Annotated in this window: 46 protein-coding genes (1 of these 46 running past the window's edge); 15 read left to right on the forward strand and 31 right to left on the reverse strand. The window is 66.2% G+C overall.

Features of this window, described 5'->3' with window-relative positions; all coding sequences use genetic code 11:
• Positions 1–519, reverse strand: the 5' portion of a protein-coding gene (locus tag KQH53_16160) for a glycosyltransferase family 2 protein (protein ID MCB2228215.1). It extends 339 nt beyond the left edge of the window; 519 of the gene's 858 nt are visible here — the first part of the coding sequence; the start codon lies at positions 517–519; its stop codon lies off the left edge, out of view.
• 201 nt (positions 520–720) lie between these two features.
• Here KQH53_16160 and KQH53_16165 point away from each other — a divergent pair, with 201 nt between their 5' ends.
• Positions 721–2,526, forward strand: coding sequence for an ABC transporter ATP-binding protein/permease (locus KQH53_16165; GenBank protein ID MCB2228216.1), 1,806 nt, complete (start codon positions 721–723; stop codon positions 2,524–2,526).
• 5 nt (positions 2,527–2,531) lie between these two features.
• Here the strand turns inward: KQH53_16165 and KQH53_16170 are convergent, their stop codons facing one another.
• From KQH53_16170 to KQH53_16230, 13 genes are all read right to left on the reverse strand, one after another.
• Complete coding sequence (locus KQH53_16170) at positions 2,532–3,452, reverse strand: glycosyltransferase family 2 protein (GenBank protein ID MCB2228217.1); 921 nt, start codon at positions 3,450–3,452, stop codon at positions 2,532–2,534.
• Between the two features lie 2 nt (positions 3,453–3,454).
• The gene (locus KQH53_16175; protein MCB2228218.1) at positions 3,455–4,201 is read right to left on the reverse strand and encodes a glycosyltransferase family 2 protein; all 747 of its coding nucleotides are present in this window, start codon (positions 4,199–4,201) and stop codon (positions 3,455–3,457) included.
• Positions 4,186–5,604: a B12-binding domain-containing radical SAM protein gene (locus tag KQH53_16180; protein ID MCB2228219.1), complete on the reverse strand. Its 1,419-nt coding sequence runs from the start codon at positions 5,602–5,604 to the stop codon at positions 4,186–4,188. Before KQH53_16180 ends, KQH53_16175 begins: the two co-directional genes overlap by 16 nt.
• Positions 5,605–5,642: 38 nt before the next feature.
• Complete coding sequence (locus KQH53_16185) at positions 5,643–7,013, reverse strand: hypothetical protein (protein MCB2228220.1); 1,371 nt, start codon at positions 7,011–7,013, stop codon at positions 5,643–5,645.
• Entirely contained in the window at positions 7,010–7,891 is an 882-nt protein-coding gene (locus tag KQH53_16190; GenBank protein MCB2228221.1) for a glycosyltransferase, read from the reverse strand. Before KQH53_16190 ends, KQH53_16185 begins: the two co-directional genes overlap by 4 nt.
• Entirely contained in the window at positions 7,888–8,682 is a 795-nt protein-coding gene (locus tag KQH53_16195; protein MCB2228222.1) for a glycosyltransferase family 2 protein, read from the reverse strand. The genes KQH53_16190 and KQH53_16195 overlap by 4 nt, the downstream gene beginning before the upstream one ends.
• On the reverse strand, positions 8,679–9,494 hold the full coding sequence (locus KQH53_16200; protein ID MCB2228223.1) for a hypothetical protein: 816 nt from the start codon (positions 9,492–9,494) through the stop codon (positions 8,679–8,681). The genes KQH53_16195 and KQH53_16200 overlap by 4 nt, the downstream gene beginning before the upstream one ends.
• A 155-nt stretch (positions 9,495–9,649) precedes the next feature.
• A complete protein-coding gene (locus KQH53_16205; protein MCB2228224.1) occupies positions 9,650–10,480 on the reverse strand; it encodes a DMT family transporter in 831 nt (276 codons plus the stop codon).
• Between the two features lie 62 nt (positions 10,481–10,542).
• On the reverse strand, positions 10,543–11,595 hold the full coding sequence (locus KQH53_16210) for an alcohol dehydrogenase catalytic domain-containing protein (GenBank protein ID MCB2228225.1): 1,053 nt from the start codon (positions 11,593–11,595) through the stop codon (positions 10,543–10,545).
• Between the two features lie 32 nt (positions 11,596–11,627).
• Positions 11,628–12,371, reverse strand: coding sequence for an SDR family oxidoreductase (locus KQH53_16215; GenBank protein MCB2228226.1), 744 nt, complete (start codon positions 12,369–12,371; stop codon positions 11,628–11,630).
• A gap of 23 nt (positions 12,372–12,394) precedes the next feature.
• Positions 12,395–13,417 (reverse strand): alcohol dehydrogenase catalytic domain-containing protein, encoded by a 1,023-nt coding sequence (locus KQH53_16220; GenBank protein ID MCB2228227.1) that lies wholly within the window; start codon positions 13,415–13,417, stop codon positions 12,395–12,397.
• A 20-nt stretch (positions 13,418–13,437) separates the two neighbouring features.
• The gene (locus KQH53_16225) at positions 13,438–14,208 is read right to left on the reverse strand and encodes an SDR family oxidoreductase (protein MCB2228228.1); all 771 of its coding nucleotides are present in this window, start codon (positions 14,206–14,208) and stop codon (positions 13,438–13,440) included.
• Positions 14,209–14,225: 17 nt separating this feature from the next.
• Positions 14,226–15,929: a thiamine pyrophosphate-binding protein gene (locus KQH53_16230; GenBank protein MCB2228229.1), complete on the reverse strand. Its 1,704-nt coding sequence runs from the start codon at positions 15,927–15,929 to the stop codon at positions 14,226–14,228.
• A gap of 301 nt (positions 15,930–16,230) precedes the next feature.
• Between KQH53_16230 and KQH53_16235 the strand changes: the two genes are divergently transcribed.
• The 10 genes from KQH53_16235 (at position 16,231) to xsc (ending at position 28,384) form a co-directional block, all read left to right on the forward strand.
• Positions 16,231–17,925 carry a thiamine pyrophosphate-binding protein gene (locus KQH53_16235; GenBank protein MCB2228230.1) on the forward strand — a complete coding sequence of 565 codons (1,695 nt, stop codon included), beginning with the start codon at positions 16,231–16,233 and terminating at the stop codon, positions 17,923–17,925.
• Positions 17,926–17,960: 35 nt separating this feature from the next.
• Positions 17,961–18,767: an SDR family oxidoreductase gene (locus KQH53_16240; protein ID MCB2228231.1), complete on the forward strand. Its 807-nt coding sequence runs from the start codon at positions 17,961–17,963 to the stop codon at positions 18,765–18,767.
• A 12-nt stretch (positions 18,768–18,779) separates the two neighbouring features.
• A complete protein-coding gene (locus KQH53_16245; GenBank protein ID MCB2228232.1) occupies positions 18,780–19,766 on the forward strand; it encodes a 3-hydroxyacyl-CoA dehydrogenase family protein in 987 nt (328 codons plus the stop codon).
• A 50-nt stretch (positions 19,767–19,816) separates the two neighbouring features.
• Positions 19,817–20,890: a TRAP transporter substrate-binding protein gene (locus tag KQH53_16250; protein ID MCB2228233.1), complete on the forward strand. Its 1,074-nt coding sequence runs from the start codon at positions 19,817–19,819 to the stop codon at positions 20,888–20,890.
• Between the two features lie 78 nt (positions 20,891–20,968).
• Entirely contained in the window at positions 20,969–21,469 is a 501-nt protein-coding gene (locus KQH53_16255) for a TRAP transporter small permease (GenBank protein ID MCB2228234.1), read from the forward strand.
• Between the two features lie 39 nt (positions 21,470–21,508).
• Positions 21,509–22,798, forward strand: a complete 1,290-nt coding sequence (locus KQH53_16260; protein ID MCB2228235.1) for a TRAP transporter large permease — start codon at positions 21,509–21,511, stop codon at positions 22,796–22,798.
• Positions 22,799–22,867: 69 nt separating this feature from the next.
• Entirely contained in the window at positions 22,868–23,542 is a 675-nt protein-coding gene (locus tag KQH53_16265) for a GntR family transcriptional regulator (GenBank protein ID MCB2228236.1), read from the forward strand.
• A gap of 136 nt (positions 23,543–23,678) precedes the next feature.
• On the forward strand, positions 23,679–25,349 hold the full coding sequence (locus KQH53_16270) for a thiamine pyrophosphate-binding protein (GenBank protein ID MCB2228237.1): 1,671 nt from the start codon (positions 23,679–23,681) through the stop codon (positions 25,347–25,349).
• A 31-nt stretch (positions 25,350–25,380) separates the two neighbouring features.
• Complete coding sequence (locus KQH53_16275) at positions 25,381–26,589, forward strand: acetate kinase (GenBank protein MCB2228238.1); 1,209 nt, start codon at positions 25,381–25,383, stop codon at positions 26,587–26,589.
• Positions 26,590–26,653: 64 nt separating this feature from the next.
• Positions 26,654–28,384 (forward strand): sulfoacetaldehyde acetyltransferase, encoded by a 1,731-nt coding sequence (gene xsc, locus KQH53_16280; protein MCB2228239.1) that lies wholly within the window; start codon positions 26,654–26,656, stop codon positions 28,382–28,384.
• 160 nt (positions 28,385–28,544) lie between these two features.
• Here the strand turns inward: xsc and gabT are convergent, their stop codons facing one another.
• The 17 genes from gabT to KQH53_16365 all read right to left on the reverse strand — a co-directional run bounded on the left by gabT (position 28,545) and on the right by KQH53_16365 (position 45,992).
• The gene (gene gabT, locus KQH53_16285; protein ID MCB2228240.1) at positions 28,545–29,843 is read right to left on the reverse strand and encodes a 4-aminobutyrate--2-oxoglutarate transaminase; all 1,299 of its coding nucleotides are present in this window, start codon (positions 29,841–29,843) and stop codon (positions 28,545–28,547) included.
• Between the two features lie 58 nt (positions 29,844–29,901).
• Positions 29,902–30,327 (reverse strand): nuclear transport factor 2 family protein, encoded by a 426-nt coding sequence (locus KQH53_16290; GenBank protein ID MCB2228241.1) that lies wholly within the window; start codon positions 30,325–30,327, stop codon positions 29,902–29,904.
• Positions 30,324–31,487, reverse strand: a complete 1,164-nt coding sequence (locus tag KQH53_16295) for a M20/M25/M40 family metallo-hydrolase (protein ID MCB2228242.1) — start codon at positions 31,485–31,487, stop codon at positions 30,324–30,326. Before KQH53_16295 ends, KQH53_16290 begins: the two co-directional genes overlap by 4 nt.
• Positions 31,488–31,506: 19 nt before the next feature.
• A complete protein-coding gene (locus tag KQH53_16300; protein ID MCB2228243.1) occupies positions 31,507–32,214 on the reverse strand; it encodes an ABC transporter ATP-binding protein in 708 nt (235 codons plus the stop codon).
• The gene (locus tag KQH53_16305; protein ID MCB2228244.1) at positions 32,207–32,986 is read right to left on the reverse strand and encodes an ABC transporter ATP-binding protein; all 780 of its coding nucleotides are present in this window, start codon (positions 32,984–32,986) and stop codon (positions 32,207–32,209) included. The genes KQH53_16300 and KQH53_16305 overlap by 8 nt, the downstream gene beginning before the upstream one ends.
• 3 nt (positions 32,987–32,989) lie before the next feature.
• Positions 32,990–33,961 (reverse strand): branched-chain amino acid ABC transporter permease, encoded by a 972-nt coding sequence (locus KQH53_16310; protein ID MCB2228245.1) that lies wholly within the window; start codon positions 33,959–33,961, stop codon positions 32,990–32,992.
• Positions 33,961–34,803 (reverse strand): branched-chain amino acid ABC transporter permease, encoded by an 843-nt coding sequence (locus KQH53_16315; protein ID MCB2228246.1) that lies wholly within the window; start codon positions 34,801–34,803, stop codon positions 33,961–33,963. The genes KQH53_16310 and KQH53_16315 overlap by 1 nt, the downstream gene beginning before the upstream one ends.
• 156 nt (positions 34,804–34,959) lie before the next feature.
• Positions 34,960–36,183 (reverse strand): ABC transporter substrate-binding protein, encoded by a 1,224-nt coding sequence (locus KQH53_16320; GenBank protein ID MCB2228247.1) that lies wholly within the window; start codon positions 36,181–36,183, stop codon positions 34,960–34,962.
• A gap of 96 nt (positions 36,184–36,279) precedes the next feature.
• Positions 36,280–37,545 (reverse strand): ArgE/DapE family deacylase, encoded by a 1,266-nt coding sequence (locus KQH53_16325; protein MCB2228248.1) that lies wholly within the window; start codon positions 37,543–37,545, stop codon positions 36,280–36,282.
• A gap of 25 nt (positions 37,546–37,570) precedes the next feature.
• Entirely contained in the window at positions 37,571–37,840 is a 270-nt protein-coding gene (locus KQH53_16330) for a hypothetical protein (GenBank protein MCB2228249.1), read from the reverse strand.
• A 36-nt stretch (positions 37,841–37,876) separates the two neighbouring features.
• Complete coding sequence (locus KQH53_16335; GenBank protein ID MCB2228250.1) at positions 37,877–38,347, reverse strand: pyridoxamine 5'-phosphate oxidase family protein; 471 nt, start codon at positions 38,345–38,347, stop codon at positions 37,877–37,879.
• A gap of 234 nt (positions 38,348–38,581) precedes the next feature.
• The gene (locus KQH53_16340) at positions 38,582–40,330 is read right to left on the reverse strand and encodes a sigma 54-interacting transcriptional regulator (protein MCB2228251.1); all 1,749 of its coding nucleotides are present in this window, start codon (positions 40,328–40,330) and stop codon (positions 38,582–38,584) included.
• Between the two features lie 157 nt (positions 40,331–40,487).
• Positions 40,488–42,224, reverse strand: coding sequence for a hypothetical protein (locus tag KQH53_16345; GenBank protein MCB2228252.1), 1,737 nt, complete (start codon positions 42,222–42,224; stop codon positions 40,488–40,490).
• Between the two features lie 23 nt (positions 42,225–42,247).
• Positions 42,248–42,994, reverse strand: coding sequence for a 3-oxoacyl-ACP reductase FabG (fabG, locus tag KQH53_16350; protein ID MCB2228253.1), 747 nt, complete (start codon positions 42,992–42,994; stop codon positions 42,248–42,250).
• A 3-nt stretch (positions 42,995–42,997) separates the two neighbouring features.
• Entirely contained in the window at positions 42,998–43,657 is a 660-nt protein-coding gene (locus KQH53_16355; protein MCB2228254.1) for a GntR family transcriptional regulator, read from the reverse strand.
• Positions 43,658–44,046: 389 nt separating this feature from the next.
• The gene (locus KQH53_16360; protein MCB2228255.1) at positions 44,047–45,114 is read right to left on the reverse strand and encodes a hypothetical protein; all 1,068 of its coding nucleotides are present in this window, start codon (positions 45,112–45,114) and stop codon (positions 44,047–44,049) included.
• A gap of 53 nt (positions 45,115–45,167) precedes the next feature.
• Positions 45,168–45,992: a Cof-type HAD-IIB family hydrolase gene (locus KQH53_16365; protein ID MCB2228256.1), complete on the reverse strand. Its 825-nt coding sequence runs from the start codon at positions 45,990–45,992 to the stop codon at positions 45,168–45,170.
• A 488-nt stretch (positions 45,993–46,480) separates the two neighbouring features.
• On the opposite strand from KQH53_16365, the gene KQH53_16370 reads away from it, so the two are divergent.
• The 4 genes from KQH53_16370 to KQH53_16385 all read left to right on the forward strand — a co-directional run bounded on the left by KQH53_16370 (position 46,481) and on the right by KQH53_16385 (position 49,264).
• Positions 46,481–47,233, forward strand: coding sequence for a FadR family transcriptional regulator (locus KQH53_16370; GenBank protein MCB2228257.1), 753 nt, complete (start codon positions 46,481–46,483; stop codon positions 47,231–47,233).
• A gap of 98 nt (positions 47,234–47,331) precedes the next feature.
• On the forward strand, positions 47,332–47,727 hold the full coding sequence (locus tag KQH53_16375; GenBank protein MCB2228258.1) for a hypothetical protein: 396 nt from the start codon (positions 47,332–47,334) through the stop codon (positions 47,725–47,727).
• A gap of 116 nt (positions 47,728–47,843) precedes the next feature.
• The gene (locus tag KQH53_16380) at positions 47,844–48,836 is read left to right on the forward strand and encodes a TAXI family TRAP transporter solute-binding subunit (GenBank protein MCB2228259.1); all 993 of its coding nucleotides are present in this window, start codon (positions 47,844–47,846) and stop codon (positions 48,834–48,836) included.
• A 107-nt stretch (positions 48,837–48,943) separates the two neighbouring features.
• On the forward strand, positions 48,944–49,264 hold the full coding sequence (locus KQH53_16385; GenBank protein ID MCB2228260.1) for a 4Fe-4S binding protein: 321 nt from the start codon (positions 48,944–48,946) through the stop codon (positions 49,262–49,264).
• Positions 49,265–49,344 lie beyond the last annotated feature (80 nt).

Below are 49,344 nucleotides of genomic sequence, written 5' to 3' on the forward strand. Positions count from 1 at the left end.
GGCCAGAGCCTCGGCCCTGAGCAGCAGGCTGCCGCCGCACAGGTAGTCCGGGCCTTGCCCGGAGGGCGGCGCGCTCAGGTGGCGGGAGCGCCCGGTGAGCAGGCTCACGTTGCCCCCGCCCCAGGCCTGCACCCGGCCGCCGCCGGCCCAGAGCAGCACCGAGGCCGCCGCGCCCGCTTGGGGGTCGTCCTCCAGGGCGCGCAGCAAGGCAGCCAGGGCCCGGGGCCGGGCCACCGCATCGGGGTTGAGCAGCCAGACCGCCTCCGCGCCCTGGTCCAGGGCCGCTTGCAGGCCCAGGTTGGCCCCCTGGGCAAAGCCGCCGTTATGCGGCGCGGCCAAAAGCGTCGCCTGGGGAAAGCGCTCCTTGATGGCCTGGGGCGATCCGTCGCGGGAGGCGTTGTCCACCACCACGATCCGGCCGGGAGGCATGGTTTGCCCTTGCAGAGACCCCAGGCAGTCCAGCACCTGGGGCAGGCCGTTGTAGTTGACCACCACCGCCCACACGGCTTCCGCTCTCATTTTTTGCTTGGAGCCCACGATACGGCGCTTAATAAAGATGCTTTGCCAAGGGCACTGGGGACCACCCGCAAACGATACAGTGATGATTTAGATGCACATAGCCGTGGCCGCGGCAGTGAATTAGCCCTATTATACATAAAATGTAAGCTCTCAACCGCAGAACGCCCCTAACGGCGAATTCAGGGAATCCACTACGAGGCCATGAACCAACTCCCGCACAAAGAGCCTTCCGAGGAGATGATCAGCCTGGGCGGTCTGGGCGTGAGCCGGGGGTTGGTGGTGTGGCTGCTCTTTCTCACCCTGGCCCTGGCGCTGCTGGAGGGCATGGGCCTGGGGATGCTCCTGCCGGTGCTGGCCTACATGCGCGGGGGCGGGCTGCCCGCGTCGGGTCCCCTGGGCGATCTGCTGCAAGGCGCCTTGGGGTGGCTGACCGCCTGGGGCCGGGGCTGGGACTTGGCCGGGCTCCTGGTGATCACCCTGGGGGTCATCGTCCTGCGCTACTTCGTCAACTACCTGCGCGACGTGCGGCTCATGCGCATGCAGCTTTCCATCACCCGTCTGCTGCGCGAGAAGCTGGTGGCCGCCCTGGTGCGCTCGGACCTGGGCTACCTGCTGTCGCGGCGCAGCGGGGAGCTGCTCTCCACCCTGACCTTGGAGACCGACCGGGCCGGGCAATCGGCCTCGGCCCAGGTGAGCATCATCACCTCCCTGATCCTCATCGCGGTGTACCTCGCCATTCTCTTGATGATCTCGCCCCTGCTCACCGTGTGCACCTTCCCCATCCTGGGCCTGGTGGCCCTGGTTATGCGCTGGCAGAGCAAGAAGGCCCGCGCCCTCACCGAGGCGGTGAGCGAGCAGAACCTGCGCCTGGGCGACCAGGCCGCGGAGCTCTTGGGAGGCATGGCCCGCATCAAGATGCGCAACCAGGAGGCCGAGACCGAGCGCAGGCTCTCGGAAACGGTGGGGCGCATCTTCCAGGGCATGTACCGCCTGGACCGCATGCGCCTGGGCGTGGAGATTTCGGCCCACCCCCTCATGGCCGCGGCCGGGCTGCTGGTCATCCTCTTGGCCGTGGTGGCCGCGGACCTGGACCTGGCCGCCACCGGGGTGTTCCTGTTCGTGCTGGTGCGCATGGCCCCCCAGGTCTCTCTGCTGATCAACCTCTGGGCCCTGCGCAACGCCTGCCTGGCCAGCCTGCGCCGGGTGAGCGGTTTGTTGGCCATGGCCGACGAGCAGCGTGAGCACCTGGGAGGCGAGCGCGAAACGCCGGCCCCGGGCGAGAGCATCGAGTTCGAGGACGTCTGGTTCGCCTATCCCGGACAAGAGGGGCGGGGCTTTGCCTTGCAGGGAATCGGCTGCCGCATCCCGGCCAACAGCCTCACCGCCGTGGTGGGGCGCTCGGGCGCGGGCAAGACCACCCTGGTCAGCCTGATCAGCGCCTATCGCCTGCCCAGCCGGGGCCGGGTGCTCCTGGACGGGCACCCCCTGGAGAGCTACCGCCTGGCCGCCCTGCGCAAGGGCATGGCCTTCGTGGATCAGGTGCCGTTCTTCTTCAACGACACCATCCGCGAGAACCTCAATTTCGGGGTGGAGCCGCCCCTGGATGACGCCGCCTTGAAGCGGGTGCTCGTCGACAGCGGGAGCTGGGAGTTCGTCAGCCACCTGGACCAAGGCCTGGACACCCTGGTGGGCGAGCGCGGCTCGCGGCTATCCCAGGGCCAGAAGCAACGCTTGGCCATCGCCCACGCCCTGGCCGTGAACGCCCGGGTGCTCGTCCTGGACGAGCCCACCAGCGCCCTGGACCAGGCCTCGGAGCAGATCATCGCCCGCACGGTGCGCGAGCTGGCCTCGCGCATGACGGTGATCGTCATCGCCCACCGCCTTGAAACGGTGCGCCGGGCGGACAATATCCTGGTGCTGGAAGACGGCAGGCTGGTGGCCCAAGGCGGCCACGAGTCGCTCCTGGCCCAGAGCCCCCAATACAACGAGCTGTTCGGAAGCCGCTGAGGCGCTCAGCCTTTCTTGGGCAACAGGGCGCTGAGGCGCACCTGCACCGCCTTGAGCAGATGCCGAAGGGCCAGGTGGCGGCCCAGGAAGCGGCGCAGGCGGATCTGCCAGCCGGGCATGGTGGCGGTGCCCTGGGGAAGGGCCTCGGGCAGGTTAAGGGCCGGGCGGGGTTCCAGGGAGTCCCAGTGGATCAGCCCGCGCATGATCGCGTCCCAGGCCATGACCAAAGCCATGGCCTTGGAGATATCGCCGTCGGTGTCCGGGTCGGAGCGCATGGCCATCTGCTCCTGGGCCCGGGCCAGGTAGGCCGCGAAGTCGAAGCTGGCCGGGTCGCCGGGGTACACGTCGCTCAGGGCGTAGTCGAGCTGCCGAGCGATGAGCTGGCGCAGGTCGCGGTAGTTGCGGTGATGGATGTGCGGCCCCTGGCCGGGGATCACCTCGTACAAGCGCCCCGGGCCGCTGGTGACCTGCGGCGGGGTGTGGTGGGCGTCGGGCCAGAGCACCATGCCTTTTCTGAACAGGCGCACCTGGTAGTCCGGGTGGCGACCCCCGCCCAGCATGACCTGGTCGCCCAGGTAGTTGTAGCGGGGCAGGGCGAAGGCATCGTATCTGTCGCCCTTTTCGGCGATGAGCCCGCGCACCAGCTCGGGCGCGTCGTCCGAGAGATACTCGTCGGAATCCAGCACCAGCACCCAGTCCCCCGAGGCCTGGGCCGTGAAGCGGTTGCGCACCCCGTCGATACGCGGGGCCACCTCCACCTGGTGCACCACCGCGCCGTGGCGGCGGGCGATCTCCACGCTGTGGTCGCTGCTGGCCATGTCCACCACCATCAGCTCGTCCACCCAGGCCAGGCTGGCCAGGGCCGCCTCCAGGGTTTCGGCCGAGTCGCGGGTGTGCACGATACCGGTGATCTTGGGCTGGGCCATTTTCATCCGTCCAGGGTGTAGCGTCCCTGCCAGCGGGACATGAACAGGCGGCGGCTGGGCACGTCCTTGGCGCTGCGCCCCGGGGTCTGCGACTCGAAGTGCAGCGACTCGGCGCCCTGGCAGCAGAATATGCGCCAGCCCGCCTGCCGCGCCCGCAGGCAGAAATCTATGTCTTCCAGGCCGAAGGGATAGTCCTCGTCCAGGCCGCCGAGCTGCTCCCACAGCTCGCCGCGCACCATCATGCAGCCGCCGGTGACCGCCTGGAACTCGCGCTCCAGGCGGGGCATGCAATGGCTGGGCTTGGTGCGCAGCAGATGATAGGGCCCCACCTTGCCCGGCCCGAACACCACGCCCACGTGTTGCAGGCTGCCGTCGGGGAAAACCATGCGCGCCCCGCAGATGCCCGCCTGGGGCCGCCGCTCCAGCCGCTCCAGCATTTCCGCAATGGCCTGCTCGTGGAGCAGCACGTCGTTGTTGAGCATCAGGTAGAAGCGGGCGGGATAGCCCTGGGCGGCCAGGTTGTTGGCGTTGGCAAAGGAGTGGTGCGCGTCCAGGCGGATGAGCTCGGCCCCGGCCTCGGCGATGCGCTTGGGCGGCAGGGGCGGGTGGCTGGCGTTGTCCACCACCACCGCATGGGCCGAGGCCACCCCGGCCACCGCCAGGGAGCGGTGCAGGGCGATGAGGCAGTGCTCCAGCAGGGGCAGCAGGCCCCGGGAAGGGATGATCGCGGTGATCAGGGCTTGCTCCAACCTACGCTCCCTTCCTCTTGGGCCAGGTTTCGCGAACGCCAGCGGTAAAGATAGTGTTGCAGCCGGGGCCGCCAGAAGCGGCGGTAGCTGGCTTGCACCGGGGCCAGCATCCTCTCCAGCTCGGGGTAGTCTACCCCCTTTAGGATAACCCGCCCCGGCCTGCGGCTGCCTTCCTGGGCGCGGTCCTGGTGCAGCATGAGCCCAGACTCACGGGCCCAGGCGTACAGCGGCGAGCCGGGCACCGGGCTGAAGAAGGAGGGGGAGAAATACGCTGGCCGGATTTCCCTGATCGCCCGGAGCCCGGCCTCGTCGTCCTCGCGCCGCCACACGCCGTCCTCGCGAGGCACCCCCAGGATCAGGTTGGCGAAGATCTCCAAGCCCAGGGCGTGGCAGATCTCGGCCGCCTTGCGGTTAACCGCCGCGCTGGTGCCCTTGCCCAGCCAGGCCAGCAGCGGGTCGCTGAAAGACTCGAAGCCAATGCTGATCACCTTGAGCCCGGCCCGTCGCATCTCGGCGATGAGTTCGGGGCGCCGGCAGATCATGTCCGCCCGGCAGGCGGCCCACCAGCCCACCTTGCGGCGCGGGTAGCCCGCCTGGTGCATGGCCTCGCAAAAGCCTCGCAGCCAATCCGCCTCGATGAAAAACTCGTCGTCGTTGAAGATGATCCCCCGGAAACGGTAGCGTTCCCAAAGCCCGGCCAGCTCGGCCATCACGTGCTCCACCGGGCGGCGGCGCAGATAAGGGATGCGCTTGTCCGGGTTGTGAGGAGAGGGCCGGGTGTAGAGGTTCTTCTCGCCCGGCCCGCAGCAAAAGCGGCAACTCCAGGGGCAACCCCGGCTGGTGAGCATGTCCACCACCGGCGGGGTCAGGCTCCACACCGGGTAGAGCTGGCGGCGGCGGTAGCCGGGCAGCAGCTCCCTCTCGGCAAAGGGCAGGGCGCCCAGGTCCGGGGGCTCGCCCCAGCTAACCTCGGGGAAGCTATCCGGCGCGGCGATGAGCCGGGGCAGGCTGGCCTCGGCCTCGCCGCGCAAAACCTTGTGAGCCCCGGCCTCCAGGGCCTCCTGGGGGAACATGGTGAAGTGGATGCCCCCTGCCAGGCGCAGGGCCCGGGGCGCGGCCTCGGCGGCCAGGCCCAGGCAGCGGGCCGCCTCGCCGGCGTTCTGGGTGAAGGCGGTGACCCCCACCACCTCGGGGGCGGCTTGCGCGATGGCCGCGCGGGCCTCGTCCCAATCTGCCATGAGGCGCAGGTCCAGCAGACCCGCCTCATGCCCCTCCCCGCGCAGCACGGCGGCGATCTGGGCCAGGCCGTGATGAGGCAACAGGTCGTCCAGGCTGAGGGGGTCGCGGCCCGAGCCCCAGCCTCGCGCGCCGGGTTGGGGGTTTATGAGCAGAACCCGGGCCATGGGCTAAGCGAGCGGCCCAGGCGAAGAGGGCGGCGCGATCATAGCGACAGATAGGAGAAGCCAGGCCATATCACCCCGAAGAAGACGTAGAGGTCCCAAAAAGTCATGCCCCCCAGCACGGCCCAGGCCGCCACGCTTCGTTTCGCCCGGGGGACGAGGAGCAACAGCCCTCCGGCTTGCAAATAGGCCAGGGCCCAACCGGCGGGATAGAGAAGCCGTCCCTGAGAGGCATAGACCCCGCTATTGTAGATGAGAAAGGCGCCAAAGGCCAACAGCAGCCAGGCCGGAGCCAGGCATTGCACCAGGCGCTCGCGAAAATCCGGGCCGTGCCAAATACACTTGGTCCAGAAAGCCAGACCCAACAAACCGCTCACGACCAGCAGGGCATCCAGCACCCGGTAGGCGGCGTGGTGCATGAGCAGGCCGAACTGGCCGTACACCGCATAGTAGCTCCAGCGGAAGCCTTCGAACTCCTCGCGGAAAAAATCCCAGGGATACATCACCGCCTGCCGCGTGGCCACGTAGGGGGCCCACAGGGAGCGCTCCACCAGCAAGGCGTCGCCGAACACCGCATAATTGCGGGCCAGCCAGGGGGCCAAGAGCAATAGGGTGCTTGCGGCGGCCGCCGCGGCCAGGGCCAGGCAGCGCACCCAGGAGAGGCCCCAGGCGCGGCCCCCCAGGAACAAGGCCCCGGCGCAGACCCCGGCCAGGGCCACGGCGTTCATCTTGGCGTAGGCGGCCAGGGCGCAAAGGGCCCCCAGCAGGGCGGCCCGCCATAGCGAGGGCGGGTCGGCGGCGCGCAGGGTGCGGGTCAGGGCGTACAGGGCAAGCCCGGCCAGGGCGGTGGCGGCCACGTCGTTGCCCACCGAGGCGCAGGTCTCCAACCAGCGGGGGTTGAGGGCCCACAGCGCCCCGGCGGCCAGGGTGAGGGCCGGGTCGCGGTTGCTCAGCTCCCAGAACAGCCCCAGGCCCAGGAGCACCGCGCCCAGGCCCCAGAGCAGGGAGGTGGCCCGCATGGCGTACATCGCCCGGACGGCGCCCCGCTGGTCCAGGCCGCTCAGGGGGCGGTAGCGGCGGTGAGGGCCTTGCCCGGGCGGCACCGGTTGGCAACGAAACTCTGGGTCGATACTGGGGAAGGCCAGGGGGCCGTGGAAATCGCTGAGCCACACCACCGGGGCCAGGCTCAGGTAATAGAGCGGGGTCTGGAACTTCTCCTGCCGAGCTATGATGCGGGCCTGGTGAGCCAGGCGGTGGTCGCGCTCCAGCAGCTTGGCCTCCCAGTACACCGCCTGGCAAAAGTGGCCCCGCTCGTCGGGGTTCTCGTAGGGCGGCATAAGCACGGCCATGGCCGCGGCCCCCAGCCAGAACAAGATCAGGAGCGCCGCCCATCCGGGAGGGAGGGATTTCAAGCCGTCAGCTCCCGCAAAGGTCCTTCAAGCAAAGAGGCCAGGCGCGCCTTTTGGGCGTAGGGGTGATAGGCATAGGCCGTGGCCCGCGCCCGGAGGCGCATCAGCTGCCGCTCTCCGGCCCGGCTGGGCTGCATCATCTCTTCCAGGCGCCCCAGCAGGGGGCCGGGCTCGTCCAGCAGACAGTTGTAGCCGTCGCGCAGGTATTCGCTGCCGCCCTTCACCGGCACCGAGGCCACCAGGCACCCGGCGGCCATGGCCTCCAGGGCGGGCAAGCCGAAGTCCTCGCCCAGCGAGGTGGCCAGATACACCCCGGCCTGCTGAAGATATGCGCAGAGCTTCCCTTCGTTCAGGCCGTCCAGGGGCCGCCAGTTCAGCTTGCTCAGGGAGCGCGCCGCCCGGGTGGCGATCTCCAGGCCGCGCCGGGGCATGTAGGCCGCCTCGTTGTCCAGCTTGGCCGGGCCCGGGGCAAAGAAGCAGGGCGACACGCTGATGCCCACGGGCACGGTATCGCGGCCGTAGTCCTCGCGGGCCACGCGGTCGGCGTCCTCCCAGCAGGTGAGCAGGGTGATGCGCGGGTCCCCGAAGATCCGGCTCATGTTGGTCACGCCCTGCACATGGCAGGCAAGGCGGCATCCGGTTTCGCCCACCAACTCTAGGTCCGGGGGCCAGGTGATGAAGGCCCAATCGCGGGGTGTGATGCGTTCCAGAGCTTCCCCTTGCTTCATTACCGGCACGGCGCAAGGGAACCAGGCGGGAGCGTCTCCCTTTGGCGTGGCCACCACCCCGGGCGCGCCCAGGGAGATGAGCATCTCCATGAACTGGCAGCCGACCTTCACCCCGCCGGCGATGCCCGCGGTGGGCAGGAAGTAATAGATCACTTGAGCACCCCCTTGGCCCACATGCCGGGCAGGGTGATGAGCCCCATGGCCACGGCGAAAAACGCGCCGTAGTGCCGGGCCGCGAACTTGAGCCGCCCCCGGGCCAGGAGCCAGCGGCGGCGGGCGGTGGTCACGCGGGAGCCTTGTGCGGTGAGGTGGGGCAGGGTGTAGGGCAGCTCGACCACGCGGCCGCCGGCCTGGTGCAGTCGGAGGCCCAGCTCCACATCCTCCATGTACATGAAGTAGGCGGTGGGCAACCCCCCCAGCTCGAAAAACAAATCTCTTCGCACGAACAGGCAGGCCCCATGGGCCCATTGCCAGGACTCGTTCTGATAGCCCGGCAAACGGCGCATCCACTCCAGCCTCCGGGGCCAGGGCCAGCCCAGCACCATGAGGTCGTGGGCAAGCTTCCAGCGGCTGTAGCCGGGCTGGCGGCCGGGCACCCGCCGGCCGTGGTCGTCCAGGGCCGGGGCGGCGATGATCTTGCCGCCCTGGCGCAGCGCCTCCAGGCCCATTTCGAAAAGCTCGGGCCGGGCCAGGCAGTCCGGGTTGAGCAGGCACAGGTATTCGCTGTCCGTCGCCCGCGCACCCTGGTTCACCGCGCGGGCAAAGCCCAGATTGGCGGGCATCCCGAGAACCCGCGCCCCCGCCTTCTGGGCCAAGATCGCGCTCTGGTCGCTGGAGGCATTGTCCACCACCAGGGCCGCGTCCTTCCAGGGGCCCAGCGCTTCCAGGCAATCGGCGATCACTTCGGCCGAGTTGTAGGTCACGATGATAACGCTCAGCTTCACGCCTGGTCCACCCCCCGCCGCCAAGTGCGGCGGATGCGCAGGGTTTGCCGCCAGCCGGGGCGCATGCAAAAGTTGCTGAAGTGGCACACGAAGGCCCCGGGGCGGGGAAAGCCCTGGTCCCAGTGCTCGCAGTGGTTCCAATGCCAGGGCAGCTCCCGGCAGGCCTGGGGCCGAAGGCTGTTGGCATAGTATTGAAAGTAATCCTGGTCGGCCACCATGTGCTCGCCTACCCGATGGTCGCCGGGCCGCAGGGTCAGCATCTCCTGGGCCCAGGCGCTGAAGCGCTCCAGCTCGTCCCGCCGGCCCAGCACCACCCCGGAATTATAATAGCGGTATTGCTCCAAGGGAGGCGGCGATTCATCCGGGGCCAGCCAGGCCAGGGAGTGCTCCTGGTAGTGACGCAGGAAATCGGCCCGGCTCATGCTGGAGCCCAGGATGGTGGTCTGCTCCACCAGACCCAGGCCACGGCGGTCCAGGGCCCGGCGGATGTGGTCCGGCGTCAGGTCGCGCACCAGCACCGCGTCCGCGTCCAGAAGCATGATCAGCTCGGAGTCGGTCCGCTCCAAGAGGGCCTTCAGGCCGGTGAGCTTGGCCAGAAAGCGCCGTGCCCGCACCCGGCTTTGCACCGGCCCCAAGGGATGGACCAGCATGCGTCGCCGGGGCAGCAGACCGGTCTTGAGCAGATGGTCGGTGACCAGGAACACCTTGAAGCCGCTGCGTTTGAGCACCGATAGGGCCGCCTGACGTCCGGCGAGGTAATAGGCCGGGTGTCCGTGTATGGTGAGACACACCCAAACTTCGGCGGAATTCATGGTGGCGCCTTTGCTTCTCTCTCGCTTACCCATGCCCCTCTAGTATCGCAAAGGGCGATGGCCGGACCAGGAGGGACGGGATCAGCATTTGCTCAATGTACCACTTTAGGAAGGGACTCTGGGGAATTCGGAGCGCAAGGATGAGGGAAGGGGGGCTAGTGGCGGCCGCCCAGGGGCTTGGCCTCGTGGCGCATCAGGGTGACCGTGGACACGAAGATCAGGGCCCCGCCCAGGAGCACCCAGGGGCCGATGGCCTCGTCGAAGAGGAACCAGCCCAACAGGGCGGCAAAGATGAGGCGGGTGAAGTCCAGGGGCAGGATGGCCGTGGTTTGGCCCTGGCCGAAGGCGCGGGTGACCGAGTGCTGCAGCCCGGTGGCCAGGGCGCCCAGGAGCAGAAGGCCTGCCAGCTCGGCCCAGCTGGGGGCTTGCCAGAAAAATAGCGCCACGGCCAGGGACATGGGGGTCATGAGCATGGCGTTGTAGAGCACGATGGCGTTGGCCGACTCGGTCTTGGCCAGGGAGCTGATCAGGAGCAGGTTCACCGCGATCAACAATGCTCCGGCCAGGGCGTAGAGCGAGCCGGGGTCGAAGATGTGGCTCCCCGGCCGCAGGATGATGATCATGCCCGCGAAGCTGACCGCCGTGGCCAGCAGCCGCGAGGCGCGCGGCTTTTCCTTGAAAAAGATCATCGCGCCGATGGTGGTGAACAGCGGCGCGGTGAAGGTGATGGCCGTGGCCTCGGCAATGGGGATCACGGTGAAGGCGTGGAACAGGGCCAGGGTGGCGAGGGTGGCGGCCACGGCCCGGGCCAGGTGCATGCCCAGGCGGTGGGTCTTCATGTTGCGCAGGCCCCGGCGGTGCCAGACCAGCATGGCCAGGAAGATGACCGTTGTGCGGAAGAACACGATCTCCGGCGAGCTGAGGCTCTGGGAGAACAGGCGCACCGTGGCCGCCACCAGGGCGAACAGGATGCAATAGGCCAGCATCCACAGGCTGCCTCGCAGGTGGCTGCCCGGAGGCGGGGGGCTTTGTCTTGCGGCTATGGCGCTCAGGGCCGGAGCACCGTCTTGAAGCCCTGGCCCGCGGCCAGGCGCTGGAAGGCCTCCACCGCCTGGGACAGGGGCAGGGTCTCGCCGATGGCCTTTACGAAGCGGTCCTGGTCGGCGGCCGGGAGCTGGGCCAGGTAATCCAGCAGGCGGCTCCAGGTGCGCTCCGGCGCGGCCGGGCTGCCGATGATGGCCGTCTCGGTGCGCACCGCCAGATTGGTGTTCACCCGCGCCTCAGCGGCCACGATGCCCAGAACCACCACCAGGCCCCGCTTGCGCACCATGCGCAGGCCCAGGTCCAGGCCCATTGGCGCGCCGCTTACCTCGAACACCGCATCCGCGCCCCGGCCCTTGGTCTGCTCCGTGATGAGCCCTTGCAGCTCTTCCAGGCTGGTGGCAACGTGGACCCGGGCCAGGTTGGACCGGAAGATGGCCAGGCGTTCTTCGTCTTGGGGCAGACCGAGGACGAAGACGCGGGAGGCCCCACCCAGCTCGGCCAGCAGGGCGGTTAGGTAGCCCAGGGGGCCGGGGCCTATGATGGCCACATTGCGCCCTTGCAGGCCGCCCGCCTTGAGCACCGCGTTGAAGGCAATGGATATGGGCTCGGACAATACGGCCAGTTCCGCCGGATAGCCGGTTGGCAGCACATGGCAGTTGCGCGCGGGCACGGCCACGTACTGGGCCATGGCCCCGGAGTAGTGCACCCCCAGGAGTTGGCGGTGGTCGCAGATGGCCTCTTGCCCGGCCAGACAAGAGGGGCAGCGGCCGCAGGAGATGGGGGTGCGCGAGACCACCCGGTCGCCAATGGACACGCCCTCCGCGCCGGGGCCCAGCTCCTCCACGATGCCGGTGTACTCGTGGCCCAGGATGGCGGGCAACATGCCCGCGAAGCGCTCCTGATAATCCGGGGTCCAGTGATAGGCGTGCAGATCGCTGCCGCAGATGCCGGCCAGCTCCACCCGCACCAGCACCCAGCCGGGCTTAAACTCGGGCGAGGGCACCTCCATCACCGCGACGCGCTGGGCCTGGGGCAGGTCCTTGACCACCGCGAGCATGGCTCTTCTCCTTGGTCCCGGCCGGGCCGGGCCTAGTCCATCAGGGTGCCGCCGTTCACGTCCAGGGTGTGGCCGGTGATGAAGGCGGCATTCTCCGAGCATAGGAAATGGGCGGCCTCGGCGATCTCCTCGGGCTTGCCCAGGCGCTTGAGCGGCACCTTGGCGGCCACCGCCTCCCACTGGGCCGAGGGTATCATCTCGCCCTCGATGGGGCCGGGAGCCACGCAGTTTACCCGGATGCCGTCCAAAGACAGCTCCACGGCCAGGGACTTGGTGAGCGAGATCACCCCGGCCTTGGAGGCGCAGTAGTGGGCCTTGGTGGCTCCGGGGTTGGCCCCCAGGGCCGCGAACCCGGTCTTGGCCGCCCGCGAGCTGACCAGCACCATGGCCGCGCCCGGCCCGGCGGCGCGCAGGGCCGGTATGGCCGCGCGGCACAGGTTGAACGCGCCGGTGAGGTTCACCCGGATCACGCTCTCCCACTCTTCCAGGCTGGTCTGTTCGATGGACTTGGCCGGCTTGGTGATGCCCGCCGAATGCACCAGGGCCTTGAGCGGCCCGCGCTCCCGGGCCAGGGCCACCCAGCGGGCGCAGTCCTCGGGCTTGGTCACGTCGCCTTGCACGGCCAGCGCGCCGTTGCCGATGGCCGCGGCCTGCTCGGAAGCGTCCTGCAGGTCGGCCAGGACCACCAGATGATCGCGGGCAAACACCCGGGCGCAGGCCAGGCCGATGTTGCTGGCCGCGCCGCTGATCAGGGCCACGCCTTTTGGCTCGCTCATAACAGGCTACTTTCCCCGGGCCCCTAAAACTCGGGCCCGATCTTGAGCAAGGTCTTGATGCTTTTGCCGGCCAGGATGCGTTGCTCGAACACTTCGGGCAACTCCTCCAGGCCGATGAGTTCGCTGATCATGGGCCGCCCGTCCAGCTTACCCTCGGCCATCCACGCCAGGATCTGCTTGTTCTCCTCGTGGGTGTTGGAGATGCTGGCGGTGAGCTTGGCCTCGGTGAAAGTGAGCCGCCGCATGGGGATGCGCGCGAAATCGCTGATCACGCTGACCACGGTGATGCGCCCCTGCACGGCTATGAAGTCCAGGGCCAGGGGCACGTTGCTGGCAATGCCCGAGCACTCGAAGATGGCGTCGAATCCCCGGTTGTCGGTCAGGTCGAAGACGTTGTAACCCAGGTTGTCGCTGATTGGGTCCACCGCGCGCTCAGCCCCGAACTTCAGGCCCAGCTCGCGCTTGGCCTCCACCGGCTCGCTGAGCAGGATGGGCCCGAAGCCGTGCAGCTTGAGCAGAGCCACCATGGCCAGGCCTATGGGCCCCCCGCCCATGACCAAGGCCGAGCCACCGGTGGCCCCGGAGCAGTTAAGGCCGTGGTAGGACGAGGCGAACATCTCGGCCAGGGCCGCGTTGCGCGAGTCCACCCCGTCGGGGATGGGGATGAGCATCCCCGGCAACACCCGCACGTACTCGGCAAAGCCGCCGGGCAGATCGCGCACCCCCAGCAGGCGGCGGTACTCGGAGCAGAAGTGGGGCTTGCCGCTCAGGCAGGCCTCGCAGCCGCCGCAAAAGGTGGGGCGCATCATCACCCGCTGGCCGGGCTGCCAGCCTTCGACGCCTTGCCCCACCTCGTGGATCACCGCGCTGATCTCGTGCCCCAGGATATAGCCTTCCTCGAAGAAACCCTTCTTGATGAAGGATATGTCCGAGCCGCAGACTCCGGTGTCGGCCACCCGCACCACCACCTCGTTCGGCCCGGCGGTGGGCGTGGGCACCTCGGTGAAGCGCAGGCCGTGCTGGCGGGAACAGACTACTGCTTTCATGCCGCTGGCTCCCAGGCCCCTCAATCCATGAGGGTGCCGCCGTTTACGTCCATGGTGTGTCCGGTGATGAAGCGGGCTTTGTCCGAGCACAGGAACCAGCAGGCGTCGGCAATGTCCTCGGGATCGCCCATGCGCTTCAGGGGCACCTTCTGGGCGATGCTCTCCCAGAAGTCCGGATTAATGGTGGCGCCCGGGCGCCCATCGGGATTGACGCTCCTGATGGGGCCCGGAGCCACGCTGTTCACTCTTATCTGGTCTTCGCTCAGTTCATAGGCCAGGCACTTGACCAAGCAGATCACCCCGGCCTTGGAGCAGCAATAATGCGCCTTGGACATCTTGGTGGCGCCCAGGCTGGCGGTGCCGCCCTTGCCCGAACGCGAGGAGATCAAGACGATGGACTTGTCCTCGAAGCCGGAGCGTTTCAGGGCGGGGATGGCCGCCCGGGACAAGTAGAAGCTGCCCGTCAGGTTCACCTTTAGCACCTGGTCCCATTCGCCCAGGTCCAGGTTTTCCACGAACTCGCCGGGTGAGCTGATGCCCACCGTGTTGATCACGCTCTTGAGGCCACCGTGCTTTTCGGCCTCGGCCACCCAGGCCAGGCAATCGTCGTAGTTGCTGATGTCGCCGCGCAGGCCCATGGCCCGCTCCGGCCCAAGCTCCTCGACCACCGCCGAGGGGTCGCCCATGTCGGCCACCACCACGAAATGATCCTGGGCCATGAGGCGGGCGCAGGCCGCGCCGATGTTGTTGGCTCCTCCGGCCACCAGGGCCACGGGCTTATTGCTGCTCATGTTATCCTCGCTCCCCGCTAGGAAAGGGAGCCGGTGTCCGTGGCGTCGGAGTGCCGCGCCTCGGGGTCCAGGGCCACTTCGATCACCGTCACCTTGTTGCTGTCGTGGGAGGCCTTCAGCGCGTCCATGAAGCTATCGCTGGTGCCCACCTGCATGGCCTGGGCGCCCATGCCCTTGGCCATTTCGGCGAAGTTGATGTACTCGAAGTCGCAGTAGACCTTGTTGGGGATCTGGTTGTCGCGCACCATGCCCAGGCCCGAGTTGTTGAGCACCACGAAGGTGATGGGCTGGTTGAACTGCACGGCGGTGGCCACCGCGTCGTGGGTCATCATGAAGCCGCCGTCGCCGGCGATCATGGTCACGCGCTTGTCCGGGCGGGCGAACTTGACGCCCACCGCGGCGGGAGCGCCCCAGCCCATGGCCCCGGTGCCGCCGGGGGTGATGTAGTTGCCCGGGAAGCGGCAGCGGATGACGTGCTTGCACCAGATGCTGTTGTTGCCCGCGTCGGTCACCAGCAGGTCGTCGGCGGTCATGAAGCGGTTCATGGTGTTGTACACGTCAACGTAGTGCATCTTGCCCGGGGCGGTCACGTAGGACATCACCTCGTCGTACTTGTTGCGCGCCTTGAGCTGGGTGATCCACTCGAAGCGGGCTTCCTTCTGGGAGGCGTCCAGCTTCTTGGCCAAGAGGTACTCCACCACGTCCTTGCAGTCGCCGGTGATGGGCAGGTCCACGGGCACCACCCAGGAGGCGTTGCGCGGGTCGATGTCCACCTGCACCAGCTTCTGGCTGCCCGGGCGGATCATGCCGGGGTCGCGGAAGCGGGTGTAGTCCGCGCCCAGGCTGGCGCCCAGCATGAGCACCAGGTCCGCCTCGGCCAGGAGGCGGTGGGAGGCCTTGGTGCCGCCGAAGGAGCCCAGGGTGCCAGCGCACACGGTGGAGGTCTCGTCGATGATACTCTTGCCGTTGGTGCTGGTGACCACGCCGATGCCCAGCTCGTTGCACAGCTGGAACAGGGCCTCGCCCGCGCCGGACTGGCGCGCGCCGAAACCGGCCAGCACCACCGGGCGCTTGGCCTCATTGATCATCTCGGCCAGCTTGTCCATGGCCTCCACGCTGGGGTAGGGCGGGGTGTAGAGCAGGTAGTTGGGAGTGGGGTAGACCTCGCTTTTCATCACCGAGGGGTAGTCCTCGCGCACGAAGTCGGTGCGGAAGATGCACGCGCCCACGCCCTTGCGCGGGGTGTTGCAGTGCTTGAGGGCCATCTGCATGCCGAAGATCGCCTCGTCCGGGCGGGTGGCCAGGGCGGAGAACTTGCAGAGGTGGTCGATGGAGGCCTTGGCGTCGCCCGCGCCGTAGTCGCCGGTCATGGACTGGTACACGCCGTAGGCCCCCATGCCGTCATAGTCGCTGGTGCAGGCCAGGAACATCATGGGAGTGCCCGAGTAGAAGGCCTCCAGGCAGCCGAAGGCGCCGGTGGTCACCGCCCAGGGGCCCTGGCCCATGAACACGCCGGGGGCGTCCTTCATGCGGCCGTAGGCCTGGGCCATGATGGAGGCGGACTGCTCGCTGCGTCCCAGGATGACCTGGATCTCGTCGCGGCGGTCATAAAATGCCGGAGCCAGCCAGGTGATGCCCAGCCCCGGAAAGGTGAAAACTTGCTTGATGCCGGCCTGGATGAGCACATCCACCATCTTGTCGCGGGTCTTGACCTCAGCCACTTTTACTTCCTCCTAGAATGACGGCCGTGTAAAACGTGTTCAGGCCCGGCCTCCGGGGCCGAGCCTTGTTCAGGCAAACTAAGCAGGCTTTTCGCACTTGCCCCGGACGGCGGTTTACAAAGCCGCCAGCCCTGGCTTTCCTTGGCGAAGCTCGCCGTATTGCCCTGTATTTTCAACCCTTAATCCTTTTTGCCCCCCGCCGCCGAATTGGCTTGACAGGGATTCTTTGTTGCTGTTATGGTCGACCATAGCACAACGCAAAACTAGTATCAAATTAATTTTTGCAAGGGACGCGGACAAAATGGCTCAAGCCGAGTCGACCAACGGGGCCCGGATCATCGCCGAAACCATCAAGGGATACGGCATCTCCCATGTCTTCTATGTAGAGGCAATCCTGCGGCAGACCCTAATCCGGCTGGAAGAGCTGGGCGTCAAGCGGATCGTGACCCACTCCGAGAAGTCCGCCGCCTACATGGCCGACGGCATGGCCCGCATCACCAAGAAGCCCGCGGTGTGCATGGCCCAGTCCGTGGGCGCGGGCAACCTGGCCGCCGGGCTGCAGGACGCCTGGCTGGGACACTCCCCGGTGATCGCCATCACCGGCCAGAAGCAGGTGGCTCACCGCTACCGCAACGCCTACCAGGAGGTCTACCACCGGCCCTATTACGAGCCGGTGACCAAGTACAACGTGGAGGTCAACACCCTGGAGCAGCTCCCCCTGCTGCTGCGCCAGGCCTTCCGCGAGGCCACCACCGGCTGCCCCGGCCCGGCCCACCTGGAGGTCTACGGCATCCTGGGCGAGGAGCTGGAGCGCGAGACCGGCAACATTCCCCTGGTGTGCGAACAGCGCTACGCCACCATGCCCCCCGAGCGACCCGCCCCGGCCACGGCAGACGTGGAGGCGGCGGCCAAGGCCCTGGAGGCGGCCTCGCGCCCGGTGGTGGTCTTTGGCAGCGGCGCGGTGATCTCCGATGCCGGGGCCGAGATCCTGGCCCTGGCCGAGAAGCTGGCCATGCCCATTGCCTTCGCGGTGGACGGCAACGGCCTGGTGCCGCCCGACCATCCCTTGTGCCTGGGCCCGGTGGGCACCTACAGCCGCTGGTGCGCCAACCAGTGCGTGTCCGAGGCCGATCTTGTGCTCTTCGTGGGCACGGGCACCGGCGACCAGGTGACCAACATGTGGAAGATCCCCGCCCCGGGCACCCAGGTCATCGAGGTGAACATCGAGCCCTCCCAGGTGGGGGTGAACTACCCCAACCTCTGCTCGCTCATCGGCGACGCCAAGCTAGCGGTGGGCATGTTGGCCGAGGCGGTGGGTGCCCGGCGGGGCGAGACCGAGTGGAGCCGCCACGCGGCCGGGTTGGTCAAGGCCTGGCGCGAGGAGGTGGAGCCCTTGATGAACTCCGACGCCCGGCCCATCCGGCCCGAGCGCCTCTGCCGCGAGATAAGCAAGGCCCTGCCCGACGACGGCATCCTGGTCTCCTGCACCGGCAACTCGGCCATCTGGTCCGGCACCATGATCGAGCTGACCAAGCCCGGCCAGACCTACATCCGGGCGGCGGGCGGCTCCCTGGGCTGGGCCTTCCCCGCCTCCCTGGGCGTGGCCTGCGGCGCGCCCGAGCGCCCGGTGATCTGCTTCACCGGCGACGGCGGCTTCTACTATCACCTCAGCGAGCTGGAGACCGCGGCCCGCTGGAACATCCCGGTGGTGGTGCTGGTGAACAACAACGGCGGCTACGGCCAGTGCCTCAGGGGCATTCGCGGGGCTTATGGCGATCACCCCGGCCGCAAGGAAGACCAGTACCTTTTCCATCAGGTGAACCTGGCCAAGGTGGCCAAAGAGCTGGGCTGCGAGGGCGAGCGGGTGGAAGACCCGGCGCGCATCGGCGGGGCCATTGCAGATGCCGTGGCCTCCAAGCGCCCCACCGTGGTGGAGGTGATGACCGACATCGACTGCCTGAGCCCGGTGCCCTGGCAGCCGCCCCTGGCCGCTTAGGCCAAAGCATTTACCAGGCAGAGATGAGTCCAAGCATGGAAACCTCGCCCCAACCAGCGGGCCCCCTGCGCGGCCAGGTGGCCATAGTCACCGGCGGCGGCCAGGGCATCGGACGGGAAATCGCCCTGCGCCTGGCCCATGACGGCGCGCGTCTGGTGCTGGCCGATGTGAACCTGGAGGGCTGCCGTGAGACCGCCGAGCTGATCGCCAACTGCGGCGGAGCCCCGGCCGTGTTGATCCAGGCCGACGTGAGCCAAGAGGAGCAGGTGGCCGCGCTCATGGCCCAGGCCTTCGAGGCGGTCGGACGCATCGACATCCTGGTGAACAACTCCGGCATCGCCGGGCCCAGCGCCCTGGTGGAGGACATAGCCCTGGAGGACTGGGAAGCCACCATGGCGGTGAATCTGCGCGGCGTATTCCTGGGCTGCAAGCACGTTCTGCCCTACATGAAAAAGGCGGGCCGGGGCTCAATCGTGAACGTCAGTTCGGTGACCGCCAAGCGCCCCTTGCCCCGGCGCACCCCTTACGGTGCCTCCAAGATGGCGGTGATCGGCTTCACCCGCACCCTGGCCGCCGAGGCCGGGGAAAAGGGCATCCGGGTGAACGCGGTGTGCCCCGGCGCAGTGGCCGGGCCCCGCCAAGACCAGATTCTTTTGAACACCTGCGCCCAGACCGGCCAGACCCTGGAAGAGGCGAGGGCGGCCAAGGCTTCCACCTCGCCGCTCAAGACGCTGGTGGAGCCTTCCCAGGTGGCGGCGGTGGTGTCCTTCCTGTGCGGCCCGGACGCCTCGGCCATTACCGGGCAGGACATCAACGTATCGGCCGGCGCGGTCATGTACTAGGGAGCGAGCAAGGTGAGCAAGCAGCAGCCGCAAGGAGACAACGCCTACACCGCCACGGTGATCGGGGCCGGGACCATGGGCCACGGCATTGCTCTGCTGTTCGCCCTGGGCGGCCACCGGGTGTGCCTGGTCGACAGCCAGCCCGGCCAGTTGGACCAGGCCCGGGCGCTGATGAGCTCCCACTTGGCCCACCTGGGCCTGGCCGAAGCCGCGGGCAGCACCCAGGAAGAGGTGCTGGCCAGGGTGGAGCTGGCCGAGGACTGGACCCGGGCGGTGGGCTCGTCCGAGCTGGTGGTGGAGGCGATCTTCGAGAACCGGGCGGCCAAGAAGGAGCTGTTCAAGGCCCTGGCCCCCTGCCTGGGGCCGGACACCCTGGTGAGCAGCAACACCTCCTTCCTCAACGCCTTCGAGCTGATCCCGCCGGAGCTGGGCGACCGCTTCATGATGACCCACTTCTTCACTCCGCCCTACATCATTCCCCTGGTGGAGCTGGTGGGCGCGCCCCGGACCAGCCCGGACAAGGTGGAGCGGGTCAAGGGGCTCATGGAGGGCTTGGGCACGGTCTGCGTGGTGCTGAACAAGTTCGTGCCCGGCTTCATCGTCAATCGTTTTCAAAGAGCCATCGGGCGCGAGGTGTTCCATCTGCTGGAGGAGCAGGTGGCCGATCCCCGCGAGATCGACCGGGCGGTGCGGGCCAGCATAGGCATCCGCCTGCCGGTCTTGGGCGCCATAGCCCGCTACGACTACGCCGGCCTGGACATGGTGCTCTCGGGCATCCAGGAGGCCCCCCTGAGCGAAGAGGAACGCCAGGAGGCCCCGGCCATCCTCAAGGAGCTGGTGGCCCAGGGGCACTACGGGGTCAAGACCGGGCGGGGCTTTTTCGATTACAGCGGCCGCGAGGCCGCCCAGGTTCTGCGCGAACGGGACCTCAAGCTGATCAAGATCAAAAAAGCGACCATGGAAATACTTTTGTCGGAAGAGTCGACAATAGGTTCCTGAAAGAATAGGTTGCGTCAAGCAACCGGGGTTAACAAAGGAGGAGAAGTTACATGAAACGGTCTATTATCGCTGTGATGCTGGCCGCGCTGATGGTGGTGGCCATGGCTGGCCTGGCCTCGGCCAAACCCATCGTGATCCGTCTGGGCCACGGCTCGGAAAGCGCAATGCGCATTCCCGGCGCCGGCCGCACCGCCGGCATCCTGGCTTTTGCCAACTACGTGGAGTCGGCCACGAACGGTGAGATCACCTTCGAGATCCACCCCAACTCTTCCCTGGGCGGCACCAGGGCCATGATCGAGCAGTGCCAGACCGGCGTCATCCAGATGGCCGGCGTGTACACCTCCATCATGGTGCCCTTCGCTCCTCAAGTGGCGGTCACCCAGATTCCCTATCTGTTCAAGAGCAATCAGGTGGCCTGGAAGGTCATGTCCGGCCCGGTAGGCGACGAGCTGGCCGCGCTGGTGCTCAAGAACACCGGCCTGCGCGTGCTGATCTGGCCCGAGGGCGCCGGCTACCGCAACCTCTACACCAAGGGCAAGATCGTCAAGAGCCCGGCCGACCTGAAGGGCATGAAGATCCGCGTGCCCGAGAACCCCGGCCTGCTGGCCATGTTCCGCGGCTGGGGCGCCCGCACCGTGACCGTGACCTGGAAGGAGCTCTACACCGCCCTGCAGACCGGCATGGCCAAGGGCTGCGACACCGAGCTCTACTCCATGTTCTACGCCAAGCTCTATGAGGTGTGCCCCAACATCACCATGAGCCGCCACAGCTACAACCTGCATCCCTTGCTGATCAACGAGAAGTTCTTCCGCTCCCTGTCCGCCAAGCACCAGAAGATCATCCTCCAGGCGTCCGACCTCTGCCGCCAGGTGATGAACGGCTACTCCTACGCCAGCGAGATCGCGGTGGTGGAGGCCCTCAAGAAGCGGGGCTGCAAGTTCTACTACCCCACCGACGCCCAGCTCGAGCAGTTCAAGAAGCTGGGGCAGAAGCCTTACATGGACATCACCATGCGCAAGATCGGCGACAACGGCCAGATGTGGGTGGACAAGATCTTTGCCGCCGCCAAGAAGGCCGAGCAGGAGATCGATCAACATGTGCAGACCCAGTTGAACATCAAGTAGGCTGAACAGGCAGCCGGTCCGGGGGGGCGGCCCCTGGACCGGCCGCCTCATTCATGGCTTGCAACCGGGAGCCTGGTTATGCAAAAGGTGTTATCCGCCTACCACACGGTGTTGGATTACCTGGAGAAGGCAACCTACGCCGTGGTCATCATCTTGAGTGGCCTGCTACTTTTCAATACCTCCTTGGGGATGTTCTACGACACCTTCCTGGGTGAATCCATCCCCTGGACCGAGGAGGTCAACACCCTGTTGTTCGTCTGGTTGTCCCTGCTGGGGGCGGGGATCATCGCGCGTTACGGCGGGCACATCGGGGTTGATACTCTCACCGAGCGCTTTCCGGACAAGGTTCAATACGGCTTCAGGGTCCTGCACACGCTCATGGCCCTGATTCTGGTGTGGGTGATGGTGGAATACGGGGTACAGCTGGCTAAATTCGTCGGCAAGTCCCAGTCATCCATTTACTTGGACATCAACCTGTTTTGGTACTACATCGCGGTCCCGGTCTCCGGGGTAATCCTGGGCCTGGCCAGCATCGCATACGTGCTGCCCGACCCCAGGAAAAGAGAACCGGGAGCGTAGCCGGAGCACCCCTCCGGCACGGCAGGAAAGGTCGAAGTTATGGTTAGCCTGATTTTTTCCACCTTCTTCCCCATGATGCTCATCGGGGTGCCGGTAGCCTTCTGCCTGGCCCTCACGACCATCTTCGTATACTTCCAGATGGGGGATCCGCGCATGTTCATGCAGATCCCCCAAAAGATGGTGGCCAGCATGGAGGACCCCCTGCTGCTGGCCATCCCCTTCTTCATCATGACCGGCGAGGTGATGAACCGGGCCAACATCACCGACAAGCTGATGAACATGGCCTCGGCCATGGTCGGCTTCATGCGCGGCGGCCTGGCCCACACCAACATCGTGGCCAGCATGCTCTTCGCGGGCATCACCGGTTCGGCGGTCTCGGACACCGTGGCCATCGGCTCGATCATGATCCCGGCCATGAACAAGCAGGGCTACGGCGAGACCTACAGCGCGGCGGTCACCGCCGCCAGCTCGGTCATCGGGCCCATCATCCCGCCCAGCATCCCCATGCTCATCTACGCCTCGGTGATGAACGTATCCATCGCCGGGCTGTTCCTGGGCGGCATGGTGCCGGGCATCCTGGTGGGCCTGGCCCTCATGGCCGCGGCCTACTTCGTGGCGGTGCGCAAGGGCTACGGCGAGCGGGTGCCTTTCATCGGCCTGAAGAACCTGCTCGTCGCCGTGCTTCGGGGCGTGCCCGCCCTGTTAATGCCGGTGATCATCATGGGCGGCATCCTGGGCGGCTTCTTCAGCCCCACCCAGGCCTCGGCCATTGCGGTGCTCTACGGCCTGCTGGTGGGCTTCATCTACTACCGGACCCTGAAGCTCAAGGATCTGGTGCCCATCTTCAAGCACACCGTGAAGTCCACGGCCATGCTCATGTTCCTCTTGGCCTGCGCCAAAAGCTTCAGCTGGCTGGTGACCTACTACAACCTGGTCGAGCATGTGGCCTCCATGTTCCTGGCCATCACCAACGACAAGTACATGTTCCTCTTGATCGTGAACGCGATGCTCTTGATCGTGGGCATGTTCCTGGACATGGGCTTCGCCATCATCGTGCTGGGCCCCCTGATGGCTCCGGTGGCCTACCAGATGGGCGTGGACCCCATCCACTTCGGCCTGATAATGTGCACCAACCTGACCATCGGCCTGGCCACCCCGCCCTTCGGCCTTGTGCTCTTCGCGGTCTGCGGCATATGCAATACGACATTGACCAGGGTCAGCATAGGGATAATGCCATTCCTCCTCGCGGAGATTTCGGTGCTGTTCCTGGTCACCTATGTCCCGGCAATAACAATGTTCTTCCCAAGGTACTTCGGATTTGCTAATTGATAGTGTAAATGTCGACCGCTGGGGGGTAACTTTCCGCGGGCAAGAAGATTGCCAAGGGAGAGGCGGCAAATGACGGCGCGTTTCATAGACGAGATGGATTTCACACCCAAGGCCATAGGCCAGCAGCTCACCAGCATCCTCAAGGAGGCCATCGTCAACGGCGATCTGGCCGGCGGGGAAAAGCTGGTGGAGCGCGACCTGCAAAAGAAGTTCGGGGTGAGCCGCTCGCCCATCCGCGAGGCCATCCGCGATCTGGAAAAGATGGGCCTGGTGGATATCGTTCCCCGCAAGGGGACCATCGTCAAGGTCGTCACCAAGAAGGACATCGAGGAAGACTACATCGTGCGCGCTCCGCTGGAGGGCCTGGCCGCCAAGTACGCCTATGGGAACATGGACGAGGTGGACCGGGCGGCTCTTAGAAAGGCCCTCCAGCAGATGCGCGTGGCCACCGAGCACCATGATCACGACAGTTTCTGGCTGGCCCACTCCAAGTATCACAACATCTTTATCAACAACTGCGGCGTGGGTCTGCTCTCGGCCCTGCTGCGCATGATGCGGCTGCATTCCTTCCGCCACCGCCGGGTTTTCCCGCACTATGAGGACAGCTTGCAGCCCCATCTGGACAACCACGAGAAGATCATGAAGATGTTCGACGATCCCAAGACCAAGCCGTCGGAGCTGGAGCGGTTCGTCACCGAACACATTGATCAGGCACGGGACAATTTCTTGAACAACATCAGATGACCCGGCGCGCCGCCTAGGCGACCCCATCCGGGCATTTTCGGGCCCCCGGCGACCACCGGGCCTGATAAAAGCAGGAGCAAGTCAAATCATGGCCATGTCACCGCTAAGCGCGGCACCCACAAAAACCAACGAATTTGTGGTCGACAATATTATCAGAGCCGGGATCAAACGGGTCTTCACCCTGCCCGGCCTAGGCATCACCTGGTCCCTTCCGGCCTTTTACGAGCGCCGCGACGAGCTGGAGGTGTTCCTCACCCGCAGCGAGCAGGTGGCCTCGGTGATGGCCCAGGTGACCGGCCGCCTCACCGGCAAGCCCGGCGTGTTCATGGGCCAGGGGCCCTGGGTCTCCACCACCGGCTCCTTCGGCATCCTGGAGGCCCTGTTCTCGGGCTCACCCATGGTGGTGCTCACCGAGACCTCGGACTACGACGGTTTCGGCCAGCACGGCGTTTATCAGACCATGACCGGCGACTACGGCGGAGCGGACATCCAGCAGAGCCTCAAGGCCATCACCAAATACTGCACCTATGCCACCGAGCCCGAGGCGGCGGTGTACGGCTTCCAGATGGCCTGGAAGCACGCCTCCACCCCGCGCATGGGCCCGGCGGCGGTGATCATGAAGTCCACCATCATAAAACAGGAGATGCCCGCCAACCTCAAGGCGCGGCTCTACCCGCCGGACGGCTACTGGCGCTACAGCCCGGCCAAGCCCGATCCCGAGGCCCTGGCGCAGCTGGCCCAGATGCTGGGTGAAGCCAAGCAGCCGGTGATCGTGTCGGGCCAGGGGGTGTACGACGCCCGGGTGGGCGGCGACTTGCAGGCCCTGGCCGAGCAGCTGGGCGTGGCGGTGGTCACCTCCTACAACGGCAAGGGCACGGTGGACGAGCTTTCGCCCGTGGCCTGCGGCATGTTGGGCACCTGGGGCAACCGCACCGCCAACCGCATGCTGAGCAAGGCCGACCTGGTGCTAATCCTGGGGGCCAGCATGGGCCCGGACTACACCCGCTTCCGCGACCCGGACATGATCCGCCCGGGAGATCAGAAGATCGTGCAGGTGGACATAGATCCGCGCAACGCGGGCTGGGTCTATCCCGTGGACCTGGCCATCCAGGGCGACGTGAAGGATGTGGTGGCCTACCTCCGGGATGCCGGGCTGCCCACGGAGCAAAAAGCCGCCCGCCAGGTGCTTATCGACCAGGTGCGCGAGGAAACCGGCTATAATAAGCCGCCGCGCCTGCCCGCCGCGCCGGGCACCCTGCACCACACCGACGTGGTGGCCGCGGTGCAGCGCTTCCTGGGGCCGGACGACGTGATCACCCTGGACGCGGGCAGCAACCGCATCTGGAACACCAACAGCCTGCGCATCCGCCGCCCCAACCACATTTTGGTGCCCGGCGGCGTGGGGGGCATGGGCTGGGGCGGACCGGCGGCCGCGGCGGCCAAGCTGGCCCTGCCCGAAAAGCGCGTCACCTGCCTGGCCGGCGACGGGGGATTCCTCATGACCATCGACGTGGTGGCTTCCTGCGTGCAGCACAACGTGCCGGTGGTGTTCGTGGTGTCCAACAACAGCGGCCTGGGCATGGTGCGCGACAACATGGGCGCCAAGAAGATCGCGGTGGACTTCGGCGAGGTGAACTTCGCCAAGACCGCCGAGGGACTGGGGGCCGTGGGCATGCGGGTGGACAGCTTCTCCGGCCTGGAGGACGCCCTGCGCGAGGCCCACAAGGTCGGCGGCCCGGTGGTGGTTGAGGCCAAGGTTGACCCCGCGGCCAGCTACACCCCGGCGGCCCACGGCGACGCTCTCTAGAAGCGAAAGGACAGGGCAGGGCGCACGAGGCATGAAGGCACTGGTTATCAACGCGGGCAGCTCTTCGCTGAAGCTGACCTGCTTCGAAACCCAAGGCTTCCGGGTGTTGGCCAAGGGGCAGGTGGAGCGCATCGGGCAGGAATCGCCCGCGCTGCACTACAGCCTGAATGGCGGCCCGCTGCAAAGCCTGCCGGTGGAGGCGGCCCACACCAGCCAGGCCCTTTACGCCCTGGCCTCGGCCCTGGACCAGCCTGGCCCGGACGGAGCCCCGCTCCTCAATGGCGTGGCCGTGGTGGGCCACCGCGTGGTGCACGGCGGCGAGGAGATGACCCGGCCCGCCCTGGTCACCCCGGAGATCAAGGAGCTCATCGGGCGCTACGCCTCCCTGGCTCCCCTGCACAATCCGCCCAACCTGGCGGGCATCGAGGCGGCGGAAAAGCTCTTCCCCAAGGCCAAGCAGGTGGCGGTGTTCGACACCGCCTTCCACGCGGCCATGCCGGTGCGCGCATTCATCTACGCCCTGCCTTGGGAGCTGTACCAACAGGACAAGCTTCGGCGCTACGGCTTTCACGGCATCAGCCACGCCTACGTCTTTTCCCAGGCGGCGCGCCACCTGGGCGTGGAGCCTGGGCAGCTCAAGGCGGTCACCTGCCACTTGGGCAACGGCTGCTCCATGGCCGCGGTGTCCGGCGGCGTGTCCCTGGACACCAGCATGGGCTTCACGCCCCTGGAGGGCCTGATCATGGGCACCCGCTCGGGAGACCTGGACCCGGCGGCGGTGCTTTACCTGCAAGAGCACAAGGGCCTGAGCCCGGCCCAGGCCGGTGAGCTGCTCAACCAACGCTCGGGCCTGCTGGCCTTGGCGGGCCTCGGCTCGGGCGATTTGCGCGACATCGAGCGCGCCGCATCCCAGGGCCAGGGCAGGGCCACGCTGGCCCTGGAGGCCTTTACCTACCGCATCAAGAAGTACCTGGGAGCCTACGCCGCGGCCCTGGGCGGCCTGGACACGGTGGTGTTCACCGCGGGCATCGGTGAAAACTCGCCCACCGTGCGGCGCATGGCCTGCTCGGGCCTGGAGTTCCTGGGTCTGGAGCTGGACGACGAGCGTAACCAAGCCGGCGGGGAGGGGATCAGGGAGATCTCGGCCCCGTCGTCCAAGATAAAGGTGTTGGTGATACCCACCAACGAGGAGCTGGCCATCGCCGAGCAGGCGCTTCGGCTGGTGAGCCATTCGGATTGAACAACCGCGCCCCCGCGCGCGGGCTGATTTAAATAGGAACGATGAAATCCAAGGAGAAAATGGCATGAGCAAGCAAAAGATGACCCCCAGCGAAGCCCTGGTCGAAACCATGGCCGCCGAGGGGGTGAAGAATGTTTTCGGCATCGTGGGCAGCGCCTTCATGGACGCCTTGGACCTGTTCCCCGACGCCGGCATCCGCTTCATTCCCGTGGCCCACGAGCAGGCGGCCACCCACGCCGCCGACGGCATGGCCCGCGTGACCGGCCTGCCCCAGGCCTGCATCGCCCAGAACGGCCCCGGCGCGGCCAACTTCGTTTCGGCCATGACCGCCGCCTATTGGGCCCATAGCCCGGTGGTGGCCATCGCGCCCGAGACCGGCAGCATGGGCATGGGCACCGGCGGCTTCCAGGAGCTGGACCAGATGGCCATGTTCGAGACCCAGACCGTGTACCAGGTGCGGGTCAATCGTCCCGAGCGCATGGCCGAGCTGGCCCGCCGCGCCTTCTACATGGCCAAGAACTTCAACGGCCCCACCCACCTGAACATCCCCCGCGACTATTTCTACGGCGAGCTGACCGACGATATCTACCGCACCCCGGTGATCAAGCGCGGCGCCGGCTCCATGGAAGACCTGGAGGCCGCGGCCGAGCTGGCCCTCAAGGCCAAGTACCCGGTGATCCTCTCCGGCGGCGGCGTGAGCCAGGCCGACGCCCTGGCCGAGGTGACCGCCCTGGCCGAGTATCTCAGCGCGCCGGTGGTTAACAGCTACCTGCACAACGACACCTTCCCGGCCAGCCACCCCCTGTCCTGCGGCCCCATCGGCTACTGCGGTTCCAAGGCGGCCATGCGTATCCTGGCCAAGGCGGACGTGGTCATCGCCCTGGGCACCCGCCTGGGCCCCTTCGGCACGCTGCCCCAGTACGACATCGCCTACTGGCCCGAGGACGCCAAGCTGATCCAGTGCGACACCAACGTGGCCGTGCTGGGCCTGGCCAAGCGGGCCGACGTTTACTCCTGCGGCGACGTGAAGGAGTTCACCGGCCTGCTGGTGGGGCGCATCAAGGAGCTGGCCCCCAACCTGGAGCCCAACGCCCAGCGCACCGCCGACGTGGCCAAGGAAAAGGAAATCTGGGGCACCGAGCTCGACGAGTGGAGCTCCTCCAACCAGTCGGCCCCCATGCATCCGCGCCGCTTCCACGCCGAGTGGACCAAGGCCCTGCCGGACAACGCCATCGTGGCCACCGACATCGGCAACAACAGCTCCATCATCAACGGCTACCTGAAGTTCAACGGGGTGCGCCAGCACATCAGCGCCCTGTCCTGGGGCAACTGCGGCTTCGCCTACGGCGCGGCCCTGGGTGCCAAGATCGTGTCGCCCGACGCCCCGGTGATCGCCTTCCAAGGTGACGGCGCCTACGGCATCAGCGGCCTGTCCGAGGTGATGACCGCGGTGCGCGAGAACATCCCGGTGATCGCCATCGTGGCCAACAACTTCGAGTGGGGCGCGGAGAAGAAGAACCAGATCGACTACTACGACAACCGCTTCGTGGGCGCCAACCTGCCCACCAACCCGGACTACGCCAAGCTGGCCGAGGACATGGGCGCGGTGGGCATGAAGCTGGACCATCCCGACCAGGTGGGCGACGCCATGAAGGAGGCCATCGCCTGCGGCAAGCCGGTGGTGATCAACGCCATCCTGGAAGGCGGCGAGAAGGTTCTGGCCGAGCCCTTCCGCCGGGACGCCCTCAAGCCCGCCTTCAACCTGCTACCCAAGTACAAGCACCTCAACGTCTAGCCCTCCCTCCCTCCTCCGACAAACCGTGGCCGGGCCCTTCGGGGCCTGGCCACGGGCCTCTCAGGCAATAGAAAGGGCCTGGTCCCGAAGGACCAAGCCCCTTGGTGCTCGGCGGCGCGGCCGCCGGTCCGCTGGCTGCCGCGCCCGCCCAGCGGTGGGTCTAGAGAATGGCCTCCAGGCCGGCCGCGATGGTGTCCATGCCCTGCTGTAGCTGCTCGTCGGTGATGACCAGGGGCATGAGGGTGCGCACGTTGTTGCCCAGGGTGCCGCAGTCCAAGACCAACAGGCCGTGGGCGTGGCAATAGGCGGTGAGCTTCTTGGCCAGCTCGGGCGCGGGCTGCTTGGTCTTGGGATCGCTCACCAGCTCCATGGCCAGCATGGGCCCCAGGCCGCGCACCTCGCCGATGATGGGGAAGCGCTCTTGCAGGGCGTCCAGGGCCTGCTTGGCCTTTTGGCCCAGGGCCTCGGCCTTGGCCAGGATGCCCTCGCTCTCGACCACCTCCAACACGGCCAGGGCCGCCGCGCAGGAAACCGGGTTGCCGCCGTAGGTGCCGCCCAGGCCGCCGGGATGCACGCTGTCCATCAGCTCGGCCTTGCCGCAGATGGCGCTCAGGGGCATGCCCCCGCCCAGGCTCTTGGCCATGGTCACGATGTCCGCCTCGACCCCGAAGTGGTTCATGGCAAACATCTTGCCGGTACGGCCGACGCCGGTCTGCACCTCGTCGGCGATGAGCACGATTCCCTTGTCATCGCAGAGCTGCCTGAGCTGCTGCATGTATTCGATCGGCGGCACGATGAAGCCGCCCTCGCCCAGGATCGGCTCCAGGATGATCGCCGCCACCTCGTCGGGGTTCACGTGGTACTTGAAGAACTCCTCGAAATAGGCCGAGCCGCAGTGCAATCCGCAGGAGGGGTACTCCTTGCCCCAGGGACAGCGGTAGCAATAGGGATAGTGCGCCCGGTAGATGCCGGGCATATGGGCGCCCAGCTTGTACTTGTAGGGCATCACCTTGCTGGTCAGGGCCATGGTCAAGGTGGTGCGGCCGTGGAAGGCGCCGTCGAAGCAGACCACGGCGGGCTTGCCGGTGGCGTAGCGCGCGATCTTCACCGCGTTCTCCACCGCCTCGGCCCCGGAGTTGCCGAACATGGTCTTGGTCTCGCCCGCCACAGGGGCGATGGCGTTGATCTTCTCGGCCAGGGCCACGTAGGGCTCGTACATGGAAACGTGGAAGCAGCCGTGCAGGTATTGGTCGGCCTGTTCCTTGATGGCCGCCACCACCTTGGGGTGCCGGTGGCCGATGTTGTTTACCCCGATGCCCCCGGCGAAGTCGATGTACTGGTTGCCTTCCGGATCCCAGACCAGGGCGCCCTCGGCCTTGGCCATCACGATGGGGGTTACGTTGCCCACGCCACGGGGAACCGCTTGCTGCCTTCTGTTGGTGATATCCGCCGCGCTCATTGCGCTGTCTCCTTGCGGGGCGGCCGCGCCGTCCCCAAAAATCGTGGCCAATTCAGGCTTAGGTGATGGGCACCGCGCCCGCCTCGCCCTCGGGCCAGGCATTGAACACCCCCTCCCACAGAGCGATCTTGCCGTCGATCATGGTCAGGAACTCCATGCCCTTGCCGCGCATCGCGCGGCCGGTCTGGGCGTCGGTCCACTGGCCGGTCCACATGTCGCCGATAATGTCGCCGGTCAGGGCCTGGAAGCTCTTGACCAGCTTGTAGTCCTTTTGCCGGGCGAAGCGCGCGGCCAACCACTCTTTGGCCGCGGCCTTGCCCCGGATTTCCGGGTGGTCCGCGAAACGGATCACGATGTCCTCGCGCCAGCCGTCGGCCAGGCGCTCCACGTCCTTTGCGTGGAAGGCCTCCACCAGCCCGGCGATCATGGTCCGGGCCTGCTCAATAGTCATGCAGGGCGCGGGCGCGTCGGGTGCCTGGCTCATAGGCACATCTCCGCCACCATCCTGGCGTACACCCGGCAGGCCGGGGCCAGATGGTCCACGGGCACCACGTCGCGGGGGGTGTGGGCCAGGTGCTCGTCGCCCGGCCCGAAGCCCACGCAGGGGATGCCCGCCTGATTGATGAAGGTGCCGTCCACCCCGAAGTACCAGGCCCCGGGCTCGGCCGGAGCGCCCAGCACCGCCTCGCGAGCGCGCTGCATGGCCATGACCACCGGGCTCTCGGGCGGGGTGAACATGGCCGGGAACCACTTCAAGAGCTCCACCTCGGCCTTGAACTCCGGGTCCGTGGCGGCCAGGCGCTCGATGAACTCCGAGAAGCTCGCCACGATGTCATCCTGGCTCTCGCGGGGCAGGAAGCGGCGGTCGATCACCGCGCGGCAGCGGTCGGGCACGATGGGGGTCAGGGCGCCGGGCGAGGCCTCGATATCCAGGACGGTCCAGGTGGCGTCGCCCAGGAAGTCGTGGGAGGGCAGGGGATAGCCTTGCTCCAGGGCCCGCAGATAGGCGGTCATCTTGAGGATGGCGTTGATGCCCCCGGCCGGGTTACCGCCGTGGGTGGTCTTGCCCAGGGTGGTCACGGCCAGTTCGGCCTTGCCCCGGTGGCCCAAATAGACCCCCAGGTTGGTGGCCTCGCCGCTCACCGCGAAGTCGGCGCGGAAGCCCGCGTCCAAGACCGCCTTGATGCCTTCGCCCCGGGCCATCTCCTCGCGGGCCACGCAGGTGACCAAGAGATCGCCCGTCAGAGGCAGGCCCAGGGCCTTGACCACGCCGCCCGCCTCGATCATGCAGGCCACGGCGGCCTTCATGTCGCTGGCCCCGCGTCCGTAGATCACCGGACCCTCGTGGCCAAAGGGCGCGCCGTCGACCACCTCGCCGGAAAAGGGCTCTTCCATGGAGCCCACCCCGGCGTGGTCGATGTGGCCGTTGAACATCAGGCTGGGGCCGCTGCCCGAGCCCTTGATGATGCCCACCACGTTGTGCATGGCGTCGCGGTGCACTTGGTCATAGCCCAGCTCGCGCATGCGGGCTTCCACCACCTCGGCGATGGCCGCCTCCTCCAGGCTCAGGCTGGGGGTCTGGATGAGCTTCTGGGTCAGGGCGGCCACGCGGCCCGGGTCCACCGCTGCCTCTATCTCGCGCATGGTGTCTTCTTCCTTGTCGCTAATAGCCCAGATAAGCCCGCTGCACGTGCTCGTTCTCGGCCAGCTTGGCGCCCTCGTCCTCCATGGCGATCTTCCCGTTCTCCATGATGTAGGCCCGGCTGGCCACGCTCAGGGCCCACTTGGCGTTTTGCTCCACCAGGAGAATCGTCACCTTGCGCTCCTGGTAGATCTGGCGCACCACGTGGAAGATGTCCTCGCGCACCACCGGGGCCAGGCCCAGGCTGGGCTCGTCGAGCATGAGCAGCTTGGGGCCGGAGAGGATCGAGCGGGCGATGGCCAGCATCTGGGCCTCGCCGCCGCTCATGGTGCCGGCCTCCTGGTTCTTGCGCTCAGCCAGGCGCGGGAAGAGCTCGAACACGAACTCCATGTCCCGATCCACCGCCTTTTCGTCGCTGCGGGTGAAGGCGCCCATGCGCAGGTTGTCCTTCACCGACAGGTTGGGGAAGACCTCGCGGCCTTCCGGCGCCTGCACCACCCCCATCTGCACGACCTTGTGCGAGGGCATACCGCTGATCTTCTTGCCCATGAAGGAGATGGTTCCGCCGGTGGGCTTGAGCAGCCCGCTGATGGTTTTCAACAGGGTCGACTTGCCCGCCCCGTTGGAGCCGAGCAGGGTGACCAGCTCGCCTTCCTTGATTTCCATGGACACGCCGTGCAAAGCCTTGGCCTTGCCGTAAGCCACGGTGAGGTTCTCCACCTTAAGCATTGGCTTCACCTCCTAGATAGGCTTCCACCACCAGGGGATCGGAGTAGACCTCCTTGGGCTCGCCCTCGGCCAGCTTCTCGCCGTAGTGCAACACGATCAGGCGGTGGGAGATGTCCATGATCACCTTCATCACGTGCTCAATGATCAGGATGGTGATGCCCTGCTCGTTTATCTGTCGGATGATCTTGATTTGCTCGTTTTGCTCGGCCGGGTTGAGCCCGCTGCTGGGCTCGTCCAACAAGAGCAGCTTGGGCCGGGTGGCCAGAGCCCGGGCGATCTCCAGGCGCTTGCTCATGGCGTAGGGCAGGTTCTCGGCCCGCTCGTCGCGGTACTTTAATAGCCCCACCGAGGCCAAGAGGCCCTCGGCCGTGGCGCAGGCTTCCTTGTCCTGGTTGAAGGCGCAGGCCCGCCGGAAGAAGGAGCCCCACACCAGACTCCAAGGGCCGTCCTTGCCCCGGTCCACCATGGCGGTGAGCACATTCTCCAAGACGGTGAGCCGCTTGAAGATGCGCACCACCTGGAAGGTGCGGGCGATGCCCTTGACGTTGACCTGGCTGGCCTTGAGCCGCGAGATGTCCTCGCCCTGGTAGATGACCTTGCCCTCGCTGGGGTGGAAGGCCCCGGAGAGGATGTTGATCAGGGTGGTCTTGCCCGCCCCGTTGGGCCCGATGAGCCCCATGACCTCGCCCTCGTTGAGGGTGAAGCTTACGTCCTGCAAGGCGGTGAGGCCGCCGAAGTTCTTGGTGACGTGCTGGGTTTCCAGTAGCGCCATGGCTTAAGCCTCCTCTCCGTTAGAGCCGCGCCGTTCGCGCCAGCGGTCCCAAATGCCCACGATGCCGCCGCGCATGAACAGGATGGTCACGATGAGCAAGGCGCCGTAGATGATCAGGCGCACGTCCATCTTCACTATGTCCTCCACGAAGCGCAGGCCCTCGGACAGGAAGGTGAGCAGCACCGCGCCCAGCACCGGGCCGGTGAGAGTACCCAGGCCGCCGATCATGGTCATGGTCAGGGCCTGGAAGGTCTCGCCCAGGGAGAGCAGATCCGGGCTGATCAGGCGCTGGTAGTGCGCCAGCAGGGCCCCGGCGAAGCCGCCGAAAAAGGCGCTGATGGTGAACACGGTGAGCTTGTAGCTGTTGGTGCTTATGCCGATGCTCTGGGCCCCGGTTTCGTCCTCGCGCATGGCCTGCAGGCTCAGGCCGAACTCGCTGCGGGTAAGGCGGCGGAAGCAGAACAGGGCCCAAGCCGTCGCGGCCAGGGCCACGTAGTAAAAGGTCAGCTCGCTGGTGAAGCGGATGCCCCAAAAGCCGGGCAGGGGCGGGATGCCGTAGAGGCCCAGGGAGCCCCGGGTCAGGCCGACCCAGTTCATGGCCACCAGGCGCAATATCTCGGCGAAGCCGATGGTGGTGATGGCCAAATACGGCCCGGACAGGCGCAAGGCGGGGATGCCCAGCAGGAAGCCGGCTGCCCCGGCCAGTCCCCCGCCCAGGAACATTCCGATCCAGGGCGACACCCCCAGCTTGATGGCCAGCAGGGCCGAGGTGTAGGCCCCGATGCCGAAGAAGGCGGCGTGCCCCATGTTGAGTTGGCCGGCGTAGCCGGTGATCAGGTTCCAGCTTGAGGAGAAGATCACGAAGATCAGCGACATCACCAGCAGGTGCTGAATGTAGCGGTCGGTGATGATCAGAGGCAGGGCCACGCACAGGGCCATGCCCGCCACCGCCAGGAATTTTTGCTTGCCGTCCATCATTCCTCGCTCCTTCCGAACAGGCCGTGGGGGATTATCAGAAGCACAAGGATGAGGATGACGAAACCGATGGCGTTCTTATATTGCATGGAGATGTAGGCCCCGCCCAGGGACTCGGCCACGCCCAGGATGAAACCGCTGAATATGGCTCCCCGGATGTTGCCCATGCCGCCCAGGATGGTGACCACGAAGGCCTTGAGGGTGGGCACCGCGCCCATGGTGGGATAGATGGCAAAGATGGTGCCGTAGAGCACTCCGCCCAGGCCGGCCAGGGCGCTGCCCAGGGCGAAGGTGACCGCGTAGATCAAATTGATGTTAATGCCCATCAACTGGGCCGCCTTGCGGTTCTGGGCCGTGGCTTGGATGGCCACGCCCATGCGGGCCCGGTTGAGGTATATCTGCAGCAGGATGATGATGCCCAGCGACATGGCGAGGCACAACAGGCGCATCATGCTGGTGGAGAACAGCCCGAGGTCGGCCGTGGCCCCGTGGAAGGGGTCGGGCAACATGCGCGGGGTGGCCCCGAAAAATAGCTGGGCCAGGTTCTCCATGACGATGAACAGGCCGATGGAGACCATGATCTGGTCCAGGTCGGTCCAGCGGGTCATGAGGGGGCGGAACACGCCCCGCTCCACCAACACGCCCAAGACACCCACCCCGGCCAAAGCGGCCAGAAGCGAGCCCACCCAACCCATCCAGCCCGGCATCCAGGCCAGGACGAAAACGGCGATGTAGGCGCCCACCATGGCGAAGTCCCCGTGGGCGAAGTTGCTGACGCGCATCACCCCGAAGATCATGGTCAGGCCCACGGCGATCAGGCTGTAGACACTGCCCACAATCAAGCCGTTGGCCACTTGTTGTAAAAAAAGTGATTCCATTGCTCTACCAGTCGAATGATGGCCTGGACCCGCTCCCCGGGGGGGAGAGGAGGGGACGGGGCGAACCCCGTCCCCCTGCTTATATTTACCGCCGGTCACAGTATCCGGCGGATTGGGAGCTTACTTGCAGCGGCGTTCGGACCAGGGCTTGGGCACTTCGTACTTGGCCGCGGCCTTGTCCAACGGGAAAACCACTTCGGTGTCCGGCTGGCAAGCCTTGTTCAGCTTGACCTGCAGCACCGGAGCCAGCAGGGCGTGCACCTGGCCATTTTTGCCGAACTTGATGTTGCCCTGGGTCAGGGTCATGTTGGTGGTCTTGAGGGCGTCGCGCACCTTGTCGCGGTTCTCCTGCAGATCGTCGCCCAGCTTGCCGGCCCGCTTGATGGCGTCGGCGATGACCATCAGGTTGTCATAGCCCTGGCTGGAGAAGATGCCCGGACGCGAGCCGGGGAACTTCTTCTCATATTCCTTGACGAAGACCGCGACGAGGGGGTCCTTCATGCTCTTGGTGGGCTCCATGCTGCAGCCCATGGCGTACTCGCTCACCGAGCCGGTCATCTTGAAGTAGGCCTGGGTGAAATGGCCGCCAGCGCCCATCCACTGGGTCACGTAGTTGAGCTCCTTGGCCTGCTTCTGGATCAGGGCCGCCTCGGTGGTGGAGGCGATGTTGAACACCAGCTCGGGGTTGAGCTTCTTGAGGTTGGAGATCTGGGTGGTGAAGTCGCTGTCGCCGATCTCGAAGTAGTAGCTGCCCAGAATCTTGAAGCCCTCTTTCTTGCAGACCTCTTCCCAGATCTTCTGGGCGTCGCGGCCGTAGTCGGAGTTCTCCATGAAGAAGGCCACTGTCTTGGGCCGCTTCACCTCCTTGAGCCATGCTATGCTGCCCGCGATGGCCTGGCTGCTCTCGTTGCAGGTGCGGAAGACATACTCATAGCCGCGGTTGGTGATGGTGGGGCTGATGGCGATGCCCACCGCGTTTGGGGTCTTCTCGAACTGGCAGATCTCGCTGGTGGCGATGTTAACCGAGGAGCAGTAACCGCCGCCCACCACCAGGACCTCGTCCCGGGTGAGCAGTTTTTTCACCGCGGCCACACCGTTGGCCGGCTTGCAGGAGGTGTCGGCGAAGATAAGCTCCACCGGACGGCCGTTGATGCCGCCGCCGGCGTTGACCTTGTCCAGGGCCAGGAGCATGCCCATTTTCATCTCACTGGCGTTGTGAGCCAGGGGACCGGTGAAGGGGCCCAGAATGCCCACCTTGATGGGGTCGGCCGCCGAGGCCGGCCCAGCCATGATCACGCCCAGGCAAAGGGCCAAGGCCAATATCGCAAGACTCAATTTTTTCACGATCAATTTCCTCCTTGGAGATGATGGACGACCGCATTGGGGCCTACCCCCACGGCCGCGGTTCGCCAATGGCAAAGGGTCTTGGTCCGCTTCCTCTTACTCCACCGTCTTGCACCAGCGCGCCAGGAACAGGGCGTAAAGTTTCGCGGTATGCATGATACTCTCGATATTCACCCGCTCGTTGTCGGCGTGCATGTTTTCCCCCTCCGGGCCGTAGCAGGTGGCCTGGCCCTTGCCGTAGTGCACAAAGGCCCTGAGGTCGGTGGTGGCGGTGGAAAACGCCGCTTCGGCCGGACTGCCGGTCAGCTCGGTCTTCAACTCGCTGATCAGGTTGAAGGCCGGCTGGTCCCGGGGAATCTGGTGGCCCAGGGAACGGAAGCCGTAGAACTCCACCTGGGGCGGGTTGGAGGCCAGCCAGGGATCGGAGGCCGCGGCCCGGGCGATGGTCTGCTCCACCTTGCTCCGGACCTCCTCGAAGCTTGTGCCCGGCAGGAAGCCCTGGCGGCAATGGAACTCAGCCTTGGCGGGCACGGTGGAGGGCCAGTCGCCGCCGTTGATTATGCCGATGTTGAAGTTGGCCGGGTGCTTAATCTCCGGCAAGCCGGGATGGGACCCCACGTTCAGTTCCTCTTCCAGCCCCCTGAGGGCCTGGATGAGCGAATAGCACTTCTCAATGGCGTTGACCCCGCCGTGGGTGTCCAGCACGTGGATGGGCACCCCGCCCAGGCTGACCTTGAACCAGCACACTCCCACCTGGCTGGTGAGGATGGACTGGCCCAGAGGCTCGGGGATCAGCACCGCGTCGGCGTCGTAACCGGCCAGCACGCAGGCCAGGGCCCCGTTGCCGGTGCACTCTTCCTCGATCACCCCCTCCAGGGTTACCGGCGCGGCCAGGCCCAGCCCGGCCTTTTGAACCGCGGCCAGGGCATAGGTCATGGCGGCCACGCCGCCCTTCATGTCCGAGGCGCCCCGGCCGTAGAGCCAGCCGTCCTTGACCAGGGGGTCGAAGGGGTCGCGCTCCCAGCGGCCCAGAGGCTCCGGGCTCACCACGTCCAGGTGGCCGTTGAAAAGCGCGCTCTTGCCGCCTTCGGCGTCCGCGGGGCGCACGGCCACCACATTGTAGCGGCCCTCGTAGCTCCAGGGCACCGGCCCGAAGCCGGGATGGGATGCCAGAGCCTCGGGGTCAATCTCCACCTTTTGGGGAGTCAGCCCCAGCTTGACCATCTCCTGTTCCATGACCTGGAGCACCGAGGCCTCGTTGCCCAGGGTGCTGGGCTCGGCCACCAAGCGGGCGGCGAAGTCCACGATGTCGTCACTAAGCCGCCCAACCGCCTCGAGCAGGGCTTCCTCGGCTTTTTGCATGATTCTCTCCGTTGGTGTCTTCATGTCAAAACTCAACCGGACCGCCGGGAGGCAGCAACATCTCGGCCCCGGTGCGCCGCCGCACCTCGTCCAGGTCGCGGTTGGTGGTGGCCACCACCAGGACCGCCTCGGCCCCGGCGCCGGGTTCACCGCGTTCAGCCAGCTCGCGGGCCAGCCAGGGGCCGAGTTGCTCCAGGCGCTTGGCCAGTCCCGGGCCGCCGGGCACGCCGATCACGATCTGGGCGTGGTCCGGGCCGGGCTCCAGGGTGTCCACTATGTTCCACAAGAGGCTCAAATGGTGCTCTCTCGGTCCGGGCCTGAGCTAAAACGCCTAGCGGGCGTTGCGGGCCTTGCCGCTGACCGACTCCATGGCGATCTTGTAGACCCGCGCCTTGTCGTAGACCTTGGCGGTGTACTCCAGGCCCTCGGCGCGGAACTCCGGGCTGTATTTGTCCAGCAGGCCTTCCAAGGCGGTCTGCTTCTCCGCTCCCTCCACCTCCAGGCACTGGCCGAACACCACCGCGCTCTCATAGAGCGTTGCGAACTCGTCGGGCATCACCTCGCAGCGGTTGACCACCACGAATGAGACCCTGTCGTTGGCCGCCAGATTGTCCAGCTTTTGGCCGCTAAGGCCGCAGTGGAAGTAGAGGCTGCCCTCCAAGAGACAGTAGTGCAGGGGAGTGCCGTAGGGCTGACCCTCGGCTGAGGTGGTACAGAGCACCCCGTAGTCGCCTTTGGCAAGGATTTCCTGGGTTTGCTCTGGGGTGGCGGCCCGGTCTTTACGGCGCATCTCGCGGGTCATGGCTGACTCCTGGAGTGGCAAGTTTCGGTGGTGATGTTCAAAGGAGACGGGGTTAGTTCAAAGCAACCACTGTGCCAGGGCGCAAGTCGTTGATATGATAGCTTATATTTTAGTTAGGAATGATTCGGCGGTGCGGTGGCGCAACAAAAATAGTATCAAAAATGTAGATTATCAGCACAACCGCCCGGAAATAGATGTCTATTTATGTCGTTGCCCTATTGCACCGCGTTGCGATTATTCAACAATGCTTTGGGGCGGCTTTTTGGCCTTGCGGGAGATGGTGCTGTGGTTGATGCCCAGGTGGCGGGCCGCCTCCCGCTGGCTGCCGAAAACCCGGATGGCCTTGGCGATCAGCTCCTGCTCCAGGCGCTGCACCGCCTGGGGCAAGTTCCACTGGTCCTCGCCCTCCCGCGCTGTCTGCTCCCCGCCGGCCCGGCGCACTCCGGCCGGCAGGTCGGCCAGGTCCACCACCTCGCCGGGGGCCAGCACCACCAGTTGCTCCAGGAGGTTGGCCAGCTCACGCACGTTGCCCGGGTAGGGGTAGCGGCACAGGGCTTCCAGGGCCGCGGGAGAAAGGACCTTGTCCGTGGCGCACTTGGCATTGAACTGCTTGAGGAAGTGATGCACCAGCAGGGGGACGTCCTCGCCCCGCTCCCGCAGGGGGGGCAGGTGCAAGGGCACCACCTTGAGGCGGAAGTAGAGGTCTTGGCGGAACTGGTGCTCGGCCACCATGCGGTCCAGGTCGCGGTTGGTGGCCGCGATGATGCGCACGTCGATGCGCCGGGGGGTGGTGGAGCCCACCCGCACCACCTCGTTGTCCTCCAGGAACCGGAGCAGCTTGGCCTGCACGCTCAGCGGCAGCTCACCCACCTCGTCCAAAAGCAGGGTGCCCCCCTGGGCCAGCTCGAAGTAGCCCAGCTTGCCGCTCTCCAGCGCTCCGGTGAAGGCGCCGCGCTCATAGCCGAAAAGCTCGGCCTCGATGAGGTTGGCCGGGATGCCGCCGCAGTCCACCCGTACCAGGGGCCCTTCCTTGCGGGGGGAGGCCTCGTGGATCAGCTTGGCGAACAGCCCCTTGCCCACCCCGGACTCCCCGGCCAGGAGCACGCTGGAGTCCACCTGGGCCACCCGCATGGCGGTGTCAAAGGCGCGCATCATCACCGGAGCGCGCATGATCACCTGGGAGGCCAGGTCTTGGTGCAGATGAATCAAGGAGAGCTCACTGCGGTACTGCTGGGTGAGCAGGCGGCTCTCCTCCAGCTCGGCTTGCAGGCGGTTGAGCTCGGTGAGGTCGCGGGCGTTGATCACCACCAGGCGCACCTCGCCTTCGTCGTTGAACACCGGGGTTCCAGTGACCAAGCACTGGCCGCCGTCGCGCTGGTTCTGCACAAAGGTGACCGGAGCCCGGCTGGCCAGCACCTCCAGGGTGGCCGAGCGGTCGAAAAAGCCCTCGGCCACCAGGTTCTCCACATTGCGCCCCACCAGCTTGTCGGCCCCGAGCCCGGTGCCCTTGGCCGAGGCCGCGTTGACCTTGATCACCTTGCCCACCGCATCGCTGATCCACAGGCCGTCGTGCGAGGACTCGATGATCACGTCCAGTTGCTCGGAAAGCTCCTTGTAGGCGGCCAATTGGTCGGCCAGGCTCTCGTACTCCGACACATCCTGGAAGATGCTGAGCACCCCGATAATCTCGCCGCCGTCGCGGATGGCGGTGCGGTTGGCGATGATGGTGCTTTCGGTTAGGCGCACCTTGCGCCCCACCTGGGGCTGGCCGCTGGCGATGATCCGGCGCATGTCGGCCCAGGCCTCGGTGCTCAGCTCGCCCAGGTGGCGGCCCATCACGTCCTCGAGGGTGAAGCCGGCCAGGGTGCGCGCCGCCTGGTTGTAGACCACGATGAACCCGTCGCGGTCCACCACCACCACGCCGTTGTGCGCCGACTCCAGGAGTTGGCGCAAGGGGGCTATTTGGTCAAAGTCCAAGAGCATACGAGGCTCCGCCGGGTATAAACGCCACTACTGAATCTTTAGCATACTTCATGCTCGCTGACATGCCATAGCCGGCGCGCCCCCGCCGCCCTCAAAGCTCCGGGCCGGGGCGTGAGGCCCCGACCCGAATTTTTGCGGGAACGGCTTTCGCCAGGCCCTAGAAGGTCCACTTGTCCTCGAACATGCTGATGGGCGGGTGGGCCGCCGGGTCGGTGAGGATGTCGATGAGGCTCAGGCCCGGCTCGCTAATGGCCTGGTCCAGGGCCTCGGCCAGCTGGCCCGGGTCGCTGACCCGCACCCCGTTGCACCCACAGGCCCGGGCCACGGCGGCGTGGTCCACGCTGCTCATGTATATGGCGTCGGTGTGGTCGCCGAACTTAACGTTCTCCGCGTGCACCTGATAGCCCAGCACCGAGTTATTGAGCACCATCACCGTGAGGTCCAGGCCCATGCGCTTGGCCGCCTCCATCTCGGACCAACAGTGGCCGAAGCCGCCGTCGCCCACCAGGCACACCACCGGCGCTTCGGGCCGGGCGATCTTGGCGCCCATGGCCATGGGCAGGCCCCAGCCCAGACCGGCCAGGCCGCGCGGGGTGAGGAAGCGCATGCCGGCCTTAAGGCTGGTGAGGTAGTTGACGGTCCAGATGGAGGAGTAGCTGGCGTCGGCCACCACGATGGTCTCCGGGGTGAGCCACTGGTTCAGCTCGCCCATGAGGCGCTCGGGCCGGATGGGCTCCTGGTCCGAGGCAAGGCGGGGGGCTGCCTCCTCCGCATGGCGGATCTTGCCCTCGGCAATCTTCTCTTCCAGGGCAGGGCGGGCCGCCCGGCGGGCCGAAAGGTCCATGCCCTCCATGGCGGCTTTGAGCTGGGCCAGGGCCAGCTTGGCGTCGCCCAGCAGGGGCAGGGCCTCGTAGTTGCGCCCGATCTCCATGGGGTCCGCGTCGATGTGGATGTACTTGGCATCTGTGGGGTAGAGCGACCAGGAGTCCGTGCCGTTCTGGTTGGTGCGGCTGCCGATCAAGAGGATCACGTCCGCTTGGGTCACCAACTCCCGCTGGAACTTGGCCATGCCGCCTGTGCCCATGAAATAGCCCGCCACGCCCAGGCTGAGGGGGTGGCGCTCGTCCACTGATCCCTTGCCCATTACCGTGGTGGCCACGGGCAGGCAGGCGGCCTCCTGCAAGGCGGCCAGCTCGGCGGTTGCCCCGGAGAGGTGCACCCCGCCGCCCGCGATGATCAGGGGCCTCTCGGCCTTGGCCAGCATCTCGGCAGCCTGGGCCAACAGGGCCGGGTCCGGCGCGGTGCGCATCAGGGGGAAGCGGCTCAGGTCGTGGGCGCGGTCCATGGGTCCGGCCTGGCGCGGGGCCACCAGCAGGTCCGCGGGCAACAGCAGGGCCGCCGGGCCGGGGCGGCCGCTGGTGGCCGCGCGGAAGGCCATGTCCAGATAGTCGTCCACCCGGGAGGCCTGCTCCAGGCGGCGGACCCATTTGGTGCAGGCCCCGAACAGGGCCAGATGGTCATACTCCTGGAAGGCGTTCTTGTCGGTCTGGGTGAGGGCCACCTCTTGCACCAGGGCCACCACCGGCACCGAGGCCTTGAGCGCCTCGGCCAGGGGCGGCACCAGCAGGGTGGCGGCCGGGCCGTTCTGGGCGGTGACCACTCCGGCCTGGCCCGAGATGCGGGCAAAGCCGTCGGCCATGGCCCCGCCCATGTTCTCGGTGCGGTACCAGGCCTGGCGGATGTTGTGCCGCTTGGCGGCAAGGTGCAAGGCGCTGGGCAGGCTCTGGCCGAACATCTGTTTTACCCCGTGGCGCACCAGGCCCTCGGCCAGGGCGTCGGCTACGGTGCCGGCGAAGTCCATGGTTTGAGATTGTCTTTTCTGCTCGCTGCTCATGGCGTTGTTCCTCTCGGGTTGCATCAACCGGCGAACATGCCGGTGCCGCCGGTTACTTCCAAAGTGATGCCGGTGATCCACTCCGCCTCGTCCGAGGCTAAAAAGGCCGCCGCGTGGGCCACGTCTTCGGGCTTGCCCGGCCGGCCCAGCACCACCTGCTCGGGCTTCATGATGCCCGCGTCCAGCTTGGCGGTCAGCTCGGTGGCGATGAACCCAGGCAGGATGGCGTTGGCGGTGATGTTGTATTGCCCCAGCTCGCGGGCGGTGCTTTTGGTCAGGCCGATCATGCCCGCCTTGGACGAGGCATAGGAGCAGTGCCCGTAGGAGCCGCCCTTGCCCGCCCGCGAGGAGATGTTGATGATGCGGCCCCAGTTGCGCGGGATCATCAGGCGCGCCGCCGCCCGGGTGCCGATGAAAGCCCCGCGCAGGTTCACGCTGAGCACCTTGTCCCACTGCTCGGCGGTCATCTCGGCGAGCATGGCCCGGCTGCCCAGGCCCGCGTTGTTCACCCAGATGTCCAGGCCGCCGAAGTGCTGCGCCGCCTGGGAGGCCGCGCTCTCGATGCTGTCCTCGTCGGCCACGTCCATGTTGAGGGCCAGGCCCTTGCGGCCCAGGGCGGTCACCTCCTCGGCGGTCTGGCGGGCGATGTCTCGGTCGATGTCGGCCACGGCCACGTGGGCTCCCTTTGCGGCCAGCTCCAGGGCGATGGCCCGCCCGATGCCGCGCCCCGCGCCGGTTACCAAGGCGATGCGGTCTTGCACCTCGTTCACTCCCTATCTCGGGCCCAGGCCCGGGAACTGTTGCAAATAATCCAGCATGGCGCTCTGCATCTGGTGCAAATGCTTTTTCATGGCCTTTTCAGCCGCGCGGCCGTCCTGGGCGGCGCAGGCCTCGATGATCTTCTCGTGCACTTCCAGGAATTCCTGGAACTGGTCGGAGACCGCGATGGTCACGTACTGGTAGCGGTAGATGCGCCGCTTGAGGGTCTCCAGCAACAGGCGCAGGTTCTCGTTGCCGCAGTTCTCATAGAAAAAGTAGTGCAGCTGGCTGTTGTAGTGAATCCACTCTTTGAGGTCGCGCTTGGCTGCGGCCTTGCGGCAACCGGCTTGCAGCTTTTTCAGATGAGCCACCTGGGCCTTGGTTGCCTTTTCGGCGCTCAGGCGGGCGGCGTAGCTCTCCAGGATGCGCCGGAGGTCGTAGATCTCCTCCACTTGGCGAACCGAGAGCTTGGATACGCGGTAGCCCTTGTTGGGCGCGTAGGTGAGCAGGCCCTCGCCCTCCAGCAGGCGTAGGCACTCGCGGATGGTGCTGCGGCTGGCGTTGAAGCGCTGGGCCAGGTCTTTTTCGGTGAGGCGCTCACCGGGCGAGAGCTGGCCGTAGGTGATCTCCTCGCGGATGGCCTCGAAGATGGTTTCGCGCACCGAGCGGGTCATGGAGCGACGCCTTTCCGGACGCAAGGGCCGCCCGTTAAGTTCGTATGATTGCCTGATAACATTGTCCGACAATCTGTGTCAAGCCGAATCGGCCGGGAGAACTGGACGCCCCGAGACCAGGGCCAAGATCGACAAGAGGGTTTTGAAGGAAGGAAAGATGGTTCAAAAGGCGGTCGGGGCCTTGCGAGTGATCCGGCCTGCCTAGGGCCCGCAGACGGGAGGCTCTTTAGACACCGACCTCCCGGCCCGCCGTGGGTCCCGGCGGATGAGCGCGAAGCGGGTCGCCACCACTACGGCCCCGTTGCTTTCGGGTTAAGGCCCGTCCCCAAAAAACGGGGCCCGGGCGCATGGCCCGAGCCCCGGAAGGCTGGCGCAAAAAGGGGAGGGCGCTAGTCCGCGTCCCCGTTTTCCTCGATGATCTGGTGGGTGGCCAGGATCTCGGGCGCGGTGGCCGTGCCGGTGACCCCCACCTTGCCCACCGAGACCCGGGCGGCCAGGTTGGCGATCTCGGCCGCGTGCACGAAGCTGGCCCCGGCGCATAGGGAAGAGGCGATGGCCGAGGCCACCGAGTCGCCCGCGCCGGTGGGGTCGATCTCGCCGTCCAGGGGCACGGTGGGTACCTTGGTGTAGTTGCCCTCGCGGTCGAAGAACATGATGCCGTTCTCGCCCCGGGTGATGTAGAGCTCGCTGCGCAGCTTCTTGACCAATATACGGCCCGCTTCGATCACCACCTCCACCCCGATTTCGTGGCTGGTGTGCGACTGGTAGATGCCCGCGGCCATGGCCGCCTCGTAGTCGTTGGGCACGCAGATCAGGCCCTTGAACTGGTCCACGCGCAGGCGGCTGTCGCCGATGGCCACCTTGCCGCTGGCCGTGATCTTCTCGTCCAAATAGGTGAGCACGTTGTCGGTGACCACGCCGGTGCCCAATATCTCGGCGTAATCGGCCACCACGAAGCCGTCCACCACTTCCAGGACGGCCGCGATGTTGTCTTTGATCTGCTCTTCCTGGGCCGAGGAGATGGCCTTGGCGCTCTCGGTGTCCACCCGGGCCACCTGCTGCACCCGGCTGTGATAGGCCGAGGCGTAGAACTTTTCGAAGGCGCCGGTGAGGCGGTCGCTCACCTCCACCATATAGCTGGTGTCGATGCCCCGCTCCTTGAGGATGTCCAGGAGGATGCGGCCGTTGTGGTCGTGGCCCACGATGCCGATGGCGCAGACCTGGGCCCCCAGGTCGGCCAGGTTCAGGGCCACGTTGCCTGCCGCGCCGGGAAGGTAGCGGGTGGAGTCCTGGGACTTGAGCCTGATGATGGGGATGGGCGCTTCGCGGGAGATCACCTCCATGATGCCCAGGGAGTAGCGGTCCAGATAATAGTCGCCCAGCACGCAGATCTTGGTGTCCTTCACCTTGGCCAGGATGTCGCTCAGGGCGGCGCGGTCGATGGTCATCAGGGACATGGGAGGTCTCTCCGCTGTGGCCGTCCGGTGGAGCGGCCGGGTTGGTCAGTGGCTCAGCACCAGTTGGCCAGGGCGTGGCTCATGATGTCCACGTTGCCCTCGCTGTAGGATTTGTCCGAAACGTATCCCCGCTCGCCCTTGGCCCGCACCGCCTCCTTGAGGCCGGGGTCGGAGTTGTTGGGGCAGGCGGCATAGCCCGCGGCCTGCAACATCTCCAGGTCCGAGTGCAACGAGTCGCCCACCGCCAGGGTGGCCTCCAGGTCGAAACCCAGGGCGCGGGCCAAATGGCTCAGGGCGTTGGCCTTGCCGATGTTGGGGAAGATGTCCACCGCGCCCGAGGAGGGGGAGATGGTCACGTGCCCCCGGGCGATGGCTTGTTTGAGCTCCTCGGGGAAGAAGAACTCCTCCAGCCAGGCCACCAGGCCCGGCCCCACGTTCTTCTTGAACTCGAAGGTGACCATGGCCATGCGGTCCTTGAGCATCTTGATGCCGGTGTGCGGGAAGCGCTCGCGGGCCAGGGTGTCCAGGTCCAGCTTGGCCCGCCAATCCAGGAACATCTTGATGCTGGCCCGCTGGGCCGCGTCCAGGTCCATGTCCTCGAAGAGCAGGTGGCCGCCCTCGCCGGGGAAGTAGACGATGTTGCCGCATTCGCAGATGGAGGGACCTTGGAAGTCCAGGGCGTGGATGATGTTGTCGCACTCATGCACCGAGCGGGCGGTGGCCACCCCGAAGCTGGTGTCCGGCAGGCGCTTGGTTATGGTGCGCAAACGGACCAGGCCCTCGGAATAGGGCGATAGGTCCTGCTTGTCCGGGTAGCCCGGCTTGACGAAGTCGTCGATGCAGCCGTCAATGTCGTTGAAAACGTAGCTAATGCTCATGCCATCGCGCCCAGGCGGACGGTTTGTATCCCTTGGCCTCCCGTGGGGCCCGGCCGGGCAACCAACGGAAAACTCACTGTAATTAAAGGAAACTATACCCAAGGGCCTTCAAACATCAAGCCCAAAGGGATTCACCCCCGGCCACGCCGCTCGTGCGCCGGGGCCGAACCTCAATGAGCCTACCTTTTGGCGCGGGCCTAGTCAATCAGGCGGCCGCCGCGCCGGGGGCGGCTTGGAAGGCATGTCCAGCCAGTAAAGGAGCCATGCCCCACCGGGCGAACCGCGCTCGTAAAGCCCATTTTTGCCAAGAAGACCAATCACCTTGAATGGTTAGGTGTTTAAAGCCTGTCTCCGTAACAAGTTGATAATAAAAATGTAATCGAATAGCCAAAAATCGCTTGACACTAGTGAATTGGATTTTCTATGGTATGACATCATACGTTATCCCACAGCGACGGGGTAGTAATTTGAGTTCGCAGTTCAAATCCGTGAAGAAGCCCTCCCTGGCCCAGGCGGTCCAGGCTCAGCTGGTGGAATCCATCACTTCGGGCCTCTACACGCCAGGGCAGCGCCTGCCCGCCGAGCGCGAGCTAATGGAGCAGTTCGAGGTGAGCCGGGTCACGGTGCGCGACGCCCTGACCAGCCTCAAGAGCATGGGCCTGATCTACATCAAGCGGGGGGTCAACGGCGGCACTTTCGTGGCCGAGCCCAGCGCCATGCCCATCACCGAGAACTTCAAGAACCTGGTGCAGATGGGCCGGGTGCACTTCGGCCACCTTATCGAGGCGCGGCTTTCCCTGGAGCCCGGCCTGGCCATGTCCGCCGCCCAGAGCCGCAGCCCCCAGGACATCGAGCGCCTGGAAGGCTCCCTGATGAAGGCCCGCAAGCACCTGAACAACTCGCTCAAGAACGCCCGTTTGCAAAACGTGCGCTTCCACCACGAGGTGGCCCGCATCTGCAACAACCCCATCCTGCTGTTCATCTCCGAGTCCATCACCCAGACCTTTTCCGGGCTGATCATCGAGATGACCCAGGACAAGCTGAGCCGGGAGAAGATCGAAGCCCTGATCGGCGAGCACGAAGAAATTCTGGAGGCCATCCGCCACCAGGATACGGAGGCGGCCTACAGCCACACCCGTAACCACCTGCTCAAAACCTACGAGATGTACGCGGGGGTTCTGCCCTGGGAATCCGAGACGCTGGGCTTCGACACGCCGCTGCCGGACAAGGAGACTTCCTAGAAAAGCAATCATGACGGCGATGCCCGCAACAAGGGGCGTCGCCGTTTCTTTTAGTCACCACAATGACTTTATTTGGCCAAGTTAGAGGAGGAGGAACGATGGTCAAGCAACGCAAATCCGCCGTTTGGGCGCTGGCCGTGCTTTTATTGGCGGCTCTGGCCCTGTGGGCCGTGCCGGCTGTGGCCGAGATGCAGCCCAAAACCAATTTCGAAGTGGTCACCAGCGCCGACGTGACCAACTACAGCTACGCGATCAAGAAGTACAAGGGCAAACAGCGCCTCCACGTGACGGTGGGCCTCAAGAACGTGTCCAAGGTGCCCAAGCGCTTCCGGGTCAATATCTGGCTGCCCAACGGCGTGTCCAGCGGCGGCTTCTACCCCCGCAAGACCGGGACCATCGCGCCGGGCAAGACTCTGAGCCAGACCTGGCCCATGTACACCGACAAGATGCCCGCGGAAGCGACCATTCTGGTCAAGGAGCTTCCCACGGACTAAAGGGATTTTTTGCGCGGCGCACCGGAGAGGGAGCGCGGCGCAAGCCACGGCGCCGGCCCGCGCGCCAAGGGCCCCGTTGGCCCCACGCGGCGGAACCGGCGTCCATGGAGGGAAAAATGCGTAGCACCAAGAAACTCAGCCTGGCCATGGTCATGTTCCTGGCCGCCATGGTCCTGGTCGTGGGCAAGCCCGCCCCGGCCTCGGCCCTCAAGTTCCTGTCTTTCGGCACCGGCTCGCCAGCCGGCACCTATTACTTCATCGGGGCCGGCTTCTCGGCCATCATCAACAAGTACGTGCCCGGCGTGCGCGTGACCGCCGAGTCCACCGCCGCTTCCACCGAGAACGGCCGCCTGCTCGTCCGGGGCTCCCTGGACATGGGCCTGGCCTGCATGGGCACCTTGCAGGCCCTGAAAAAGCAGGGCATGGACGTGAACAAGGTGCGGCTCATCGCGGTGGGCCACACCAGCGACACCCACTGGATCGTGCGGGCCGACTCGCCCATCAAAACGCCCTACGACTTCAAGGGCAAGGTGATCGGCGTGGGCCCCGCGGGCAGCGCCACCTTGAACATCTACTCCAAGAAGCACCTGCCGGTGGCCTACGGCCTCACCTTCAAGGACTTCACCCCCAAGTACATCGCCTTCCATGAGATCGCCCGCGGAATCCGCGACAACACCATCGACGCCGGCGTCATCGCGGCCGGCGCGCCCATCGCGGCGGTGATGGAGCTGGCCCGCGACATTCCCATCCGCATCCTCAACGTGGACGGCGAGCCCCTGAAGAAGCTGCGCGCCAAGTTCACCAACGTGGTGCCGATCACCTTCCCGGCGGGCATGTACCCCGGCATCGACAAGGACGTGCACACCTACACCCTGCCTCAGATGTGGTTGTGCCGGACCGATATGTCCGAGGACATGGTCTACAACATCCTCAAGGCGGTCTATGGCCACAAGGTGGAGAAGGACAACATTCACCCCATGGCCAAGATGTACGTGCCGGTCAACGCCTTCCGGGGCAGCGACGGCGTGCCCGTGGGTTATCACCCCGGCGCCATCAAGTACTACAAGGAAATCGGTATCTGGGATAAGCGGGAGCAGTACTACCGCTAAGCCGAGGCCCGGCGCCTTCGGCGGGGTTCGCCCCGCCGGAGGCGGCCAGGCATCAACGGATTTCGCTATCGGCCGCCACACAGCTCGGCGACAGAGAGAAGCTCACGGTGAAATCAACTCAGGTAGAGCCGCCCAAGGAAAAACTGAGCATCTATCGCACCTGGTGCAAACGCTGCGGCAATTGCGTGGCCTTTTGCCCGCGCGGTGCCTTGGCGGCGGACCAGTGGGGACATCCTTATTTGAAGCAGCCCGAGCGCTGCACCGGCTGCGGCCTGTGCGCCATGCTTTGCCCCGACTTCGCCCTCAGCGTAGTCATGGAAGGCGATGCGGAGCTGGACGCCTTGTCGCCGGTTAAACGCAGCGACGCGGCCCAACCCGCCCGGGTGAGCTTCGAGCGCCTGGCCCCGTCCGCCGGGGGGGAGGCGTAGCCATGGCCGTCAAGCGCAGGACAACCAAGCCTCGCCAGCGCCTTGCCAAGGGTCAGCCGCGGCTTTTGCAGGGCAACGAG

Source organism: Desulfarculaceae bacterium, assembly GCA_020444545.1.
Lineage (GTDB): Bacteria > Desulfobacterota > Desulfarculia > Desulfarculales > Desulfarculaceae > Desulfoferula.

Coding starts and splice junctions, on each gene's coding strand:
- KQH53_16165 (MCB2228216.1), top strand. CDS start 721: ATGAACCAACTCCCGCACAAAGAGCCTTCCGAGGAGATGATCAGCCTG.
- KQH53_16170 (MCB2228217.1), bottom strand. CDS start 3,452: ATGGCCCAGCCCAAGATCACCGGTATCGTGCACACCCGCGACTCGGCC.
- KQH53_16180 (MCB2228219.1), bottom strand. CDS start 5,604: ATGGCCCGGGTTCTGCTCATAAACCCCCAACCCGGCGCGCGAGGCTGG.
- KQH53_16200 (MCB2228223.1), bottom strand. CDS start 9,494: ATGAATTCCGCCGAAGTTTGGGTGTGTCTCACCATACACGGACACCCG.
- KQH53_16205 (MCB2228224.1), bottom strand. CDS start 10,480: ATGCTGGCCTATTGCATCCTGTTCGCCCTGGTGGCGGCCACGGTGCGC.
- KQH53_16210 (MCB2228225.1), bottom strand. CDS start 11,595: ATGCTCGCGGTGGTCAAGGACCTGCCCCAGGCCCAGCGCGTCGCGGTG.
- KQH53_16215 (MCB2228226.1), bottom strand. CDS start 12,371: ATGAGCGAGCCAAAAGGCGTGGCCCTGATCAGCGGCGCGGCCAGCAAC.
- KQH53_16220 (MCB2228227.1), bottom strand. CDS start 13,417: ATGAAAGCAGTAGTCTGTTCCCGCCAGCACGGCCTGCGCTTCACCGAG.
- KQH53_16225 (MCB2228228.1), bottom strand. CDS start 14,208: ATGAGCAGCAATAAGCCCGTGGCCCTGGTGGCCGGAGGAGCCAACAAC.
- KQH53_16235 (MCB2228230.1), top strand. CDS start 16,231: ATGGCTCAAGCCGAGTCGACCAACGGGGCCCGGATCATCGCCGAAACC.
- KQH53_16240 (MCB2228231.1), top strand. CDS start 17,961: ATGGAAACCTCGCCCCAACCAGCGGGCCCCCTGCGCGGCCAGGTGGCC.
- KQH53_16250 (MCB2228233.1), top strand. CDS start 19,817: ATGAAACGGTCTATTATCGCTGTGATGCTGGCCGCGCTGATGGTGGTG.
- KQH53_16255 (MCB2228234.1), top strand. CDS start 20,969: ATGCAAAAGGTGTTATCCGCCTACCACACGGTGTTGGATTACCTGGAG.
- KQH53_16260 (MCB2228235.1), top strand. CDS start 21,509: ATGGTTAGCCTGATTTTTTCCACCTTCTTCCCCATGATGCTCATCGGG.
- KQH53_16265 (MCB2228236.1), top strand. CDS start 22,868: ATGACGGCGCGTTTCATAGACGAGATGGATTTCACACCCAAGGCCATA.
- KQH53_16275 (MCB2228238.1), top strand. CDS start 25,381: ATGAAGGCACTGGTTATCAACGCGGGCAGCTCTTCGCTGAAGCTGACC.
- xsc (MCB2228239.1), top strand. CDS start 26,654: ATGAGCAAGCAAAAGATGACCCCCAGCGAAGCCCTGGTCGAAACCATG.
- gabT (MCB2228240.1), bottom strand. CDS start 29,843: ATGAGCGCGGCGGATATCACCAACAGAAGGCAGCAAGCGGTTCCCCGT.
- KQH53_16290 (MCB2228241.1), bottom strand. CDS start 30,327: ATGAGCCAGGCACCCGACGCGCCCGCGCCCTGCATGACTATTGAGCAG.
- KQH53_16295 (MCB2228242.1), bottom strand. CDS start 31,487: ATGCGCGAGATAGAGGCAGCGGTGGACCCGGGCCGCGTGGCCGCCCTG.
- KQH53_16300 (MCB2228243.1), bottom strand. CDS start 32,214: ATGCTTAAGGTGGAGAACCTCACCGTGGCTTACGGCAAGGCCAAGGCT.
- KQH53_16305 (MCB2228244.1), bottom strand. CDS start 32,986: ATGGCGCTACTGGAAACCCAGCACGTCACCAAGAACTTCGGCGGCCTC.
- KQH53_16310 (MCB2228245.1), bottom strand. CDS start 33,961: ATGGACGGCAAGCAAAAATTCCTGGCGGTGGCGGGCATGGCCCTGTGC.
- KQH53_16325 (MCB2228248.1), bottom strand. CDS start 37,545: ATGCAAAAAGCCGAGGAAGCCCTGCTCGAGGCGGTTGGGCGGCTTAGT.
- KQH53_16335 (MCB2228250.1), bottom strand. CDS start 38,347: ATGACCCGCGAGATGCGCCGTAAAGACCGGGCCGCCACCCCAGAGCAA.
- KQH53_16340 (MCB2228251.1), bottom strand. CDS start 40,330: ATGCTCTTGGACTTTGACCAAATAGCCCCCTTGCGCCAACTCCTGGAG.
- KQH53_16345 (MCB2228252.1), bottom strand. CDS start 42,224: ATGAGCAGCGAGCAGAAAAGACAATCTCAAACCATGGACTTCGCCGGC.
- KQH53_16355 (MCB2228254.1), bottom strand. CDS start 43,657: ATGACCCGCTCGGTGCGCGAAACCATCTTCGAGGCCATCCGCGAGGAG.
- KQH53_16360 (MCB2228255.1), bottom strand. CDS start 45,114: ATGTCCCTGATGACCATCGACCGCGCCGCCCTGAGCGACATCCTGGCC.
- KQH53_16365 (MCB2228256.1), bottom strand. CDS start 45,992: ATGAGCATTAGCTACGTTTTCAACGACATTGACGGCTGCATCGACGAC.
- KQH53_16375 (MCB2228258.1), top strand. CDS start 47,332: ATGGTCAAGCAACGCAAATCCGCCGTTTGGGCGCTGGCCGTGCTTTTA.
- KQH53_16380 (MCB2228259.1), top strand. CDS start 47,844: ATGCGTAGCACCAAGAAACTCAGCCTGGCCATGGTCATGTTCCTGGCC.